The organism is Oceanobacillus caeni (assembly GCF_019037185.1).
Taxonomy (GTDB): Bacteria; Bacillota; Bacilli; order Bacillales; family Amphibacillaceae; genus Oceanobacillus; species Oceanobacillus caeni.
In genome coordinates this window covers 1-57,671 of the sequence record NZ_JAHHXM010000001.1, presented here as the reverse complement: position 1 = coordinate 57,671, position 57,671 = coordinate 1, and the positions used below count along the sequence as shown (strand labels likewise).

Sequence of the window (57,671 nt, the reverse complement as noted above, 5' to 3'; positions counted from 1 at the left end):
AATTAGTCCGGATGAAAAGACGGTAGAATACTTGAGAGGTAGAGAGTATGTTCCAAAAGGGGAAGCTTTCGATAAAAAAGCCGAAGAATGGTTAGCTCTAGCAACGGATGAAGATGCTGTTTACGACAAAACGGTTGTTATCAATGCAGAAGAAGTAGAGCCACAAGTTTCTTGGGGAACCAATCCAAGTATGTGTGTACCAATTAGTGGAACTACTCCAAGTTTAGAGAGTGTAAAAGAACATAAAGAAGATGTCAAACGTGCACTAGAGTATATGGGATTAGAGGAAAATCAACCAATCACTTCTATTGAAATCGATCATGTATTTATTGGTTCTTGTACCAACTCTAGATTAAGAGATTTGCAAAATGCTGCAGAAATTATTAAAGGTAAAAAAGTGAAAGATGGTATTAAAGCAATCGTTGTTCCAGGATCATTTACTGTGAAACTAGAAGCAGAAAAACTAGGTATTGATAAAATCTTTATTGATGCAGGTTTTGAATGGCGTGATTCAGGATGTAGTATGTGTTTAGGAATGAACGATGACATTGTTCCGGCAGGAGGACGTTGTGCATCAACTTCTAACCGAAACTTCGAAGGAAGGCAAGGTAATGGTGCTCGTACACATCTTGTAAGTCCTGAAATGGCAGCAGCTGCTGCAGTAGAAGGACATTTCGTTGATGTTCGTAAATTCAAATCTGGAGTATTGAGCTAGGGGGTAGTTAGCAATGGAAGCAATCAAAGAACATAAAGGATTGGTTTTTCCTTTAAATCGCACAAACGTTGATACAGACCAAATTATCCCGAAACAATTTTTAAAACGTATTGAAAGAACAGGTTTTGGTCAATTTGTATTTTATAACTGGCGTTTTGATGATAATGGGAATAAAAGAGAGGATTTCGCTCTAAATAAATCCCAATTTGCTGGAACGTCCGTCTTACTCGCGGGTGAGAATTTTGGTTGTGGTTCTTCTCGTGAACATGCACCTTGGGCATTACTTGATTTCGGGTTTAAAGTAATCATTGCACCAAGCTTTGCGGATATTTTTTATAACAATGCTTTGAAAAATGGCATAATTTTGATTAAAATGGAAGAGAGCCAAATTACAGAATGGATGAAAGAAGCAGAAAACGGTGCTTTTTATCTATCGATTGATTTGGAAAAACAAGAAATTCAGGATGACGAAGGAAATGCCGTACATTTTGATATCCCTTCTTATCATAAAGAAAAATTGATCAATGGATGGGATGACATTGCTTTAACTTTATTGAATGAAGATAAAATTAAAGCATACGAAGAAGCAACACAAGCATAGGTTTTAAAAGAACGTTAGACCATACTTTATGAAATATAATTCATCTAAAAACTAAGGAGTGTGACTTAATTGGGGATTGCCTAAAAGGTGAGTTAGTCCACAACGCCTGGAAGCGTTTGGGGCATATTGTTCACCGTACACCACTATTAACATCAGCAACAACAGATAATTTATTAGGAAAGCATGTTTATTTTAAAATGGAAAACCAACAAAAAACTGGTGCATTTAAGTTCCGTGGAGCAAGTTATAAGCTTATGCAATTGAAAAAATCCCAGTTAAGAAAGGGAGTTATCACTGCTTCAGCAGGAAATCATGCACAGGGTGTAGCTCTTGCTGCTAGAAAATTAGGAGCAAAAGCAACTATATTTATGCCTGAGGGAACTCCATTAGCAAAAGTAAATGCTACTAGAAATTATGGGGCTGATGTCGTACTTACTGGAGAGAGTTTTCAAGAAGCATATAAGGCTTCTGTTGAGCATCAAAAGGAACTTGGAGCTACTTATGTTCATCCGTTTGACGATTATGATGTCATGACTGGTCAAGGAACGATGGTTATGGAAATGCTTCGTCAAGAGGATCGAATAGATACCATTCTCGTGCCAATTGGCGGAGGGGGTTTAATAAGTGGCGTTGCCGTTGCCGCAAAACACGTGAATAGAAATATTAAGGTGATCGGTGTACAAGCGAGCGGTGCACCTGCTATTTTTCAAAGTTATCACAGTAATTCGGTGAAAAAGTTAAATACAGTATCAACCATTGCTGACGGGATAGCTGTTAAAGAACCTGGTGAATTAACACTGCCGATTATTAGAAATTATGTAGATGATGTCGTAACCGTAACGGATGAAGAAATAGCATCGGCAATAGTCTATATGCTTGAACGAAACAAGACATTAATGGAAGGTGCTGGAGCAGCTGCATTAGCCGCTTTGTTTGCCCATAATGATAAGATACATTCCAGGCATTGTGGAGTAATTGTAAGTGGCGGGAATTTGGATATCGGTAAGATGGCCAAGATTCAAGAACTTGCAAATCAATCACACCCAATGGAAACCAAGAAGACCTCCATTGCATTATGAAAGAGATAAAGGGCTTGTTATCCTTTTTAAAGGGTAGTAGGCTCTTTTTTGCGCTCTTCATGTTTTATTTTAGGTAAAATGTGGAACAATAAGAACCCTATCCTGATTGCTTAATCAAAAATATTTACATATACTGTTAATGATTTAGATCGATAAGTTTTCCTAACACCTATTGTGGGAATGGTTAAGTACCTTTTAAAAATTTATCCTACCTAAACGGGTAGTAAGACTCCCACCTCAAGCTTTAGGGGAAACAAAGCTAGACGGGGGATGAAGGAGAACTCCCACTGTTGGAAGTCTTCTTTATCAAAGATGCTGGAGGGATTCCATGAGTAATAAATTACTTGAAATTAAGAACTTAAAAACATCTTTTTATATAAATGATGGGTACTATGCAGCTGTAGATGATGTTACATTGACGGTAAATAAAAATGAAATATTAGGTATTGTTGGAGAATCTGGTTCAGGAAAAAGCGCTCTAGCATTTTCTGTTATGGGTTTACATACTCGAGCAAAAATGGAAGGAAATATATTTTTTAATGGGAAAGATATTGTAAACGTTTCAAAGTCAGAATTAAATAAAATGCGCGGAAATGAAATGGCGATGATTTTCCAAGATCCCCTTACTGCGTTAAATCCCCTAATGGAAATAGGTGCACAAATTAGTGAAACTTTCATTTTGCATAGACCAACCATGACCAGAAGAGAACGTAAAGATCGAGTAATTGAGCTTCTAAAGATGGTCGGGATTCCCCGCCCTGAATATGTTTTTAGTCAGTTTCCACATGAATTATCGGGCGGCATGAGGCAGCGTGTTATGATTGCAATTGCTATTGCCAATCAACCGAAATTATTGATTGCGGATGAACCGACAACAGCCCTTGATGTAACGATACAAGCACAAATTCTTGATTTGATTCGGGAATTAAAAGCGACAATCGAATCGGGAGTTATTTTGATAACCCATGACTTAGGTGTTGTTGCTGAAATGGCAGATAGGGTTGCTGTTGTGTATGCAGGGCAAATTGTAGAAATAGCGAATGTATACACCCTGTTTAAGAAGCCATTACACCCATATACGAGATCCTTACTTCATTCGGTACCTGCGGATGGTCAAGATAAATTGCATGTTATACATGGAATTGTACCATCGTTAAAACATCTGCCAAGAGAAGGTTGTCGATTCGCCCACCGAATACCTTGGATGGATGCTAGCGATCATGAAGAAAATCCGATTTTGCATGAAGTAGAACCTGGCCACTATGTACGCTGTACTTGCTATAAGAATTTTTCCTTACAAGAAGATGAATCCAAGGAGGCATAAGACATGGCGATACTAGAGGTAAAGGATTTAAAGATTTATTTTCCGATAAAGGCTGGATTATTAAATCGAACGGTAGATCATATTAAGGCAGTTGACGGAGTCTCTTTTCAAATAGAGCAAGGAAAAACGTATGGGTTGGTTGGAGAGTCTGGTTCAGGTAAATCTACAATAGGTAGAGGAATTATTGGCTTGGAGAAGATAACTTCAGGTAAAGTGTACTTCAATGGAGTAGATATTACGAGCAAGAATGGAAAAGAAATACGAAAGAACTTACAGATGATTTTCCAAGATCCCTATTCATCTTTAAATCCGAGAAAAAGAATCTTGGATATTATCGCTGAACCATTAAGAAATTTTGAAAGGTTAACGAAAAAGGAAGAAATAAAGCGGATAGAAGAGTTGTTAGAATTAGTAGGTTTATCAAAAGAAAGTATGATGAAATATCCCCATCAATTTTCAGGTGGTCAACGACAAAGAATTGGTATAGCCAGGGCAATCGCGTTAAAGCCAAAATTAATTATTGCTGATGAACCTGTTTCCGCACTTGACGTGTCCGTTCAAGCTCAGGTTTTAAATTTTATGCAAGATATTCAAAAGGAATTGGGACTAACTTATCTTTTTATTAGTCATGATTTAGGAATTGTAAAGCATTTTTGTGACGAAATTTCCATTATGTATAAAGGCAGGTATGTGGAACAAGGAACAAAAGAAGAAATATTTAATCATCCGCAACACATTTATACGAAAAGATTATTATCCGCTATACCTGATATGAATCCTAGTAACCGAGATAAACAATTCCGAATTCGAAAAAAGGTACAGCAAGAATTTGATCAACGATACCATGATTATTTTGATAGTGAGGGATTAGCGTACAGTTTGAAGCCTATTTCCGAAACCCATCTGGTTGCTCTACAAGAGGATGTTCAAAAAGTCCGGTGAAAATGACACTTCGCATTTCTTCGTTGGCTCACTTTTCGGATACTCACGTATTAATTGCATACGTTCCGTTCCTAAAAGCTTCGCCGCCTCGAACTGCGACGCACAGGACGTGCTAGTGTCGGCGTTGCAACAAATCTTTACGGTGGGGCGAGTAATCGGAGCCCCAGGACGTTGCGCACTTAGCCGACCTCGGTCCTTTTCATCCTCCTTTTTGAACACACTCTGTAATAGAAAGGTTGATTTAAATGTGGAAATTTATTGTACGAAGGTTAGTAATTACTTTTCCTCAATTAATTTTACTGAGTGTACTTATTTTTTTGCTTGCACAAGCTATGCCAGGTGATGCTCTTACCGGTCTTGTTGATCCGAATATAGATCCAGCAACTATTGACGAGCAAAGGGAAAAATTAGGTTTAAATAAGCCATGGTATGAAAAATACATAGAATGGGTTGGTGGAGTATTTCAAGGTGACTTAGGTCAATCCTTCCGTTATAAAATACCAGTTACAGATTTAATAGAGGAACGAATCGTGAATACATTTTGGTTATCTGTTGCGACATTGATTTTTACGTATATGATTGCTGTTCCACTTGGTATGATAAGTGGTCGCTACAATGATACTATTCTTGATTCTTCTATTACCGGATATACTTATATCGGATTTGCTACTCCATTATTTATATTTGCATTGGTCATGTTATGGATTTTTGGATATCATCTTCAATGGTTCCCTACTGGTGGAAGCGTTGCACCTGAATTAAAGCCAGGAACTTTGGAATATGTTCTCAGTAGAATCCAGCATCTTCTGTTACCGGCACTTTCCATCGCTCTTATTCAGACAGTATCAACAGTTCAATATTTACGAAGTGAAATAGTAGATACGAAACAAAAAGATTTTATTATCACAGCAAGGGCAAAAGGTGCTTCTGAATCTAGAGTTTATAACAGACACATATTAAGAAATTCATTGTTACCAATTGCTGCTTTTTTCGGCTATGAAATTACGACGTTGATAACTGGAACTATCTTTATAGAGCAAATTTTTAGTTTTCCTGGTATGGGACAGTTATTTATTGAATCGGTATTACAACGGGATTTTAGTGTGGTAAATGCGGTTGTCCTTTTATTTGGTGCAGCAGCAATAGTAGGCGCATTGCTTTCCGATATTATTCTAAGTATTGTTGACCCGCGTATACGGATTAAGTAGGGACTTAGATCTATGGGGTGATTTAATGGAATTAGGAAAAAAGGAAACGCAAAGTCAACAAAATACAGAAAATAACCCAACCGGTCTAAAAATACTTTGGAGCGAGTTAAGGAGAGATAAACTTGCCCTTTTCTCTCTCATTCTGTTAATTGTAATCGTTGTATTTGTATATGGGATTTCTTTTGTGATGAATCAGGATGAAATTGCTAAAGTAGATTTATTTTCTATTCACAAACCTCCATCAAAGGAATTTATTTTAGGTACGGATTATGGTGGAAGAGATGTTTTCGGACAGTTGATTATTGGTACACGGAATTCACTCTCCATTGGGTTTCTTGTGACATTTTTAAGTGGTGTTATTGGAGTAGCATTTGGTTTGGTTGCTGGATATTTTGGTGGCCATATTGACAATATTCTTATGCGTGTATTAGACTTCTTCCAAGTATTACCGTTTATTATGCTAGTAATCGTATTTGTTTCAATTGTTCCAAACTATACAATTATCGCTTTTTCTTTAATTTTTACCGCGTTCAGTTGGATGGGGGTAGCTAGGTTAATTAGATCCAAGGCATTGCAAGAAAAGGAATTGGATTATGTACAAGCATCCAAAACATTAGGCACATCCCATTTTAAAATTATATTTAGAGAGGTGATGCCGAATATTAGTTCCTTAATTATTGTTACGATGACGTTAAATTTGGCGTCCAATATTGGTTTAGAATCTGGCCTTTCTTTTTTAGGCTTTGGCTTTCCAGAAAGTACACCTAGCCTTGGGACACTTTTAAGTTATGCCACTAATCCACAAACACTAGAGCATCGATGGTGGATTTGGTTTCCTGCTGCAGTGATGATCTTAGTATTAATGCTTGCGGTTAGAAACGTTGGTGAAGCTTTACGGCGTGCAACAGATGCAAGACAAAGGAGAGGGTAGCAATTCCTTATTGAGATCTACACCAAAGTTTAGCGTTTGTAATTAAAGGACTGATAAAACATAAAAGGAGGTTATTTAGTTGAGAACGACACACGTTAGTAAATGGCTTCTAGCCCTCATGTTTTTTATGTTTTTAGTATTGGCTGCATGTGGTAATGGTTCAGGGGACGCCATATATTCTATAGAAGACTTCTCTGAAAACGCATCAACAGAAGGTGAAGCTATCGATGGTGGTACGTTGAATTATGGTTTAGTGACAGATACAACTTTTGAGGGAACGTTAAACTATAATTTTTATTCTGGATCATTTGATAATGAAATTATTAAATGGTTCGATGAATCACTGCTTTCGGTTGATAAAAACCATAAGTATACCCAAGATGGCGCAGCGACATTTGAAGTAAGTGAGGATCATCGTACGTTTACTTTTACCATTCGTGATCATGTCAATTGGCATGATGGTGAGCCGGTTAAGGCAGAGGATTGGGCGTATGCAATCGAAGTAATTGGACATCCAGATTATGATGGACCGCGCTATGACTCCTCCTTTAGAAATATAGAAGGTATGGAAGAATACCATAATGGAGAGGTAGATTCGATTTCAGGTCTTGAGGTAGTGGATGCAAAGACTTTGAAAATTACATATATAGAGGGTACGCCATCACTGTTAGCCGGAGGTATTTGGCCATATGCGTTACCAAAACATATTTTTGAAGATATCCCTGTAGCAGATATGTCTGCATCAGATGCAGTTCGTAAAAATCCAATAGGCTTTGGTCCATTTAAAGTGGAAGGTATTGTTCCAGGGGAATCTGTAAGTATGACAGCTAATGAAGATTATTGGCAAGGACCTCCTAAATTGGATGGGGTGACAGTAAAAGTAGTCAATCCACAAACGATCGTTCAGGCACTGAAGTCTGGGGACGTAGACACGGTTGATAGTTTCCCGACTGATCAATATGCAGATGTTGAAACGGAACTTACGAATGTAGAGTTTTTAGGAACTGTTGATATGTCTTACAGTTACATCGGATTTAAGTTAGGGACTTGGGATAAGAAAGCGCAAGAAGTAAAACCAAATCCAGATGCAAAAATGGCAGATGTAAACTTACGTCGTGCAATGTGGTATGCAGTCGATAATGAAGCGGTAGCTAAACAGTTTTATAATGGACTTAGATGGAATGCTAATACGCTAATTCCGCCTTCTCATCCTGATTATCATGACTCATCGATTGAGGCTCCAACCTATGATCCAGAAAAGGCTAAGCAAATTTTAGATGAAGCCGGATACTTGGATACGAACAATGATGGAATGCGTGAAAATCCAGATGGAGAAGAATTAATCATCAACTTCGCTTCTATGTCTGGTGGAGGAGATATTGCTGAACCGCTAACCAATTACTATATTCAAGCTTGGAAAGAGGTTGGATTAAACGTACAACTATTAGATGGTCGTTTAATTGAGCTTAATAGCTTTTATGACAAAATTGGACAAAACGGAGACGATGCCCCAGAAGTTGATATGTACCAAGGTGCTTGGAGTGTTGCAACAGATGTAGACCCATCTAGTTTATATGGACGCCAGGCAATTTTTAACTTCTCGCGATACGCTAGTGAAGAAAATGACCGTCTTTTGGAAGAAGGTACATCGGAAAAAGCATTTGATCCGGAATATCGCAAAAAAGTGTACAGTGAGTGGCAACAACTAATGGTAGATAAAATTCCTGTATTCCCAACGCTTTACCGCTCTAAACTGGTACCAATTAACAAACGTGTCGTGAACTATTCGATTGGAGCTGACTTTATGGGATTACACGAAGTTGGTGTAACTCAAGAAAAAACGTTTAAAGCGGAATAACGTATGGTGGAAGTTCGTTGATATGGGAAAATCTTCAAAAAGCGATAGCATACCAAATCACTGGGTGGTATGCTATTTCTATTGTTTAGCAGTAGTTTATTCATGATATTGAATGAGTGACCATTTAGTAAGAAATCTAAGTGAAAGGGTCACTCATAAGTCCGATGAGAGCCCGTTTGGAGTAGAAAACAAAGAGAAAGGTCACTCATAAATCCGATGAGAGCCCGTTTAAAGTAGGGAACAAAGAGAAAGGTCACTCATAAATCCGATGAGAGCCCGTTTGAAGTGGGGAACAAAGAGAAAGGTCACTCATAAGTCCAATGAGAGCCCGTTTGGAGTAGAAAATAGAAAGAACGGTCACTCATAAATCGTTGAGTAACCATTCTAGATACAAATCTTAGAATCGTCTTTCATAAGAAGAAATCGCAAACCTTTGGGAACATGATGAGACATTTGAGATAAGAGCGTTTCATTAGCGAAGAGAGAAAAGAAAGCAAAGCCTCCACCTTGGCTTTGCTTTCTTTTAAGAATTAATGTACTAAACCTAATTTTTTTAAACCATTAAATATACCGTCTTCTGTAACGGAAGTAGTTTTATGCTTGGCAAATTGGAATAGATTCGGGTTTGCATTTCCCATGGCAAATCCTTCTCCGACAAATTGAAGCATTTCTTTATCATTCATTCCGTCCCCAAAAGCAATGGTTTCATCAGCAGTAATATTTAATCGCTCTAATGTCTTTTTAATAGCTTCTCCTTTATTAACATTCGTACGAAGAACATCGTAGGTATCATTTAAATTATTGACTTTAACTTCAGCAAGCACAATACTAGGATCAAATTGATAAAGTGCCTTTTCATTTTCTTTGACGTTCATGATGGTTATTCCTAGTATTTGATCCGCCACATCAGATGTATAATTTTCGATGTGTTTCATTTGAAAGGTTTCACTAAAATAACGGGAAGAAGGGCTATCCACGTTTGCAAAATAACTCTTCTTATTCGTATACATAACAAATTCATGTTGTTTCTCTTTGGATATAGCTACCATTTTTTTACTAATTCTTCACTCATTGTTTCATCTACAACGGTTTCATTATTATAAATGGCAAGTGCCCCATTATAGCCGATAAAAGAATCGATATTCAACGATGTTGCTAGTTCTTTAATTTCATGAATAGGTCTACCAGTCGCAAGAAATACTTCTATTCCTTTGTTTTTTAGTTGTTGAATCGCATCTTTTGTTTTTTCTGAATACGAATGGTCTGGTCTTAAAATTGTTCCATCAATATCTAAAAATAACGCTTTAAAAGACATATTTATCTCCTTTTAAGATTGATTTTATCCCACCTAAACGGGTAGTAAGACCCCACTGATGGAAGTCTTCTTTATGTAAATGTAGATTGGATTATCTATTATTATAAATGTTAGATCTTTTAACATTCAAGGAAAGATCATTCAAATGGACTAAAAAGGATAAACAATTGACTTTGTAAGCGTTCGAATGTAGACTAAGTTATAGGATTATTTTATAGTGGGGTGAAGAGGATGGTTGCATCAGTTTTAACATTTGGTGGTATCCTAGCATTTGTCGCATTTGTGATTAGTTTATTTTTAGTAAAAGCATCAAAAGAAAAGAACATAGGATATTATCCTGGAATACTTATTGCTGCAATCGGATTATTATGTTTGTTCGCATCTCCTTTAGCGCATGCTCAAGTTATGGGCGCGCCATTAGGTGGAATTGGAATTGCATGTATGTTCGCAGCTGCAGTTACCCTAATCCTTATTTCTGTTATTGATGCTTATCAACAACCAAATACGAAAAATGCGTAAAACAAAAAAACGATAGAACCTTAACGGAAGGGACTATCGTTTTTAGTTTATTTTATTAAATACGACTTTCCATCTCGTTGTTCCACTTTTCCTTCTTTCATTAACTTTCCAAGTGCACGTTTAAATGCTGCTTTACTAATTTGGAAAGTCCCTCTAATATCCTCAGGATCACTCTTATCTCCAAAAGGAATCATCCCACCATTTTCTTCAAGATGTTGAAGAATTGTTTCTGCATCCTCAATCATTCCGTGTTTTTTAAACGGTCGTAAGGAAACATTTAACGTACCATCTCCTTTTACCTCAATCACTCGACCAGTTACCAACTCACCTAGTCGGGGTTCTGATTTTCGTTCTGTATGATGAATAAATCCCCGATAATATTCTTCGGTAATGATAGCAGAACCTTCTTTACTCGTATGATAAACTCTCCCGCTCACCTGTTTATTTAACAAATCTTCCTTAGCTGTTTCAAATTCACGGTACAGAATACCTTCCGTTGCTGGAATAGCTAATAATTTTCCTTTTTTATCAACACCTAACGTAACAAATAATTTATCACCTGGTTTTGGCCATACCTTCGTATACAATGGTAAATCATCACTAGAAACTAAAAAGTCTTTTGTAACACCAATATCTACAAAGACACCAAGCCGAGGAATACTTTCAACGACCTCTACCCAGCCGTATTCATCCATTTGGACTTTTGGAAAACTAGTTGTTGCTGTTATATTTCCTTTTTTATCCATATAAAGAAAAACATCAATATCTTGCCCTTCTTCATGTTCCTTGTCTGTTTCATTCACATGCAATAGAGCTTGTTCACCATCTTTTTCTAAGACATAACCTGTATCAATTTTGCGTAACACCGTCATGGTTTGTACGGTGCCAAGTTTTAATCTATTCATATTTATAACCTACTTTCTGTATGTATATCTCAATCTATTTGGAAAAGGGGGTACCCTATTATAAGAGTACCCCCTTTGATTAAAAGTAACACATAAGTTTTTTTATTTTTAATTCCGATTCTTTTAGGAAAATTCAGCATGATTCATTAATTAACCGCGGTACATTATCTACACCGTTATAGCTAAGCTATCCTTCTGCCTATATAACAGGGGCTTTTGCTAATTTATTTTATGTTCTCTAACTTAACAACGTAAGCCCTACCTGCTCTTACGTCCTTGCGTCCCCTTAGACGCGCCAGTGTGAATAAGCATCTTCAAAAACATTGTAGAATGCCAGAACACTTAGTTGTTACTCTTGTGCAACTTATTAACTATACATTTATTTCACTTTAATGTCAAATTTTAAAGATAAGAGGGATACAAGATTTTGTTTCTATCAAAATCATGTAATTATGATAAACTATTATTTAGTTTATCATTATAAAAGAATTAGTCTAGTAAGATGGAGATGAAAGTATTGTCCTTATTTTTTAATGTTATTTTACCAATTATGCTTGTATTTTTATCCGGATTTATTTTACAAAGGCTTCGGGTTTTAGACGTTAAATCAGTTTCTGCTGTAACCATCTATATTCTATCACCCGCGTTGGTTTTTATTTCTTTATATGATGCAGAATTTAACAGTGCTTATGTCATGATTTTTGTCTATATGATTGTCTTATTTTATCTTATGGTTTTTCTTAATAAAATACTTGCCAAAATTTTCAAATGGTCCAAAAATGTAGAGAGTGCATCGATTTTATCTACAGGTTTCATGAATTCTGGGAACTATGGGTTACCAGTTGTTTTATTTAGTTTAGGGCAAACGGCTCTACCATACGCGGTTTTTATTATGGTTGTACAAGGATTACAAAATAACTTCTTCGGGGTTTACTATGCTTCACGTAGTTCAAGTGGAATCAAAAGAGCTTTGATAAATGTGTTTAAAATGCCAACAACCTATGCGATGATTTTAGCTTTTATTTTTCAGTTTTTCCAGATTCCAATAACTGATTCCATTCATTCCACTTTATCAATGGTTGGTGACGCATCGATTCCTGTTATGATGATCGTACTCGGAATGCAACTAGGATCGATTATGGGAATTAAATTGGATTGGCAGGTTATTACTTCTAGTGTTCTATTAAAAATGATCGTTGCACCTTTATTTGCAGCTGGATTTGTTTATTTCTTAGATATTAATCCATTAATTGGAGCAATCCTTATTATTATTTCTGCCATGCCCCCTGCAGCAACGACAACGATGTATGCGATTGAATTTGATACGGAACCTGAGTTAGTATCTAGTATAACGTTTATTTCTACCGTTACTAGTATTTTAACCATCACGATTTTGTTAAATATTATGTAATGAAATGAAGAATGAATTCAAATAGTAGGAGTATTGGAACAGGCTTGTTTATAATGGGGATAGGATAAATTTAAACAAGGGGTGAAGGAAATGGATCTAGGGTTAAAAGGAAAATCTGTCATTGTTACTGCGGCAAGTAAAGGTTTGGGAAAAGCTTCAGCACTTGAGTTTGCAAAAGAGGGAGCACACGTATTAATCAGTAGTCGAAGCAAAGATGAATTAAAGTCAACAGTAGAAGAAATAAAACGGGAAACCGGAAATGACCACGTGGCTTATATTGTTTGTGATATGAAAAAGGCAGATGATATTGAGCGCCTAGTGGAAAAGGCCATATCTTGGAATGGTACAGTCGATGTGTTAGTCAATAATGCTGGGGGACCACCAGCTGGGAAATTTTTAGATATGACAGATGAAGAGTGGTACCATGCGTTTGAATTGAACTTACTTAGTTTTGTTCGCACAATTCGAAAGGTAGTTCCATATATGCAGAAACAAAAACGCGGATCAATTGTTAGTATAGCTTCTTCATCAATGTTTCAAAGTTTAGATAATCTTGTCCTATCCAACACGATGAGACCAGGGGTTGTTGGACTTTCGAAAACATTAGCCCGCGAACTTGCGGAGGACAATATTCTAATTAATACAGTTGGCCCTGGGATCATTCAGACGGATCGAATTAACGATTTATATCAATTTACTGCGGAACAACAAGGTGTGTCCATTGATCAAGTTATAGAAGAAGAAGTAAAAACAATTCCAATGGGGCGTTTGGGAAAACCGGAAGAATTTGCAAAAGCGATTATATTTTTAGGATCAGGAGCAAATACGTATATAACTGGGCAAACTTTAGTTGTGGATGGTGGATCGGTAAGGGCGTTATAATATAAGACAGGTTTCTTATTCGGGAAGAAATAGGAAACCTGTCTTTACGTTTATCTTAAATTAGGTTTAGTACACCTAATCCAATCAATATAGCCGGAGCAAGAAAAGAAAGTTTTTGTAACTTCTCATGTTTAGCTAAAAATATCCCAATTTTCATACCAGAAAATAAGAAAATTCCACTCATCGTTGCGATTAATAAGGCAGTTACCCAAGGAATATAACCTAATAAAGATGCGCCAATCCCTGCGCCAAAAGCATCTAGAGCAAGTGCAAAACCAAGTATGAGAGCTTCTCCAATAGAGATATTTCCGGATTTATCCAAATCGGCCTTATCAGGAGTTGCAAATACAGTTGTTATATCCTTCAATTTACTACTTGAATGATTCACTTCCATTTTTTTCCCTTTGTTTAAATTTGACCGGATGATATTAATCAAAGAAAACAATCCTAAAGAGATTAATATAACTCCACCAATCGATTGTGCGATATCAACGGAAATAAATTTTTCGAGAAAATTACCGATTGTCATGGAGGCCAACAATACAGTACCAGAACACAACATAATGATGAGTATAGCCCATATTGGTACTTTAATTTTTTGCATTCCATAAGTTATTCCCACACCGAGCCCATCGATGCTTACTGCTATAACTAATAAGAACAATCCTGTATAATATAGCATTCATAACTCATTCCTTTACAACATTACTAACATATTGTATGGATGGAAAAGATCAGGTGTGCTTCATTAATTGGGCAAATATAACATTTTTCGATGTCAGACAAGTTCTGCAAGTTTTTCATGAATGTGATAAAGTAAAATATAATGTTTTTTGGAGAAAGGAAAAATAAATTTATGAGTAAAACAGTTGTACTAGCAGAAAAACCATCTGTTGGTCGAGATATAGCGAGAGTATTAAATTGTCATAAAAAAGGGAACGGATTTATAGAAGGATCTAAATATATTGTGACGTGGGCATTAGGACATTTGGTGACATTAGCGGATCCGGAAGCCTATGATGATAAATATAAATCGTGGAAACTGGATGACTTACCAATGCTTCCGAATCATCTGAAGCTAGTAGTCATGAAAAAAACTGGTAAACAATTCAATGCGGTAAAAACACAATTAAATAGAAAAGATGTTTCAGAAATTGTTATTGCTACAGATGCAGGGAGAGAAGGAGAACTTGTTGCACGCTGGATTTTGGAAAAAGCACGTGTCAATAAACCAGTGAAGCGCTTATGGATTTCATCAGTAACAGATAAGGCGATACGAAATGGATTTAAACACTTAAAACCAGGTAAACAATACGAAAATTTATATGCTTCAGCTGTAGCTCGGTCAGAAGCGGATTGGTATGTAGGGTTAAATGCTACAAGAGCATTAACAACTAAATTTAATGCTCAGCTTTCTAGTGGCCGAGTTCAAACACCAACATTAGAAATGGTTGCCCAACGTGAGAAAGAGATTAAAGAATTCCAGCCTCGGAAATTTTATGGAATTGAAGCGAAAACGAATAAAGGTTTCAAATTTATTTGGCAAGATGATAAAAAGAATCAACGCATGTTTTCTAAAGAAAAAGCCGACAGACTACTAGAAAAATTGAAAAGCCAGTCCGCAAAAGTGGTTCAAATTAATCAAACTTCTAAGAAAAAATTTGCACCCCAATTATATGATTTAACAGAATTACAACGAGATGCAAACCGTATCTTTAACTTTTCAGGGAAACAAACGTTATCCATCATGCAAAAACTGTATGAACAACACAAAGTTTTAACATATCCACGAACAGATTCTCGTGTTATATCAACGGATATTGTTCCAACCTTGAAGGATCGCTTAAAAGCTTGTGGAGTGGATCAATACGCCAAAATGGCAGGAAAACTATTGCAAAAGGATTTTAAACTTCCAAAATCGGTAGTAGATAATGCAAAGGTATCTGATCACCATGCCAGTGCGACACGTTAACCTGAAATTCTGATAGAAATATCAGTTGGGATGGTTTAGTAGAAAACTGAAGAATCCTTGAGGGGAATGAAAGCCGTCATGCTGTGCTGAAACCCTCACACTAATACTCCCCTAAGCAGGGAAGCAGACTATGGTGGAACTGTTTAAAGCGGGGTGAAGTCGGCGAAAGTGAACAGGAATTAAGAACTGTCACTTAGAGTAGTCGGGTGGTTGTAATATATGGTGAGAATGTGTTTATACACTGACGAACCTCTGAATGTACGAGTCTATAGGTGGTTACGGTATCTGTGATGATAACGTAGTACCAATTTGGTACGTTAGCGGAGTTGAGTAAGAATTGGCGTTATGAAAGACTCTATACCGAGCGAATGACGGTATTAAGCTAACAGGCTCAAAGGAGGCACCTAAGTATTGCGTTAACGGGAATCTTTGGAACGTGGGAAGCCAAGAACTGTATCTGTCATGACAGAAACTCATAGTCGAGGACAGTTGTAGACGAAAAGCCAGATGGTATAATAAGCTACTTAATCTTGGTGAAAGTAGTGCCACAGTACCGATGAAGCAGTGATAATAAGCTGTAGAGGGATAGGCACAAGTCAAGTAAGGACAAGTTGATTGATTCAAACTATGACTCTGTTTTTCGGGTAAGACAGGGAAAGCAACATCCTTGAAAGGAGTTGTCCCAACAGAGTGGCGAACAAATACAGGTATAATGATTACTATGAGATGACACAAGTCTTTGACGACTTGTATCAAAAATCGAAAAACAACTTTTCGTTTCGTAATCTGATGAACACCATCACCAGTGAAAATAATATTCGATTGGCATTTAGAATGATAAAAACTAACACTGGAAGTCAAACAGCGGGTGTTGACAACATTACAATTAAAGACATTAAAGACAAGGATTTGGACTCTTATATTAAAATGGTTCAAGCAAATCTAAGTAACTACAAGCCTGATACTGTTAAAAGAGTCTATATTCCAAAAGCAGATGGTAAGAAAAGACCATTAGGGATACCGACAATGGTGGACAGATTGGTACAACAGAGTATTCGACAAGTCCTTGAGCCAATATGTGAGGCAAAATTTCATCCGCATAGCTATGGTTTCCGACCAAATAGGAGTACCAAACATGCAATATCTCGTATGATGTCCTTAATCAATATCGGAAAAATGTACTATACAGTGGATATTGATATAAAAGGATTCTTCGATAATGTAAATCATACAAAGTTGGTTAAACAAATGTATGCATTAGGTATTCGAGATAGGAAACTAATTAGCATAATCAAAGCGATGCTAAAAGCCCCCATACAAGGAGAAGGAATACCAAATAAAGGAACTCCACAGGGAGGCATTTTATCCCCTCTACTATCAAACATTGTCCTTAATGAACTTGATTGGTGGATTTCATCCCAATGGGAAACATTTAAAACTATGAAAAAGTACAAGGCTTATGCAAGTCAGTACAATCAACAAAAGAAAACAAACTTGAAACAAATGTACATTGTGAGATACGCCGATGACTTCAAAATAATGTGTAGAAATTACAACACCGCCAAAAGAATTTATACCGCTGTAAAAGAGTGGTTGAATATCAGATTAAAGTTAGAAATAAGTGAAGAGAAATCAAAAATTATTAATCTGCGTAAAAATTACTCAGATTTCTTAGGAGTCAAAATAAAAGCCGTCAAAAAGGGAAAAACCTTCGGAGGATATGTAGCACAATCTCACATTTCAGACAAAGCAATTAAACGAATGAGCGATGAAATCCGAAGTCAGGTTGAGCTAATTGCTAAACAACCTGAATCCTCACATGTGACTAAGCTGAATAGCATGATTTTAGGTTGGCATGAGTATTATAGCTGTGCTACCTATGCTAATATTGACTTCTCTAAATTAGCTTTCTCTTTGGATAAGTTTATGCTCCACAAACTAAGAAATGTAGCGAACTATGGAACACCTAAACGTAGCGAATTATCACCTTTGTATAAAAAGTTCTATGGAAATTCTAAAGCGAAAACGTGGAAGATTCACAAGGTTTTCATCTATCCAATCGACCATGTTCAACACAAACCAGTTATGAATTTCAGCCAAGACATATGTGATTACACCCAAGAGGGGCGAAACAAATCCTCTAAGAAATTGGAAAACAGCACTAATAATAACATCATTCAACTCATGAAAAATTATAATCCATATGAAACGGCTGAATACAACGACAATAGAATTTCAAGAGCTTCCATGACAAAATGAAATGTGAAGTAACAAAAATAGATCTTGCTATAGACACGCTACATTGTCATCACGTCATACCAAGAGAACTTGGGGGAACAGATGGCTACCAAAATCTTAGAATTGTTCATAAAGATGTCCATAAACTTATTCATGCTACTAAACCCGAAACAATAGAAAAGTACAGCAATCTCATTGAAGATAAAAAAGCTCTTAACAAGCTAAATAAACTTCGAACTCAATGTAATCTTGAACCAATCAATCTTGTAACTACTTGATGGAACGCCGTATGAGAGGAAACTTTCACGTACGGTGTGGAGGAGGGGAAAATGAGTACACTTAACGGATAATGCCGAAGTAGAAAGTTACCTATTCCTATTTATTCCAACAGAAGAGCAAGTGGTATTAGAAGATCTTAATGACAAAGAAAGAAAAATTTATGATTTAGTTGTAAAACGCTTCTTAGCTGTTTTATCGGATCCACATGAATATGAACAGACTACTGTTTTTGCAGAAATAAATGGAGAAACATTTGTTGCAAAAGGGAAAGTAGTTAAAAAGCAAGGTTGGAAAGAAGTGTATGACAATCGTTTTGATGATGAAGAATTTTCGGATGATCAGAGATTACCGGTGATTCAAAAAGGAGAAGTTTTTACTACTGTCGTTCTTAAACAAACAGAGGGGGAAACAAAACCTCCAGAGCGTTTTACAGAAGGTGCCTTATTACAAGCAATGGAAAATCCAGCTAAATACATGAATACAAAAGAAAAAGATTTAGTAAAAACAATCAATCAAGCTGGTGGGATTGGAACGGTTGCAACACGTGCAGATATTATTGAAAAGCTTTTTAATAGTATGTATATGGAATTAAAAGGAAAACATATTTTCATTACATCGAAAGGTCGTCAGCTATTGGATCTTGTACCAGATGATTTACGGTCTCCAGTACTTACCGCAGAGTGGGAGCAAAAACTTCAAGCCATTGCGGAAGGTAAGTTAAAAAAGGAGAAGTTTATCTCTGAGATAAAAGGGTATACGAAACAAATTGTTACAGAAATAAAAAGCAGTGACGAGACTTTCAAGCATGATAACATGACAGGAACGAAATGTCCGGAATGCGGAAAGCTTATGCTTGAGGTGAAAAATAAACATGGAAGAATGTTAGTTTGTCAAGATCGTTCTTGTGGCCATAAGAAAAATATTGCGAAACAAACCAATGCAAGATGCCCGAACTGTCATAAACGAATGGAACTTCGTGGGGAAGGCGATGGTCAATTATTCGTTTGTAAATGTGGTCATCGAGAAAAGGTATCAACATTTAATAAACGAAGAAGTCAAGAGAAGCAGCATAAAGTGTCTAAAAAAGATATTAATAAATACATGAAAGATCAAGATGATGGATTTAAAAATAATGCACTTGCTGAAGCCTTAGCAGCGAAATTTAAAAAATAGTATTACTCTAGTCCTCTATTTAGTATAATAGGGGACTTTTTGCATCTAAATCTAAGTTTATGATAAATGTATAAGACGTAAGCCAAATAGTTTACATCTAATCTAGAAAGCATTATCATTTAGTATAATATAAGTTTTGACATGAAGGAGGTAGACATAAATGGCATTTGTTATATTAGATCCTTGTAGGGGAGAAAAGGCTGGCGAATGTGTTAGTGTATGCCCTGTTGATTGTATAGAGGAAGGTCCAGACCAATTTTACATAGATCCAGATATTTGTATTGACTGTGGTGCTTGCAAGGCGGTTTGTCCTGTTTCAGCAATAGAAGAAGAATACGATTTAACACCGGATCAAGAAACGTTTTTAGAAAAGGCAGAAGAATTTTTTGCCAATAGATAAAAAATATATATCCCCGTTACATTTCTAATAGGAGTGTAACGGGGATTTTTATATGGGGGCCGATTTATCTTTTTGGCGATTGGATTTCGCTTTTATGTAAAAAAGTAACGCTATTGAAAACGTTACTTTTTCTTAATTGCTTTTAACGCATTTTCTATATTGGTAGTTGGTTGTCTACAAGCGAAGTTCTCGCAAATATAAACGGTTGTTTCATCATTTATTTGCTTGTACGCTGTAGCAAATGGTGCAACTTCCGAAAAATTCTCAGGTGCTTCACCGAAAAGGAAGACAACATTTGGTAAAAATTCTGTTTGAACTTCTTTTAGTAAATGAATTCCTTTATCGTTGTCCTTTTTACCTAGTATGACAACTTCTTTTGTTTTGTATTCCATCAGTTGTAGGCTTTGGAGAAAGAAAGGACTTGCGGAAGCCATTCTATTTACATCATTGAAAAAGGTAAAATACATTTCCTCTACTTTATCAAGATATGAAGTGTTCCCAGATAAATAACCTAGTCGTGTAAGCATTACTGCTGCAACACTATTTCCCGATGGAATCGCACCATCGTAAATTTCCTTATCTTTTGCAATTAGTTGCTCACTATCTTTTCCGCTAAAATAAAAGCCGCCATGTTCTTCATCCCAAAATAATTCTAGCATTTGTTCCGAAAGAAAATGTGCATGTTTTAAATGTTTTTTAGAAAAGGTTGTTTCATATAGCTCGATATATGCCCATAAAAGAAAGGCATAATCATCGATATACGCATTATATTTTGCTTCGCCTTCTCTATACCTTGCCATTAAGCGATTCTTAACAAATAGATTTTCCTCAACAAATTCCATCGCATTTTCTGCCATTTTCTTATATTCTTGATTGGAAAAAACCCGACTGGCTTTTGCTAATGCAGCAATCATCAAACCATTCCATGCAGTCAGAATCTTATCATCAACATGTGGATAGACACGTTGCTCCCGTTTTTCCAATAGTTTTGTTCTAGCTTTTTCCAATTGCTTCAATAAAGCATCTAATGGTAAGTTAATTTCCCTTGCAACGTATTCCAAATCTTGATCAATGAGATTCGGGATATTTTTTCCTTCAAAATTCCCTTCTGGTGTTAAATCATACACATCTACATAAAGCCCACCTAAATCATGACCCAGAATATCAAAAATCTCTTCATAATCCCAGACATAATATTTACCTTCGACACCTTCCGAATCCGCATCAATTGCTGAATAAAAAGCACCTTCATTACTCGTCATTTCTCGCTTAATAAAAGTAATAATTTGTTCTGAGATTTGTCGGTAGAATGGGTTCTTCGTTATTTGGTAACATTCAGTGAAAACCATTAATAACAATGCATTATCATAAAGCATTTTCTCAAAATGTGGAACGAGCCATTCTTCATCTGTCGAATATCGGGCAAACCCATATCCAATATGATCCCATATTCCTCCTGCAGCCATATCCTTTAAGGTTTTTTCCACCATCTTAAGGGCAGCAGTATTTCCAGTGAAATAGTAATGACGTAATAGAAAAAGAAGATTTTGAGGCATCGGAAACTTTGGTGCCTCCCCAAATCCTCCATAGGTAAAATCATAACCTTTGGCCAGTTGTTCATAGGCTTTATCTAATGTTTCCTTTGTAAGTCGATTATTACTTTTAGGAGTGATGGAGCGTGTTAAGGCATCGGTAACACTTTGAGTAACACTTGTTATATGGTTCGTATCCTCCACGTATTTTTGATATAATTGTGTTAATGCCTCTATCAAACCCGGACGCCCGTATTTGCTTGTTTTTGGAAAATATGTCCCAGCATAAAAAGGAACTTTATCTGGGGTCATAAAAATGGTTAAGGGCCAACCACCTTGTCCAGTCATCATTTGGCAAACCTTCATATAGATAGAATCGATATCAGGGCGTTCTTCACGGTCCACTTTAATGGATACGTAATTTTCTTTTAAGATTTTTGCTACTTCTTCATCTTCAAATGATTCGTGGGCCATTACGTGGCACCAATGGCAACTACTATACCCAATAGATAAGAAGATAGGTTTACCTTCTCGTTTCGCTTTATCAAATGCTTCTTCTCCCCATGGAAACCATTCAACTGGATTGTGTGCATGTTGAAGCAAATAGGGTGATTTTTCATCGATTAATCTATTGGGTTGTCTGTTAGTTGTCATAGGGCATCACCTGCCTTTCTTTATGTATTTAATGTTACTTTACCACGATATACCGATTTAATTCTAAATTAAGGGTGGAAGTAAATATTAAACCTTTACAATTGTTTCAAAAGTAGATTAGTACCTTTTTTTTACTGAATATTAAGATTTAATGTGATATGATTTTTACAGATAATTACAAACAACAAGATGAAGAGGTGGCTTTGGATGTTGAATTAAAACAGAATATAGAAAAACCAATGGAAGAGTATTCAAAAGGAGAATACCTACTTTTGATGAAGTATTCGAGGCCGGTGAAGATAATGTTTGAAATCCGTTTCTCCGAAAGTGCTGGAAAGTATTTGAAAAGATTGGAGGCTCATTATTTGGCTATTTTAACATAAAGACCACCACCTTTATTAAATTATATCAGATAGCTGATTTAACATACAAATGCGTGGTCTAACTCCAATACCCCAATAAGGTTAATGAACATGGATAGTAAGCATAAACAAATATCACGGTTTAAGGATATTAAAATTGTACTTAAATTATAAATAGCAGGTTAATTAACAGTTTCCGAAAAAAATCCCCTTTACTCTAAAGAATGTGAAGGATGTTAGTCCAATGAGTAGGGAGGGAATGATTTTACGTTAGAGCTAGACGCTTTGGAAGAACGTAGGGACAAACAATAACGAAAAGCACCTAAGTTTAGTAACAAAGCAAAATTGAAGTCTACGAAATTGCGTTCAACCAATCAGCCTGTTGTGAATGCAGTCAATGTAGTTCGAAATAACCCATGTCTATGTGGAAATGGGAAAGTATAAAAAATGCTGTGGTAAGTAAATATGCTTTTCTAATATAATCAAATTTAAAATTGGCTTGCATCTACATATAACTTTCATGATTTAATTAACCATCCGCCTCCTATTTCATATAGTAAAGCGGAGGGGATAATTATGGAGTCTCTAAGCGCATTTATGCAAGAAATGCTAGTACTTTATGGAGTTGCTATCCTAGGGTTTATCGTAAGGAAAATCGGAGTCTTAAATGAGAATGCAAATGATGTTCTAACACAACTTATTTTATATATTACTTTGCCCGCCCTTATTTTGTACTCTTTAGATATTTCCTTTTCTGCAACCTTACTAAAAGAATTTATGTGGTTTATTATGATGTCCGCATATATTCTTGCCATTTCTTGTTTTTTAGCATATTGGATGAGAAAAAGCTCTCAACTTCCCGAAAAACAAAAGAGTGTTTATGAAGGTCTGATTATTTTTGGGAATCAAGGGTTTATTGGTTACGCGGTCAGTTATATTCTCTTAGGAGAGCAGGGAGTCGTTTATTTAACCATTTTTAATATCTGTTATTTAGTCCTTATATGGACATATGGAATATATCTATTTAGTAGAAGTAAGGAATCGATCGATTGGAAAAAAATATTTTTAAATCCGGGGATCCTGTCCACTTTAACAGGATTGGTAATTTTTTTGTTACCAATAAGGTGGCCTACAGTTGTATCAGTTGGGTTAGAGAGTGTTGGGAAAATGACCATTCCTCTTTCCATGATGCTTATTGGTATATTAATTGCAAATGTAAAAAATAGTACTTTTATTTTATTAATGAAAAATACTTATATATGGAAATCGTCACTAACCAGGCTTATTATAATCCCATTACTCTTACTACCCTTCGCAGCTTTACCTGTGCCATTTCAAGTATTTTTAATTGCTGTTTTAGTTTCGGGTATGCCTTCTGCCCCGACGATTTCACTTTATTCGCAAAGATATGGGGGAGATACATACTTTGCGTCTATGGGAGTACTTTTAACAACTGCTTTATGTATTATTACCATCCCTTTACTTTATATAATTGTATATATTTTAGGGAATTAAGATAAATTATATCGTGAAGATTATGATAGGTATAGGGAAAGAATAGACCCCTTTCCCTATACCTTGATATTTTCTGTTCTAGTTACGTAGTTTCTATTGTTATTGTATGAGGTCGTTTAATTGGTTAATATGTTCTCTGTCCTCATTTAAGTTTTCTTCTACAATTTGCCTACTTTCTAAATCGATGTCGCCCCGCACAATTTCTTCAGCCATTTTCAATCCTTTTTCTTGTCCATCAATAGCTTCCTTTAAGATTTCTTCTACTGTATCAGGAAAACCTTTTAGGTTCATCATTCCCTCTCTTATGGAAAGCATGATCCCATTATCCTCGACGGCCTTTCCGCCAAGGTTTTGTATTCTTTCTGCTATTTTTGTAGCGTGGTTCTTATGCTCCTGTTGAATGCGCTGTAGTTCCTTTTTGATTTCTGGATCAGACACTTGCTGGATGTAATGTTCATATGAGTGAATTCCCATAAACTCTCCCTTTAAGTATGCGTTTAATTCCTTAATTATAACGTCTTCATTGTTCAATATTTTATCCTCCCATTGTGATGTCAAACAAATAACTAAAACGAATCTTCATGAATGCCTACCCTTGATTTAATACACATAGTAAAAAATAAGTCGTAAACATACATCACTATTATGATTTGTAAAATACGTTTCCTTATGCAGAATTATGGGACGTGCTATTTAACCATCCTTCTAGTCTTTATCATATTCTGACTAAATCTAAAAAATAAAATGCAGCATTATTGCGATGTACCGTTTAATTTCCTCTTTTTTTCAAATATTAAATAGTAATTTGATATAAGAGGGTGAATGTTTTGGTTAGAAATGATTCAGAATCCTTTAAAAGCTTAATCAAAAAAGGAAATAAGTCATCGTTAATTGCAGCAATAGGTAATGCGGTCTTAGCTATAGCTAAATTCTTTGCTGGGACCATAAGCGGTAGTGGTGCCTTATTTGCCTCCGCAATGCACTCTACAGCAGATGCAGTTAACCAAGGTTTTGTTTATATTGGAAGTATTCTATCTGAAAAGAAACCGACACCAAGGTTTCCAACTGGCTTTGGAAGAGTTATCAATATTTTCTGTATGGTTGCCGTCATAGTAGTTACGATTATGGCCTACGAAACTATTCGTGAAGGTTGGCATTTAATACAACATCCTGCTGAAGCGGGAGGTGGCTTTTGGATTAATGTTGGTGTATTAGTACTAAATCTTATCATTGATGGATCCATTTTAGTGAAGGCAATGAAAGAAATTAATGTAGAATCGCGTGCAGATGCTAAAGGGTTAGGCATTGTAACAGGTGCTTTTAAAAATGTTGGCAGGGCTGCTCCGCCAACAAGATTAGTGTTTTATGAGGACTTAGTTGCGGTTTCTGGTGCAGCCCTAGCGCTTATCGCAGTTGTCGTAATATCTTTAACAAATTTTGTACTCATTGATGGAATTATTACCATATTAATCGGATTATTAATGATCGGTGTCGCTTTTAGAGTGGGTTACGATAACATGGTTGGATTAATTGGGATAGCCGCTCCAAAGGATATTGAGGAAAGAATTACAGGAATAATACTGGATGATAAAGATGTCACAGATATTAATAAGATGCGAATCCTTCAAGAGGGTAGATATTATCATGTAGAGGCAAGAATTGAGTTACGACAAGGATTTTCTTTAGCTGAAGCAGATGATATAAAAATGAGAGTAACAGAAGATGTTTTAAAAGATCCAGATATCGCTGATGTAGGTATCGGCATTATTGAAGATGATGGGGATCTAGATTGGAAGCCAAGGAATCAACAAAGCTGAAATTCACGTTGACATATAGAAGATAGTCTAAGCCAATATCACACCAAAAAGGTTTTAGTAATTGGCTTAGATTATCATATTAGCAGACTGTATAACGATAAGATTCGGTTCAACCATAATATTATTATAGATAGCTTAATTCAATTTTCGACAAAATCCTGAATTCTATTGAAAAAATTGAAATTTTCCCCCTACACTTATTACGTCAAAAGTGTTAAAATAGGAAAAAGTTTAAAAACTTTAATTAATAGAAGTTTTAGAAAGAGGGATTATAGTGGCAGAATTACGCAGTGACATGATTAAAAAGGGTGTCGATCGAGCACCTCATCGAAGCCTGCTTCATGCTGCAGGGGTAAAAGAGGAAGACTTCGGTAAACCATTTATTTTAGTTGTTAATTCCTATATAGATATTGTTCCGGGACATGTACACTTACAAGAATTTGGGAAAATTGTAAAAGAAGCAATTCGAGAAGCTGGTGGAGTCCCATTTGAAATGAATACCATTGGTGTTGATGATGGGATTGCAATGGGCCATATTGGGATGAGATATTCCCTACCAAGTCGTGAAATCATTGCCGATTCAGTTGAAACTGTAGCAAATGCACACTGGTTTGATGGAATGGTATGTATTCCGAACTGTGACAAAATTACTCCGGGAATGTTAATGGCTTCCTTACGTGTTAATATCCCTTCAATCTTTGTTAGTGGAGGACCGATGAAAGCTGGAACGGATAGCGCAGGAAATCCTCTATCCTTAACCTCTGTTTTTGAAGGGGTTGGAGCCTATCAATCTGGTAAAATTGATGCAGCTAAATTATTAGAAATAGAACAAAATGCTTGTCCTACTTGTGGTTCTTGCTCAGGAATGTTTACTGCAAACTCTATGAACTGTTTAGCAGAAGGAATAGGACTAGCTCTTCCAGGAAATGGTACTATCTTAGCTGTTTCTGAAGAACGTAAAGAGTTTGTTAAGAAATCGGCGAAACAATTAATGGAATTAATTAAAAAAGATATTAAACCACGTGACATCGTTACAAAAGATGCTATTGATAATGCGTTTGCATTAGATATGGCGATGGGTGGTTCAACCAATACAGTATTACATACGCTGGCTCTAGCACATGAGGCAGATGTTGATTATCCACTTGAGAGAATTAATGAAGTTGCTAACCGTGTTCCACATCTTGCTAAACTTGCTCCAGCATCTGACCATCATATTGAAGATCTGCATCGGGCGGGTGGTATTAGTGCAATTATTAATGAACTACTTAAAAAGCCAGGTGCATTTAATGGGGACTGTCTAAGTGTTTCAACTAAGACCATTCGTGAAACAGTACAAGGCGCAGAAATTATGGATACAGATGTTATTCATACACTGGAAAATCCGTATTCAGAGCGTGGCGGACTTGCGGTATTATTTGGGAACCTAGCCCCAAATGGATCTATTATCAAAGTTGGTGCGGTAGATCCTAAGGTTGGCGGCTACCATAGAGGTCCAGCTATTTGCTTCGATTCACAGGAAGAAGCGATGGAAAAAATTGAGTCCGGGGAAGTGAAAGAAGGACATGTTGTCGTTATTCGCTACGAAGGACCTAAAGGTGGACCGGGAATGCCTGAAATGCTTGCTCCTACATCACAAATCGTAGGTCGTGGTCTAGGTGCTAAGGTTGGTCTAATTACAGACGGGCGATTCTCAGGTGCATCACGGGGTATTTCTATCGGTCATATCTCTCCAGAAGCGGCTGAAGGGGGACCAATTGCCTTTGTTGAAGATGGCGATATGATCGAACTTGATCTAAATAAACGCACAATTACATTAGAAATTTCCGATGAACAATTTGAAGAACGTAAGGCGAACTGGAAAGGGTTCGAACCTAAAGTGAAAAAAGGCTGGCTTGGTCGCTATTCCGCTCTGGTAACTTCAGCTAATACGGGTGGAGTTATGAAAATATAATAAATATACAATCAAAGCATTGCCTAGAGTGATTAAACTCTGGACAATGCTTTTTTACGTTAATTAAAGAAAGTTAGGTGAAGTTTATGGGCGTAGAATGTAGACAATTACACCTCAAATAAATATAATATAACTAATAAGGTAGGTGATTCATATGGGAAGGTAAATCAGTTTAATTGTTTCAACTGTGATTCATTAACATTTGTTTTACCTTATGTTTTGAATCACAATCGATTATGCCAGATATTAAAAATGGAATATCACGGAGGTGAAAATCCTTGTATCTTGTGATGCAAGGATACTAATTGGACGATATTGTTAACTTGTTTTTGGTTGCTATATTGATATTGCTAACAGCATTCTTTGTAGCAACCGAATTCGCTATTGTGAAAGTACGAACGACTAGAATTAATCAGTTGGTAGCTAAGGGAAATAAAAGTGCGGTTTATGCAAAGAAATTAATTGATAATCTGGACGATTATTTATCAGCCTGTCAGTTAGGTATTACGGTAACAGCACTTGGGTTAGGTTGGCTAGGTGAACCAACCGTTACACGCTTATTAAAACCGGTATTTAATGGGCTAAGTATTAATGGAACAGTCGCTACTTTCATATCTTTTCTAATTTCTTTTCTTCTTGTTACATTTTTACACGTCGTTATCGGGGAATTAGCTCCAAAGACTATCGCCATACAAAAGGCGGAATCTGTAACATTGTTATTTGCAAGACCTCTTATTCTTTTTCATAAAATAATGTATCCGTTTATTTGGTTATTAAACGGATCGGCAAGGTTGCTTGTTCAACTTTTAGGGTTTAAACCGGTAAAAGAACACGATGTAGCACATTCGGAAGAAGAGGTTCGAATGATTGTGACGGATAGTTATAAAAATGGGGAAATCAATTTATCTGAAATGACCTATGTAAATAATATATTTGACTTCGATGAAACGCTTGTAAGAGAGATTATGGTACCACGAAATGAAGTGGTTTGCTTTTACAAGGAAGACAATTTAACAGATAACATTGATATTATTCTAGAATCCCAATACACTAGATATCCAGTGGCAGACGGAGAAAAGGATAGTATCATTGGTCTTGTTAATATAAAAGAAGTTTTTACAAGTCATTTAGAAGGTAATCGATCCGTATCAATAGAGAATTTAATTCGCCCCATCATTCATGTACCTGAGGTAACTCCTATTAGACAACTTCTTTCAAAAATGCAAAAAGAACGGATTCATATGGCTATTGTACATGATGAATACGGAGGTACGTCGGGAATTGTAACGGTAGAAGATATATTAGAAGAAATCGTAGGAGATATCCGTGACGAGTTTGATAAGGATGAATTACCAGAGATTGAAGAAGTAAATGAAAAAATAAAAGTAGTTTCTGGTAAATTAAAATTGGTAGATTTGAACAAACTACTGGGCATCAATCTTCCAAATGAAGAAGTAGAAACAATTGGAGGATGGGTGTTTTCAAAAAATATGGAAGCTACAGTAGGTAGTTCTATCGTACACGATGGATATAAATTTATCATTGATGAAATGGATAAATATAAGGTTAAAAGGATAAAAATCGTAACAAGTTAGTTGAAAAAGCAAACTCTTTTGTGAGTTTGCTTTTTTTGGGTATAAAGTCAATGAACCTCATTAGAAATAAGGATTCAAATGAAATTTTAATGAGCTTTCCCAATTGACGTAATGGCATAATCTTGTTATCATTTCATCTGTTATATAAAATAATAGTTATCGCCTTGTATAAGTTCAAGAATATGGCTTGAACGTTTCTACCAGCTACCTTTAAATAGCCTGTCTACAAGGAGTGAAAATATGTATATTTTTTCATTTCTAGATAAAACTTTGGCATGCTGTGGTCAAAGTTTTTTTGCTTTTTAATAATGTCATAAAAAGCAATGGCTGTGGAAAGTTAAATGTATGAGCTATTCAAGGTCAATTCACCAGAATAGGAGATCGTCATCATGAAAAACTTCTTTCAGTTTACAGAAAGAAAAACTTCTTATAAACAGGAAACACTAGCAGGAATAACGACCTTTCTCTCAGTCGCTTATATTTTAGTGGTAAATCCGCTCATTTTAAGTCAAGCAGGAATGGATAGGGGAGCTGTATTTACTGCAACTGCTCTAACTGCTATTATTGGAACCTTACTGATCGGATTGCTTGCCAACTATCCGATTGCCATTGCACCGAGTATGGGATTGAATTCCTTTTTTACATTTTCCGTTTGTATTGGGATGGGAATAGAGTGGCCGGTAGCTTTAACTGGTGTATTTATTGCAGGTATTATTTTTATGATTTTAAGTTTATTGAAAATCCGGGAAAAAATTATTAATGCGATTCCTGAAGATTTAAAACATGCCATAGCTGCAGGAATTGGATTTTTCATCGCGTTTATTGGATTGAAAAATTCCGGAATAATTGTAGGAAATCCAGATACCTTTGTTACAATAGGAAATTTAACTACCCCCACGACCGCACTTGCTGTTGTAGGTCTTGTATTAACTATCGTGATGATGGTTCGAAATGTCAATGGGGCGATTTTTTATGGGATGGTTATCACTACAATCATTGGTATCATTTTTGGTTTAGTAAAGATGCCGACTTCCATTATTGGATCCATCCCTAGTCTTGAGCCAACATTTGGTGTAGTGTTTGAAAATTTACATGAAGTTTTTACACCGGACGTGTTAGCAGTTATTTTTACTTTTTTATTTGTGGCATTTTTTGACACAGCAGGAGCATTAATTGCCTTAACTAGCCAAGCGGGGATAATGAAAAATAACGAAATCCCTCGAATCGGGAGTGCATTGTTAGCTGATTCTTCTGCAGGAGCGGTCGGAGCAATTTTAGGAACTTCTACACCGGCAACAAGTGTGGAATCATCGGCCGGGATTGCGGTTGGTGGAAGAACAGGGTTTACATCGGTAATCATTGCACTATGCTTTACAGTTGCTTTATTCTTTTCTCCAATACTTTCTGTCATTACAACAGAGGTAACGGCTCCTGCGTTAATCATTGTCGGGGCATTAATGGCAATGGGAATTAAGAATATTAATTGGAGTAAATTAGAAGTCGTTATCCCATCCTTTATGACGATTATTATGATGCCTCTTACTTCAAGTGTTGCGATGGGACTAGCATTTGGTTTTGTACTTTATCCATTGGCGTTAATTGCTCAAAAACGTTCCAAAGAGATTCACCCGATAATGTACGTACTTAGTTTGTTATTTATTTTATATTTTATTTTTGTTGCTTGAATAAAGACACCCCTAAGGGGTGTCTTTATTAATTGGAATTGCATTTTGTGATAGAATTAAACTTACAATTTAGTATAAGGAGTACTTAGAATGTCTGAATCATTATTTACGAGTAAATATCATATTGATCTACGCGATGTTGATTTTAAAAAAGAGCTAAAATGGAGTGCGTTATTTAGTTATTTTCAAGAAATTGCGAGTCTAGCCGCATCAGACTTAGGACTTGGAATTGATACGTTACAAAAAGGGAATGGTCTTGCTTGGGTTTTAACGAAAATTCGTGTGGATGTAGATCGTTTACCTAGCTGGGGAGAAGAAATAATAATAGAAACGTGGCCATTAGAACCCGGAAAATTAAACTTTGATCGTGATTACATTGTACGGGATCAAGACGGGAAAAGTATTATAAGGGCTATTTCGTCTTGGGTGATAATAGATTTGAAGGAAAGGAAATTAAAAAGGTCAAAATCTATTCCATTCTCATTTCCAACTCCTAAAGTAGATAGGGCAATGAAGGACACTTTTAGCAAATTAAAACATAATGAGCAAGTGGAAACCGTCTATACAAAAACAATAGGTTATAGTGATGTTGATTTTAATGGACATTTGAATAATTCTAAATACATTGATTACATTATGGACTGTTTTGATATAAATGATCATAAAAAATACGATGTAATGTCAATTGAAGTGAATTTTATCCATGAAGCACTGCCTGGTGAAAGTATTTTATTAAAGAAAGATGTTACATTACATGATAATCAGGTTTATGTCGAAGGTATCAACGAGAAAAATAATCGAATTGTGTTTAAAGCGAAGTTAAAAGTTGTTAAACCATAATTTAAGTGATATTAAGGCCGAAATAGGATTTTGGTCTTTTTTTTATCCCATCTAAACGGTCGGTAAGACGCCTACCTCAAGCTTCTGGGGAACAAAGAGGATGGGGGATAAGTGCCGACTCAGTAGTAGATGAGAGTCCCCCACTTCTTTATAATGAATGTAAAATTTTTTCTAGCGGAATTTAAGCAGTATAACATAATAAACGTTCGCAATGTAATAGAGATGTTAGTAGAAAATAGGTAGTAATGACATATAAATAAATGAAATACTCTTGCCTAATATAGATATAGTGTGTTAATATAATCATGCAAACGTTTTCCCCATCTTTCGATAACAAGAGTATTTTAACAAATTACTAGAAAAGAAATCTATAAAACTATTTTTTGTTAAAATAATGAAACCGTTATCAAGGATGAGAAAGAAAAAAATAAGGAGTGAGGAAATGGGAGAAAGGAAGTTTTTATCAAAAATCTTTTTAATCGTTACTTTTTTAACAGTAATTGTTATTGCCGGTTGCAGTTCTTCAGATGACAAAACTGCATCAGAAGGTAATGGTGGTTCAGGTAAAGTTACTTTAGATGTCTTCCAGTATAAGGTTGAGTTCAAAGAACAATTTGAAAACCTTATAGCAAAATATCAAGAAGAAAATCCTGATGTAGTAATCAATGTTCAAACGGTTGGCGGAGGAAATAGTTATGCATCAGCAGTAAAATCACAGTTTTCATCCGGAAATGAACCGGATATTTTCAACGTTGGTGGTCCAACAGAAGTAGAAGAATATCATGATTATTTAACAGATTTATCAGATACAGCGGCAGCAAAAGCCGCTTTAGAAGGAACGCTTAATGGTGTAACAGAAGGGGACAAAATTCTAGGTCTTCCTTATGCCCAAGAAGGATATGGACTGATTTACAACAAGGAGATTTTTGAAAAAGCGGGAATTAATCCGGATGAATTAACAACCTTTGACGATCTTGAAAGTGCTATTAAAACATTAGATAGTAAAAAAGATGACTTAGGGATTGATGCAGTATTTGCTTTTCCTGCAAAAGAATTATGGGTAATGGGTAACCACTTAGCAAATACGTATATTGCACCAGAATTTGATAACGATGTCACAAAGGCATATGAAGCAAAAACAGTCGATTTTGAGTATGGTGATCAAATGAAGAGAATGCTTGACTTACAAAGTGAGTACTCTGTTCAACCGGTATTAAGTCTAGACTATTCACAACAAGTGGAACAATTATTTTCTTTAGGGAAGGTTGCAATAATTCAGCAAGGGAATTGGGTATATCCTACAATTGAACAAATGGATAGTGAATTTGCCAAAAACAATATTGGCATGATTCCAATGCCCGTGGAAGGTCTAGAAGGTCATTTGCCTGTTGGTGTACCTCAATACTGGGTTGTAAATAACAATAGTAGTGATGAGGAGATACAAGCTGCAAAGGACTTCTTGGATTGGATGTATACCTCAGATGAAGGTAAAGAAATGGTGCTAAATGAATTTAAGTTTATCCCTGCATATGAAGGTTATGATACAGAGCAAATTGCTGATCCCCTATCAAAAGCAGTATATAGCTATGCGGAACAAGGAAAAACGATTGGTTGGACATTCCTTGGAACCCCTGTTGGTTGGAATGAGGATGTTATAGGAGTTTATTTCCAACGCTATCTTAGTGGCGATATGGATTGGAACGGTGTACTAGAACAAGCCAAAGAAGAATGGGAAAAAGATAGAAAGTAATGTAATATGTGCAACCAACAAAATAAGAATTCCATTATTGTTGGTTGCCATCTTTCAAAGTTTTTGATTTTCGAATGGAGTTGTTATAAATGAAAAATAGAAGTGTATCATTTTGGCTATTTCTTACACCAACGTTACTTTCATTAGCACTCGTTGTTTTTGTACCATTTATTTATGGTTTTTTCTATTCTTTCACTGATTGGAACGGTTTAAAAGCGACAGAATTTATGGGACTTGCAAATTATGCGGAATTATTACAGGATGAAGCATTCTTAAGTTCAATTTGGTTTACGATTAAATTTGCTGTTGCCTCTATCATTTTAGTAAATATAATTGGATTGGGTTTAGCCTTGCTGGTTACACAAAAGATAAAATCAAGTAATATCTTAAGAACAGTATTTTTCATGCCTAACTTGATAGGAGGGTTAATTTTAGGATTTATTTGGCAATTTATCTTCATTAGTGCATTTGATGCATTTGGTAATGCGTTAGGAATTGAAGCATTAAGTGGTTGGTTATCTACTTCAGAAACAGGTTTCTGGGGAATGGTCATCCTAAATGTTTGGCAATACGCAGGATATATTATGATTATCTATATTGCATATTTGGAAAGTGTTCCAGAGGAGTTATTAGAAGCTGCTGAAATGGATGGAGCTAATAGCTTTAAACGATTCTGGAATGTTAAATTTCCACTAGTAGCACCGGCATTTACAATTAGTTTGTTTTTGACATTATCTAATGCATTTAAACTTTATGATCAAAACCTTGCGCTAACAAATGGTGGACCATTTCGATCAACAGAAATGGTAGCTATGAATATTTATAACTCGGCGTTTAAGGAGTATGATATGGCATATGCACAGGCCAAGGCTGTTATATTCTTTATTCTTGTCGCTGTAGTTGCATTAACACAGGTTTACTACAATAAGAAACGGGAGGTTGATTTATAATGAAGAAGAAAAGGAGAAATAAATTGGTTATTGGAACCATTGGTATTCTTCTTGCTTTATTATGGTTATCCCCGTTCTATTTAATGGTTGTGAATTCTTTTAAAACAAAAAAAGGTATATTTTCTAATGTATTAGGTTTACCTGAGGAATGGACATTTGTAAACTTTAAGCAAGCATTTATTGACTTAGATTTTGTAAATGCATTCATGAATTCCTTATTTATATCTCTGGTCAGTGTTACTATAATCATATTATTTTCGTCTATGGCTGGATATGCGTTGGCTCGAAATAAAAGTAAAATAAGTAATGGCTTATTTATGGTTTTCGTTGCAGCAATGTTAATACCATTCCAATCTGTAATGATTCCGCTTATATCGCTCTTTGGTAAAGTGGATATGCTTAATCCTGGTGGTCTAATTTTTATGTATTTAGGATTTGGATGTAGTCTTTCCATTTTTTTATATCACGGAGCAATGGCAAGTATACCCGCTTCGTTGGATGAGGCAGCAACAATTGATGGCGCAAACAAATGGCAGATATTTTGGAAAATTATTTTTCCAATGTTAAAACCAATTTCTGTAACGGTTATGATTTTGAACATTATCTGGATTTGGAATGACTATTTGCTTCCATCACTTGTACTGAGTGCAGAAAATGCAACAATTCCGCTAAATATGTTCTTTTTCTTTGGGCAATATACGAAACAATGGCATTTAGCGCTTGCAGGATTAACGTTAGCTATTATACCAATAATTATTGTTTACTTCTTCGCTCAAAAGCAAATTATTAAAGGGGTAACTGACGGTGCGGTAAAATAAACTATATTTATGCGATGCAAAGGAAATGTTAGTATATAATGGATAAATAGTAATTAATGAAGGAATGAGATTTTAATGTCAGTTACAATAAAAGATGTAGCAAAACAGGCTAATGTATCTCCATCAACTGTGTCCCGTGTAATATCAGATAGCAATAAAATTAGTGAAAAGACGAAAAAAAGGGTAAGAAAAGTGATGGAGGAAATGGGCTATCATATTAATTTAAATGCAAGAGTATTGGTTCAAAAGTCAACACAAACTATTGGTATTGTAATGAAACACTCGGCAAGTCAAACCTTGGAGAATCCTTTCTTTCCAGAATTGTTAAGAGGAATTAGTGCGGAATGTAATGAAAAAGAATACAGTATCTTACTTACTACAGGTAATTCTGAAGAGGCTATTTTTGATGAAGTAAAAAAGTTGGTAATGGGTAAACGTGTAGATGGAATTATAGTGATATATTCAAAAAAAGATGATCCAGTTGTTCCATATTTACTTGAATCTGGAATTCCATTTGTTGTTATAGGAAAGCCAACAAAAGAACAAAATCGAATTATGTATGTGGATAATGATAATGTTCAAGCAGGAACGGATGCAACCGAGTATTTAATTAATTGTGGACATAAGAGAATTTGTTTTATCGGTGATGATCCAGAGTATCAGGTTGTGCAAGATAGAATGAGCGGATTTGATATTGCGGCAAGAAAGCATGAATTAAAAATTCCTGATAAACATTATTTGACATTCCCTATGAAAGTGGATGAGATTGCCGAGAAAAAGATAAGCGCTTTATTAGAAACGAAAGATAGACCAACAGCAATCATCTCTTCGTCTGATGTCCATACTTTAATGGTTATTACTGCATTACGTAAGAAAGAAATAAAAATACCAAATGAAATGAGTATCATTACATTTAATAATACTATTATTTCCAAATTATCTACTCCACCTTTAACATCGATAGATATTCAAACCTATCAATTGGGATTCGAGGCGGCAAAAAGTGTGATTGAACTAATAAAAAATCCAGAAATGTTTAGAAAAAGTGTGATCATACCGGCTATTATCGTAGAAAGAGAATCTGTATCAAAGTTATAGAATATATATTTTTTAGATATAAATGCAAACGTTTGCCTTTATTTAGGAGAGGAGACTTAAAAATGAATGTAGTAGTTTGGAATGAATATAGACATGAGAAAGAAAACCCTGCTGTAAAAGAAGTATATCCAGAAGGAATCCATGAAACATTAGCCACATTTTTACGGGAGGATGGGATGAATGTAAAAACCGTAACACTTGATGAACCGGAACATGGTTTAACAGATGAATTGCTACAAGAAACTGATGTTCTTGTATGGTGGGGGCACAAAGCGCATGAAGAAGTAAAAGATGATATAGCTGAAAAAGTGAAGCAACGTGTTTTAGATGGAATGGGCTTAGTTGTATTACACTCTGGGCACTTCTCTAAAGTATTTAAGAAGTTAATGGGCACAGGCTGCGACTTAAAGTGGCGTGAAGCGGATGAAAGAGAACGTCTATGGGTTGTTGATCCGACTCATCCGATTACAGAAGGTATTGGGGAATATATAGAACTTGAAAAAGAAGAAATGTATGGAGAGCATTTTGATATTCCTACACCGGATGAATTAATTTTTATAAGTTGGTTCGAGGGTGGGGAAGTATTTCGAAGTGGTGCAACCTTTAAACGTGGAAGAGGAAAGATATTTTATTTTAGGCCTGGACATGAGACTTATCCAACCTATCATAACGAAGATATTAAACAAGTTATAAAAAATGGTGTGAGATGGGCTAAAAATAAAAATACACCGACACATGTTTATGGAAATCATAAACCAATAGAAAACTTAGATAAATAGGGGATGAGATAATGGGAAAAGTACGTATTGCTGTTATAGGAACTGGAAGCATTGCACAGAATCGTCATCTACCAGAGTATGATGAAAATCCTAATGTAGAAATTGTAGCTGTTTGTGACATTGTAGAAGAAAGGGTTAAGGAAGCTCCGAAAAAGTATAATGCTAAGCCGTATACAAATTATGAACAATTACTTGAATTAGAAGAGGTAGATGCGGTAAGTGTATGCTTACCAAACTATTTACATGCTCCTGTATCGATAAAGGCACTAGACTCGGGGTGTCATGTCTTATGCGAGAAGCCAATGGCAACCTCTAGATCTGAAGCAGAAGACATGATTGATGCGGCGCAACGAAATAATAAAAAACTAATGATTGGACATAATCAACGATTCGTATCCTCTCATCAAAAAGCAAAGGCAATTATTGAAAGTGGTGAAATTGGGAAAATTTATAGTTTCCGTACCGCTTTTGGACACGCTGGACCTGAAAGTTGGAGCGCTGAAGGAAAGGGAAGTTGGTTCTTCAAGAAAGACCAAGCATTTATCGGTGCTATGGGTGATTTGGGTGTACATAAGGCAGATCTAATTCGTTATTTATTAAGCGATGAGATTAGAGAAGTCGGTGCGTTTGTTGAAACTAGTGCAAAAGAAAATGCGGATGTTGATGATAATGCTGTATTTATTTTAAAAACAGATACCGGTATTATTGGAACCCTTGCCGCAAGTTGGGCTTATACGGCTGCAGAAGATAATTCAACAGTGATCTATGCAGAAAAGGCTATTTTACGTTTAGAAGATGATCCGAGATATTCGTTAATCGTGCAATATAAGAATGGGGATACGGTTAGATATGAACTTGATGGAATACAATCAAATGAAGACGGTGGGCAATCAAAGTCCCATGTGATTGATCATTTTATTGATTCCATTGTAAAAGATAAGGAACCATTAATTGATGGGGTAGAAGGAATGAAATCATTAGACATTATTCTAGCAGCAATAGAATCAGTGAATACAAAAACTATTTACAAATTAGAGAAGTGAATGAAATGAATAAATTAAAGATGGGAATTATTGGAGCGGGAGGAATTGCTGTCTCACGGCATATTCCCGCCTACCTTTCATTAAAAGATAAAGTAACTATATTTGCTGTTCAAGATGTGAATATAGAGCGTGCTAATGAGATAGCAAGAAAATATGATATCCCTAATGTCTATCAGGATTATCATGATCTATTCAAAGTAGTTGATGCTGTTACGATCTGTACCCCAAATAAATTTCATGCGGAAATAACAATCGCAGCTTTAGAAGCTGGTTGCCATGTTTTATGTGAAAAGCCGATGGGGATGAATACTTTTGAATGCGAAAAAATGATTGAAGCCGCAAAGAGAACTAGAAGACAATTAGCAGTTGGATATCATTACCGATTTATGCCGGAAGGACAACTTGCTAAACAAGCTATTCATGAAATTGGTGATCCACTTGTAACAAGAGTACAAGCATTAAGAAGAAGAAAAGTACCGGGATGGGGGGTTTTTACTAACAAGGAACTACAAGGTGGAGGTAGTTTAATTGACTACGGTTGTCATTTACTCGATTTGTCCCTATGGCTGTTAGGGGAAATAGAGCCAGTAGAAGTAATTGGTAAAATGTATAATCGCCTTAGTAAAACACCAAATCAAATCAATGATTGGGGTACTTTTGACTATGAATCTTTTGATGTGGATGATCACGTATCCGCATACATAACCTTTACAAATGGAAGTACTATGTTGTTTGAATGTTCTTGGGCGGCAAATATTAAAGAAGATACTACGCATTTAAGTATTTCGGGATCAGAAGCGGGAATAAATGTATTTCCTTATGAATTCTATACACCTAAATATGGAACATACATGACAACAACTGCAAATATAGAAAAGGAAAAATCAGGTCTTTTACAGGCTGCAAATTTTATAGAAAGCTGTCTTGGTGAATCGGACTTAATTGTAAAACCAGAAGAATCTTTAAAAGTAACAAAGATTATTGACGCAATCTATGAGAGTAGTCAATCAGGAAAGAGCGTACGATTTTAATAAAAAAGAAAATTAATGGAGGGAATAGGTATGAAATTAGGTGTATTTTCGGTTCTATTTGCTGGTAAGACTTTCGAGGAAATGCTCGATTATGTGAAAAATGCAGGACTAAATGCGGTAGAAATAGGAACGGGTGGAAATCCGGGTAATAATTTTTGTGACCTTGATGCACTACTAGCTAGTGAAGATAAACGAAAGGAATACCTAGAAAAAATTCAATCACGAGGACTTACGATTAGTGCATTCAGCTGTCACGATAATCCTATCTCGCCTAATAGGCAACATGCGGAAGAATCACATGAAACGTTCGTTAAAACAATAAGATTAGCTGAACTAATGGGTGTTCCTGTTGTGAATACATTCTCTGGTGTCCCAGGTTCAAATGAAAATTCAAAATACCCGAATTGGCCTGTAACTCCATGGCCTACAGAATACTCCGATATTCTAAATTGGCAGTGGGAAAAAAGATTAATACCATACTGGAAAGAACAAGCGCAATTAGCGAGGGATCATGGTGTTAAAATAGGACTTGAATTACATGCAGGTTTTCTTGTACATACACCATATACTTTACTTAAACTAAGGGAAGCAACCAATGATGCTATTGGTGCCAATCTTGACCCAAGTCATTTATGGTGGCAAGGCATTGATCCCGTTGGAGCGATTAAAATATTAGGAAAAGAAAATGCCATTCATCATTTCCACGCTAAGGATACGTATATCGATCAAGACAATGTAAACATGTATGGCTTAACGGATATGCAACCTTATTCTGACGTACAGTCAAGGGCATGGACTTTTCGTTCTGTTGGGTATGGTCATAGTTTGCAAGAATGGACCAACATTGTGAGCGCATTAAGAACCTATGGATATGATTATGTAATTAGTATTGAACATGAGGATCCTATTATGTCAATAAACGAAGGGTTCAAACAAGCAGTAAAAAATTTAAAATCTATAAATATCGAAGAACCTCCTGTAGAAATGTGGTGGGCATGAAACATTAATTAGGTATCTATACGTATTTATTAAAAATAATTGGGAGGAAAGGAGGAGTTACATTTGAAATATTCAGGGGTTATGAGAGGAGTTTACGCTATAAGTATGTGGGTGATGCGTTTTTCCATTATAAATTTACTGTGGCTTCTCTTTCAATTACCAATTATTTATATTGTTGTGAGTATACTTTATGCAAATAGCAAAGAAGATATCATTATCCTACTCCCAATTCTTATTATCTTGATACCCTTTTTACTTTTTCCAGCAACTCAAAGTATGTTTTCAACAGTTCGTGACTGGTTGATAAAGGACGATGATAAAGGACTCATTCAATCATATATTAAGTATTATAAAGAAAATTATAAAAAGAGTATGAAGACAGGAATAATCTTAACAGTTGTATGGGGTATCTGGGGTTTCGATTTTTATTATTTTAGTAAGGAAAGTGTTGTATTAATGTTTATGGTTGGGTTTTTAGGATTACTTCTATACGTCTATACAATTAATATATTTTCCTTGAATGCCCATTTCCACTTAAGTTTAGCTGGACTTTTAAAAAAGTCATTGATTATTACGATTGGTAGTCCAATTTTGACCATTATCATATTGTTGAGTAATTCTCTTCTCTTAGTAATAAGTATCTATAAACTAACATTTTTAATTCCTTTCTTTACAGGTGCTTTGATAACCTTTTTATCATTCTCAGCTTTTTATCGACAGTATGTAAATTTATCCCACCTAAACGGGCAGTAAGACTCCCATTCCAAGCTTCTAGGGAAACAAAGAAGGTAGGTGGAGATCAAACTGCCCGTAAAGGTCCGATAAGTGCGACTAACCATCAGTGGGGGATGAAGGTAAACCCTACTAGTGGATGTCTTCTTTATCTAGTTCGAATCTAAAACAAGAATGACTTGTTAATAAGGAGGATTGTTATGAACAGGAAATGGTGGAAAGAGGCAGTAGCTTATCAAATCTACCCACGAAGCTTCATGGATTCTAATGGCGATGGAATTGGTGATATACAAGGAATCATTTCTAAACTAGATTATGTGAAAAATCTTGGTATCGACGTCATTTGGGTAAGTCCCATTTACAAATCGCCAAATGCTGATAATGGATATGATATAAGTGATTACCAAGAGATTATGGATGAATTCGGTACAATGGAAGACTTCGATGAATTATTGAAAGAAACCCATAAACGCGATATGAAACTAATTATGGATTTAGTTATTAATCATACCTCCGATGAACATCCATGGTTTGTGGAATCTAGAAAATCAAAGGAAAATTCGTTTCGTGATTATTATATTTGGAGACCGGGAAAAAAAGGAAAGGAACCAAATAATTGGGAGTCGATTTTTGGAGGATCCGCTTGGAAATATGATGAAAAGACGAATGAATATTTCTTGCATCTATTTTCAAGTAAGCAACCAGATCTTAATTGGGAAAACGAAAGGGTAAGAAAAGACTTATATAACATGGTCAATTGGTGGTTTGAAAAAGGAATTGATGGATTCCGAGTAGATGCCATCACGCATATTAAGAAAAAACCAGGATTACCTGACCTACCAAATCCGAAAAGGTTAAAATATGTACCTTCCTATTCTGCGCATATGAATCAAGATGGGATTTTGGATTTTCTACAGGAATTGAAGAAAAATACGTTTGATAAATATGACATTATGACGGTTGGAGAAGCAAACGGAGTTCAAGCGGAGGAAGCAGAGGAATGGGTCGGAGAGAAAAAAGGGATTTTTAATATGATCTTTCAGTTTGAACATTTGGATCTTTGGGGTAAAGATACGAATACCGGCATTGAAATTCATAAATTAAAAAAGATATTAAGTAAATGGCAAGAAGGACTTGATGGTATTGGTTGGAATGCATTATTCTTAGAAAATCATGATCAGCCACGAGCTGTATCGACATGGGGAAATGACGGGATATACCGTGAGATGTCCGCTAAGAGTCTTGCCACGATGTATTTTCTTATGCAGGGTACCCCATTTATATATCAAGGGCAAGAAATAGGGATGACGAACGTTCAATTCCCTTCTATTGATGATTATAATGACGTGGAAGCAAAGAACTTATATCGAAATAAACGTAAAGAAGGTATGTCTGACCAAGAAATTATGGAAATTATATGGAAAACTGTTCGTGATAATTCTAGAACTCCAATGCAATGGAATGCGGAGAAGAATGCAGGTTTTACAACTGGAAGGCCATGGTTAAAAGTGAATCCGAATTATAAGGAAATTAATGTAGAATTGGCATTGAGGGATGAGAACTCTATTTATCATTATTACAAAAAGTTAATTGAGATTAGAAAGAAATATCAAGCGCTTATTTATGGTAGCTATGATTTAATTTTAGAAAATCATAACGAAATATTTGCCTACACTAGAAAATTGGAAGAAGAACAAGTTTTGGTGTTGACTAATCTTTTTGCAAATAATGCAACGTTTAACTTACCGGCTTCTTTAAAATCAAAAAAGAAGAAATTACTCTTAAGTAATTATCATCATGATTTGAAGCCATTGGAATTAAGACCATATGAAGCGCGTGTATACTTAGTTTAAGGAGGCCTATGGAGCTTCCTTTTTTTTATCCCTCCTCAAGCTTCTAGGGAAACAAAGAAGGTAGGTGGGAGTCTTAGTGCCTGTAAAGGTCCGAGAAGTGCGACTAAACATCAATGGGGGATGAAGGAAATCTCCCATTGTTGGAAGTCTTCTTTATTATTAAAAGAGTCATCAATTTGTTAAAAATTATTTACGTTATATCTTGATATTGATAATCATTATCAATTAAACTAAATCTAAGGAGGAGACACTAATGAGTGATATTTTAGTTCTTTACGCTAGCGTAAGTGGAAATACGGAAATGATAGCTAGAATTATTATCGATTCCTTGAAGGAAAAGAATATAGAATTTGATGTAAAAGTATTTGATGAAGATCCAATAAAAGCAAAAGATATCTTAGAATATGACGCCATTTTAATGGGGGTATATACATGGACGGATGGTGAATTACCATTTGAAGTTGAGGATTTCTATGATGGTGTATCCGATCTAGATTTAACTGGAAAAGTTTGTGGGGTGTTCGGCTCAGGGGATCAGTTTTATGATCATTTTTGTGGAGCTGTGGACATCATGTATGAACAATTTGAAGAGGTTGGAGCAACGATGATTGCTCATAAGGTGAAAGTAGATATGGATCCTGAGGGGGAAGAAATTATGGAATGTCAACGCTTAGCGGAAGAATTTTGTGAATTGGTCGGTGAAATAGTATAAAGGATCCCGAGCCGAATTTGGCTCGAGAATCTCTTATTCTTTTTCTAAAATATCAACAATCCCAATGCGATAGGAATAAAGCTAAATAATAGAATCATGACACAAAATCCCATAATATCACGAACTTTCAAACCGGCAATGGCAAGTACAGGTAATGCCCAGAACGGCTGAATCATATTGGTCCACGCATCTCCCCAAGCCACAGCCATCGCTGTCTTCGCAATATCAGCATTAAGCAGAATTGCTGCATCTATCATAATTGGACCTTGTACTGCCCATTGTCCACCACCAGAGGGAATAAAGAAGTTGACAATACCGGCACTAATAAAGGTAAAGAATGGTAAAGTATAGTCTGATGAAAAGCTAACAAACCAATTAGAAATCATATGAGAGAGTCCGGAACCAATCATCATTCCCATAATCCCCGCATAAAACGGAAATTGAATAATGATTCCACCAGCATTTTTAATACCTTCTGTAACAGTATCAAGGAATCTTTTCGGAGTACGGTGGAAAAGAATTCCTAAAAATAAGAATGTAAAATTCACAATATTAATGTTTAGGTCAAGCTCATTCCATACAAAATGATAAAAAATAAATACCAATCCCATCATTCCGATAACGAGGGATACGAGTTGGCTATTTTCTAATTTTTCGGCTGGTGTATCGGGAACGAAGTCATCTTCTTTTTCATCTTCCTCAGGTATGTTTAAATTAGAAAACTTTGTTTGAGCACCTATGTTAGAACTTTTTAAAAGAAATCGATTAAAAATAGGTAAGGTAATTAACATTGTGATCACAACGAAAATATTGAAGGGACTAAATATGGTTTCTGCAACGGGGATTAATTGTATTTTATCTTCTAAAAAGTGGCCGGGAGTTGCTATTGTAAGTGGAATGGATCCAGAAAAACCGCCATGCCATACTAACATCCCGCTGTAAGCACTTGCGATTAGAATGCGGTAATCAACAGCAGGAACACGTCTCGCAACGTGAATGGCAAAAAGTGCTCCAACAACAAGTCCAAATCCATAGTTGATTAAACAAGCAATAATGGCAACAAACGTAACTAAAAAGACTGCTTGTGGAGGTGTTTTTGCTAGAGAACTAAGTTTCGTTAATAGTTTCTTCACAATGGGTGTACTAGCTAAAATATAACCAGTTACAACAACTAAAGACATCTGCATTGCAAAAGCAAGCAAATCCCAAAAACCTGTTCCCCAGTGTTCTACCATTTGGACCGGTCCACTATCCGTAAAGATAATACCTAGAATAAACACGACAAAAGTTAAAATGATAGCAAAAAGAAAGGCATCTGGTAAATAACGCTGAACCATTCGATCAAAGAACGATGTTAAAGCTTTCATCGTTATACACTCCTCCTTTTTGGACTGATAGCGATTTCATAAAAGAGTATATGCAAAATAAAAAATAAATAGCCCATTTTATTTGGACAATATTAACTTACATAAGAAATAATATGAAAATGGCTTCATATATGAAGAAAATTTTCCGATATAGTAAGATAGAACTAGAAAATTATATTCTTCTTGATTTGTACGTAAATCATGTCGATATTAGAATAAAGAACGTTAACAATGTTAGGTGAAAAAACGATATACATATAGCAGAAAGAAGGAAACGGAATGGAGACAGATCAGTATTTAGATATGTTTTTGGACGAAAGTCGTGAACATTTGCAAACAGTTAATGATCATATTTTAGAATTAGAAAAGCAGCCAGACAACATAGATTTAGTAAATGAAATTTTCCGCTCCGCTCATACATTAAAAGGAATGGCAGCGACTATGGGGTTTGAAGATATTGCTTCTTTAACGCATAAGATGGAAAACGTATTAGACGGAATAAGAAACTATAAATTAAATGTTACAACAGAAGTTATCGATGTTATTTTCGTTGCCATTGAATATTTGGAAAATATGGTGGATTCCATTGCCGCTGGAAATGATGGAAAAAAGGACGTTACAGATCTAGTGGCTCGTTTGGATATGATTGAAAAAGGAAAGTCTATAAAAAATGAGGGTGTCCAAGAGGTTGCTGCTACATTAGAAGCGGGGACGCCCACCGAATTACAATTAGATCAGTTTCAATTAGAGATTGTTCAACAAGCAAAGGAACTAGGAATCAATGCTTATCAACTAACAGTCTCTTTAGAAGACGAATGCATTTTAAAAGGTGCACGTGCTTATATGGTTTTCGATGTTATGGAAAAGAACGGTGACATCATTAAGACAAACCCTGCCATTGAAGATATAGAAGAAGGAAACTTTGACGATTCATTTTCCTTCGTCTATGTATCTAGTGAACCTCCCGAAAATATACAGGAACAGGTTTCAAAAGTTTCTGAGGTTAAAAATGTTGAGATTGTTCGTTTTGTAGTGGATAATAACTCTTCTCAACAGCAAAAACAAACAGAAGAAAAGGTAGAAAAAAAAGGTAAAAAAGTAGCTGATGAAAAGTCAGAAGTTACTCACCATACATCTAAAACTATCCGTGTGAATCTTGAACGAATTGATGATTTATTAAATATTTTTGAAGAAGTAATTATTGATCGTGGACGTTTAGAAGTTATTTCAGAGGTATTTGATAATCAAGAGTTGACAGATACAGTTGAACACCTGGGGCGAGTGACTTCAGAAATGCAAAATTTAATTTTGTCCATGCGTATGGTTCCGATTGAACAAGTATTTAATCGATTCCCAAGAATGATTCGTGGGCTTGCTAAAGAACTGAATAAGAAAATAAATTTGGAAATAATCGGATCAGAAACGGAATTAGACCGAACTGTTATTGATGAAATTGGTGATCCGTTAGTTCATTTAATCCGTAATTCGATAGATCATGGAATTGAACTACCGGAAGTAAGAGCGCAAGCGGGAAAATCAGAAGAAGGCCATTTAATATTAAGAGCGTATCATAGTGGGAACCATGTCTTTATCGAAATAGAAGACGATGGCGCGGGAATTAATCGTGAAAAAGTACAAATGAAAGCAATTGAAAAAGGATTAATATTAGCAGAAGAGGCTGAATTATTATCCGATGATGAAATTGCAAACTTTATCCTTTCATCAGGATTTAGTACGGCCGACCAAATATCGGATATTTCTGGTCGTGGTGTCGGTTTAGATGTTGTAAAAAGCAAGATGGAAGCATTAGGTGGGGAAATAAGTATTAAAACGGAAAAAGGGAAAGGAAGTATTTTCTCTATTCAATTACCGTTAACCCTTTCTATTATTGCTACTTTACTTGTAAAGGTGAAACATGAAACATATGCAATCCCTCTATCTTCTATTATTGAAACAGTCTTATTACAAGATGAACAAATTTTAAGTGCACACGGCAGAAAAGTGATGGACTTTCGAGGACAAGTGGTTCCACTTGTTTCTTTATCTGAAGTTTTCGAGGTTCCAATACGAGAGGAAAAGAATGAAAAATACCATGCTGTAGTTGTCGTGAAGAAAGGTGAGAAATTAACTGGGCTAATTGTCGATTCTTTTATAGGTCAAAAAGAAGTCGTATTAAAATCACTCGGCTCCTACTTAAAAGATGTATTTGCCATTTCAGGCGCAACCATTTTAGGTGATGGCGAAGTAGCATTAATTATTGATCCAAATGCTTTGATTAAATGATGAAAAATGAGGTGATTAAATGGATGAGATGACAAAATATATTATATTTAAACTTCAAAATCAATCATTCGGAGTGGATGTTCAACAAATTATTTCCATTGAGCGGATTCAAGAAATAACCGAAGTACCAAGGACATCCGAGTTTATTAAAGGTGTTACGCATATAAGGGGAGAGACTACCCCAGTAGTTGACCTGCGGGAAAGACTACTAATGGAGCAAAAGGATTATACAGACAGTAGTAGAATCTTAGTCGTACAAATAAAAGACATGCAAATCGGCCTAATCGTTGATGCGGCAACAGAAGTAAAAGATATTAACCAAGAATTAATTAAACCCGCACCTTCCTATGTAGGTGGTGTAAAAGATACATTTGTCAGTGGTGTAGCAAATTTAGAAGACGGTCTGTTAATTATTCTAGATTTAGAAACGATAATCAACCTTGAGGAAACAAATGAGCTTCAAGAAGTAATCGATTAAAGCATGAATAAAAGGTAGTTTGATAAAGGTTAGGAACCTATATCAAATTACTCTTTTTGTTATTGGGAAAGTATAGAAGTTCTACCAAAATACGTGCATCTAAGGCATTCGCGAAAGCTTTTGGGGCATTACCTAGTTTTTTAGCAGAGAAGAAAGTATAAAAATTTAGCTTATTAAATCTTTTCATAGGGAAGGCCGCGTCCAGCTCCAGCGCCCAGCGACTAGCGAGACTTCCTTCACCTCCGTACGATAAGTCAACATCGACTCACTCCGTTCGTCGTGTTTCCTTTATCTCCTGCGGCTCAGTCCAGTCCGTACGTCGCTAAACGGGCGCTTGCGCTTTTGTTTAATGGTATTTCATCAACAATATGACATTAAAAATATTAATCGATATTAATAGACAAAATTCAACAGTAAAAAGATTCATATTTCCCAGGAAATGCTTATGTTAGGCCAACACGATTATAAAGGATATAAAGGATCGTCGTATGTATCATATCTAACATGGATAAAAGTAGTAAACAACTCATAGAAGATGAACTACCCAACCATCGTTAATGTTTTTGGTGATAAATGGTTTTCTTATCTTTTTAGCACAACCTTTGATAAAATGGAAAACAGAAACAAATTCGCAAGAGCATCGGGAGGAATGTTGTTATGGATAGTAATATAAAATTAATTGCATTAGATATGGACGGGACATTATTGACATCCAATCAAGAGGTTTCCGATAGAACGAAAAAGGCAATTTCTGAAGCATTAGCAAAAGATGTACATGTTGTTTTAAGTACAGGACGTGCATTAAAAACAGCCTATCGATATGCGGAAGAATTAAAATTACAGTCTTATCTTATAACTGCAAATGGTGGACAAATTTATACGGTAGATAAAGAGTTACTCGATCAACATACATTGGAAACAGAGATGGTAGATAGAATGTGGAACATTGGGAAGGAAATCGGGGTCCACATGTGGCTTATATCTACTGATGACGTGTTCTATGGGGAAGCTCCTGATAATTTACATGATCATGAATGGTTAAAATTTGGCTGTCAATCGGACGATAAAGAGAAGCTAGATAAAATGGTGAAGGAATTATCCTATTACAATAACTTAGAACTCACGAACTCACTACCAACTAATATAGAAGTAAATCCAAAAGGGGTAAGTAAAGCAAATGCTCTTCGTTTTTTATGTGAAAGAATTGGAATTACGATGGACGAAGTAATGGCATGTGGGGACAGTTTAAATGACATTAAAATGATTCAAGAAGCTAAAATTGGTGTAGCAATGGGGAATGCTCAAGAAGCAATTAAAAAGGTAGCAAATCATATTACCGATACGAATGATCATGATGGAGTTGCTAAAGCAATCGAAAAGTTTGTATTGTAATAAGAACAAAGGCGCTGGAGCCGGACGTGGCCTATTCTGAATAATTTTCGACATGCAACAAATTTTATAACTTTCTAAACCATGAAAAAGGCTTGCGTAAGTGCAAGTCTTTTTCTCAATATTAAATTCCTGCAACCCAATACATCAAAATGGAAACAAGAACCGAGGTTATTAACATAGCATAAAAAGGTTTTAATGCTTTTGCTTTCAAATCTTTTAAACTTACATTTAATCCTAGCCCTACCATCGCTGAAGTCAAAATAAACGTAGTAGCGATACTTATAAAACTCATTACCGATTGCGTTACTGGGATATATACTCCTAATACATAACTACCTAATAAACTCATAGCAATAAATCCTAGTAAGAACCATGGAAATGGCACTTTTGTCGGTTCGTTTACGGAACGATTTTGCCGTCTTTTCCAAAAAATGATGACAAAGCATAATGGAACGAGTAAAAATACACGACCTAGTTTTGCCAATAAAGCGATAGCTAAGGCATCTTCCCCGGCTGGTTCTACCGCTAAAGCGACATTAGCAAGTTCGTGCAAGCTAAGTCCTGACCAAATTCCGTATTGAACATCTGAAATAGGCAGAAATGGCAAAAGCAAGGCATAAACAATGGAAAAAACAGTTCCTACTAATGCAATGATTCCCACACTAATTGCGGTATCTTCATCTTTTGGTTTAAGGATTGGAGCTACAGCTGCGATGGCCGCTGCACCGCAAACCCCCGTACCGATACCTAAAAGAAGAGAGATTTTTGAGTCAGCTTTTAATAATTTCGCCAATAATACAGTGACAAGAATAGCAAAGATTATTGTGAGTGCTCCCTTTAATACTAATCCAAGACCATCATGAAAAATTACATCCATATTTAGTTTAAGACCATATAAAATAATCGCAAAACGTAATAAATATTTAGATGAAAATTGTATTCCCGGACGAAAAAACTCTGGGTATCCCCAAATTTGCCTATAAACAATGGCAAGAATGATGGAAACAGCAAGGGGACCAACACGATTAAATATAGGTAGAAGAGCAAGTAAATAACCGATGAAAGCAAATAAAAATGTAAATCCAATTCCTAAGATAAATTTCTTCTTACCTGAAGCTTCATTCATCATTTTTATCTATCCTTTCAACTCCGCTTGCTTTTATTGTAAATTATATTTTATTATAAGGAAAATAAATTATAATGATGGTGATAATAAGTCTTCTTTATTGTATCCATAGGAGGAGTAAAATGGACCAACATCTCATCGTATTCATAGAAGTAGCGGAACGAAAGAATTTCACTCGAGCTGCGGAAGCACTTCACATGACCCAACCTGCTATCAGTCAGTATATAGCCGCATTTGAAAAGGAGATAGGAGTAAAGTTAATTGAAAGAACGAATAAATCAGTAGAATTAAATAAAGCCGGGGAAATGGTTTATCTTTATGCGAAATCCATTGTGAAAGAATATGAGCATATGAAATCACTTATCTCTGATATGAAAAGCGAGCCAGGCGGGGAATTACAAATAGGTGCTAGTTATACGATAGGGGAATATCTTTTACCCAAATTATTAGCAAAACTTCAAGAACAGTATCCTTCTATTATCCCTTATATAACAATAGGGAATACAGAAGATATTGGGTCAAAACTACTACAACGTGACATTGATATTGGTTTAATCGAGGGGGATTTTTTTCATAAACAGATTCATATTGAATCTTTTGCTACAGACGTGATGTACCTTATTGGAAGTAGCGAAGAATTTATTTCTGAACAAAAGATCACACATAAAGAACTTGAAAATCAAACGTGGATCATTCGTGAAGAGGGTTCTGGTACTCGTAGAATGCTTGAGGAGTTTTTGAAATTTAATAAAATAAATCCCAAACGGGTAATAACACTAGGAAGTACACAAACGATTAAGGAAGGAGTAGAATCTGGTTTAGGTATTAGTTTACTTTCTCAACTTACATTTCAAAAGGAATTAGAGTTACATCGGATTGTTAAACTTTCTACCTCAGGAACACCAATAAAGCGGAATTTTTCTATCATTAAATATGATCAAGTTTTTCAACCAAAGACATTACAAGTATTTCAGGAGATAGTTAAGGAATTCGCTTAAACACGTGCTTTATATCACATTTTTAGTGCCCTTTATTTGTCAGATAATAAAGTGTATAATGAAAGTAGGAACAAGAAAGGGGATGCTTTCATGGCTTTTTCACGTGGACCGAAAGAACCGGTTCCAGAGGTGGAAACAAATGTATGGTCATGCACTAGTGAGGAATGTCAAGGATGGATGCGAGAGTCATTTAGCTTTCAAACCGAGCCAGAATGTCCACTATGTCATTCCAATATGGAGCTAGAAGTACGTGTACTTCCCGAAATAAAGTAAGTATCTCCATCATTAAATATAGAAACAGAATAAAAGTTTTATCCAACCTAAATGAGCAGTAAGACTCTTACCTCAAGCTTCTGAAGAAACAAAGAAGGTAGGTATCAACTGTTTGTAAAGGTCCGATAAGTAAGACTAACCATCAGTGGGAGATGAAGGAAACCCCCACTGACGGAAGTCTTCTTTATTATGTTTTTCTTAGAAACCTTGGTTAAGGATACCGGGGTTTTTCTTTTTTAGCAGGTAGGAAAGCATAAAAATCTTTTCCGTCTGGGGCTCCGATTACTCGCCCCACCGTAAAGATTTGCATAAGTGCAACTAAGGCATTCGCTAAAGCCTAGCGAATGCCAAGTTTTCTAATGGGCTAAATTCACATATAGCCCATAAATATCATATTTTATTATAAACATAAATAAAGGATGTGTCTTTTTGAAGAAATATTACGTGACTGGAAATACTGCAAAAGGTTTAGTCAATTACATCTCTTCGAATCTTCAAAACATAAAACAAACCATTATTCTTAAGCATCCATCTGATTCTTTGAAAACAAGTTTAATTCAACAAGTTATAGATTCTTATCAGTCTAACTACGAAATCGAAGTGTTATTAAGTGCACTTAGTTCTAAGTATTTAGATGGTGTTATCATTAGAGAAAAATCACTTGCTGTTATTTGTGACCGAGTGGCAAAAAACAATAAAATACCTAATGCAGTCGAAATTGATTGTAGCTTATTTACAAAAGATAAACCAGCCATTAATACAGAATTAAAGGAAAAAATCATTCATCATACAGAAAAGGCATACAAAAATTTTAGAACAGGATTATCCATACATGATGATTTAGAAGCAATTTATATTAATGAGATGGATTTTGACCGTGCGAATGAACTTGCACAAGAATTTATTCAACGGATTATGAAGAATCAGGAGAAACAAAACCGTAAATCAACAACATATCACCGATTATTTGGAACGAACACTGCCGATGGCGTCGTGAATGAAGTACCACATATTACCGAACGAATGAAAAAGGTTTATTATATTAAAGGTCGGGCGGGAACAGGTAAGTCTACTTTTATGCGTAAAGTTGTAAAATCATGTAAAGAATATGGATTCGATATAGAGGTATATCATTGTAGTTTCGATCCAGGAAGTATGGATATGGTTTTAGTTCCGGAACTTGAATTTTGTATGTTTGACAGTACCGATCCACATGAATTTTTCCCTACACGAGAGGGGGAAGAAATCATTGACCTTTATGAAGAAGCAGTAAAGCCCGGAACTGATGAAAAATATGAAGAACAAATAACTAAAGTTCATAATCATTATAAATCTTTTATGAAACAAGGTGTTAAAGAATTAAAGAAAGCTGGAGAATATCGTGAGAAATATGAAAGCCAGTTTATTTTTACGGAAGAAGATAAGAATGCGATAGTTGAATGTATAAATCAACAAGTGATCCAATAAGAAAAGGGAGGCAGCACTCAATAGAGTACTGTCTTTTTTTCATAAGTAAACCAATCGACAAAATTTTCTAAAAAATTTCACTTGATATATTTGAAAATCTGATGTAAAATGAGTTAACAGAAAATTTAGATAGGGTCTATCGAAAAATTTGGGAGGTTGGTGAGTTGGATGGTTAGTGTAAAAATGCTTAAGCCTTATTATATTAAAACGGATAAAGAGTATGTACGTATCGTTTTAGCATATCAATATTTTTCAGTAGTAATTAATGAAAAAGATTATCAATTTATCCCTATCGAAGCAAATGAGTTCCGTATTAACCGACGAACTCAGAAGGTGGAAAATGTGGATGCTAAATTCGCATTTCAAAATGGGAAAGAGGTAGTATACTTAACTCTCGCAAAATTAATTACTCTCCCAGATTTCTTACAGCAACTTCATTCTATAGCAAGTTCTTATTATATAAAAGATGATGAGGAAAATAACGAAGGCGATATTCAGGAAGATGGTTTTGAAAGCGTAATCATTATTGAAGAACTAGAGAAAATGAATGTAAGAAGGTTAATTGACAAAGCCTTAGACGAAAGAAATGAACAAGCATTTAACGAACTTATAAAGTATCTTTAATAATATTTAAAAAAGCTACTCAAGAGAGTAGCTTTTAACGTTTCATGTTTATAAGAAGATTACTTACTTTTTTTACAGGACTTTCCGTTTTAGATTCATGGCTATTTTCCACCATCATGGCAATTAAGATATCTTGAGAGTCTGTAGGGTATGCGACAAACCATTGATTTTCTGCACCTTTTTCCTCTTGTGTATGTTTTAACTCTGCTGTTCCAGTTTTACCTGAAATCGTAACTTTATCGTTGTTTGCTTCTTTAGCGGTTCCATCTGTTACAACAGCTCTAAGTGCATCTTGGATAGTACTTGCTTGTTCCTTCGTAATGAGACCTTTCTTCCAGAACTGCCCTGTCTCTTCATCAGAGAAAAATGTAGGTTTTAGCATATTTCCATCATTCAAGAAAGTTGTATAAGCTGTAGCAAGGTGAATAGCTGTCATTTGAATTTGCCCTTGACCGTAACTTGAGTCAGCGAGCATTACTTCATTATCGATTTCCCCACTTTTTGAAATAGTCGAAGCAGTTACTGGATAAGTTAATGGAAAATCTTCGCCAATCCCAAAGTTATGAAGGCCTTTTGTGAATTTATCTTTACCCATTTCTAATGCCTGCATGGCAAAATAAATATTATCAGAGCGAACTAATGCATCTTTTAAATCAACTGGACCATTGGAAGTGGAAACACGAGTAACTTTATAATCTCCCCAAGATTCCTTGCCCCACTGTAAGCCATTGATTTCAAATCCTTCGTTAGGCTTAATGACTCCGTTTTCTAATCCAATTGCTGCCGTAATAGGCTTGAATGCAGAACCTGGAGCAAACGTAGAAACAATTCGATTGATTAAAGGTAATTGTTCATCTTTATCTAAAGCTTCCATATAGCCTTCAGTTGTGCCATACATCACCTTATTCGGATCGAAACTAGGGCTACTCACAAGTGCCAGTGTTTCACCCGTTTTAGGATCAATAGCCGCAGCTGTACCCGCATCTTCTCCGTATGAATCATATAATTCTTCTTGTAAGTTAATATCTAGAGTGAGAGTAAGATTTTTGCCATTTTCAACTTCTTTTTCAGCTAAAACAACTTTTTCATTGTTTTCTTTTTCAATATAAATAGTAGCACCAGGCTCGCCTTTTAATTGTTCTTCATATAGTCTTTCTAAACCCCTAGCGCCAATCATGTCGTCGGCAGCATATTTACTTTCATCAAATTCCTCAAAATCTTCGGCACGAACTGTTCTTAAATAACCGGTTAGATGAGCAGTGGATTCACCACCTGGATAAACTCGTCCATTTACAGTATTAATTTGAACGCCACTAATTTGTAATAATTGATTTTTTACTTTTTCATTATCTTTTGTGATTTTCGCAATCGGTACTGCCCATTCTGGCTGTACCCAGCTTTGATTTAATTTCCCATCAATACTTTCAACCGATACACCTAGAAGTTTTGCAATGTCTTTTTTCGCTTGGTCAGCCGATTCTCCTAATTTATCAGGAATAACACTGACTTCATAAATATCATCATTCAGAGCTAGAGGCATTTGATTTCTGTCTAAAATTTCTCCCCGTTTTGGTTCAGTTGTCGTATATTTAATTTCTCCACCATTTTTCAAATCTGGAAAAATAAAACCAGGATCCCAGTCCACAAACCAATTTCGATTTTCACCTTCACCTTCAAGCTTTAATGTAGCTTTATAATTAAATTGGATTGGCCCTCCAATCGTATTCATTTCAACACGGAAGGGGATTTTAGCAACTCCTTTGTCCATTGCAGCATCTAAATCATCATCTTTGATTGGACTAAAGGTAACCTTTAAATCGGTTACGTTAAGATCGTTATATAACTTTTCGTTACGTAGCACAGATTCTTCTGCTGAGAAAGTAGATTTTGCTTCCGAAGTAAACATATCATACAACTTTTCATACTTTTGTTCATTCCAGTCACTAACGAACGAATCGAAACGTTCATTCGGAGTGACGCGATCATCGGAACAAGCAACAAGCAAGATAAGAATAAATAACATAAATATTCTTTTTCTCATTATGTGACCCCCCATAAATTTCTTTTAACATTATAACACTAAACCGTTTTCTTCTAAATGAAAAGCCACGCTGTCTCGCAACAGGTGACTTTAAAGATGACTTATTTTGCTTCCATGTGGTTAGTTATTTCAGTATTTATCCGATTAAACTCTGATTCAGGTACAACGTAGTAATATACTCCGTTCATTTTTTGGCCATTACCTTTGATTTGTAGGGTTTCAATATTTTTTCTTGTACCTAAATAATTTGAGAATAGGTTTTGAATTTTTTTCATATCCAAATCGGTTTGAACATTGGACCCAACTATTCCTAAAATATCCCCAAATTTAGTAATGCTCGAAAAGTCTGCTGCTTCATCAATTGCAGCTGCAATAACTTGTCTTTGGCGATCATTACGTCCAAAGTCTCCACGTGGATCGTTTTTTCTCATTCTGGTATATTCAAGTGCTTTTTTTCCATCTAAGTGAATTTCTCCTTCTGGGAAACTATACCCACCTTGATTAAAAGCAAATGTATTATTAACAGTTACACCGCCTATTGCATCTATACCTTCTATGAAACCTTCCATATTGATACGACCATACACATGAATCGGTATATCAAATGTTTCTTCCACCGTTTGTACGGATAACTCAGGTCCACCGAATGCATAAGCATGATTTATTTTATCCATACCACGACCGGGAATGTTCACATAAGTGTCTCTTGGTATACTTAACATTTCCATTGAGTTCGTATTCGGATTTAATGATAATAGAATCATCGTATCTGAACGCCCTCTGTCACCAGCACGTTCGTCCACACCAAGTAGTAGTGCATTTATACTTTCTTTTTGTTTAAATCGACCTTCTGTTTCTTTGTAACGGTCATCATTTCCTTCTAAAGGATTGTGCATCGTTTCTACTGTATTTCCAAGTTGATTCCACACATAAAATCCAAAACCAACAACTGCGAGTATGAAGGCAAGGATGATTCCTCCTACCCAATAGAGCCATTTTCTTTTCTTATTATTTTTACGATTATTTTTTCTAGAATCCACTCGAATTCTCCTCTGATTGTTTATTTTTGTGAACTAAGAAATTTCAATAAATCAGCTGATTAAAGCCTGTCCCTGGGAAGGCCACGTCCACAAAATCCTGTATAAATTATAACCGAATTGTCGAAACTCGTCTACGAAATTTTGACTTTCCTTTAGATTATGTGGGAAAGCATTAATTATAAATGAAAAAATAACCAGTAAAAAAAGGAACAACTTACTTGTCCCCATTTCCAACTGGTAACGCAGTGATAATATAACGATCAGGAGCGCTTCCTATAAAGTTAAAAGGATAACATGTAGTAACGGTTAAAATTTCTTTCCCTTGTGGTTTAATAATCGTTCGGTCATCTGCACCCACTATTTTAGTATCTACAATTTCATAGGAAAATTCACCATAAGGAAGTTTTACAGTCAATATATCCCCAAGCTCTAACTCTCCCATTCGTTTAAATACCGTATCGCGATGACCTGATAATACAATTTGTTCTCCTTGTGTCGGATAAGCCGACCCTTTATAATGACCAACACCTTTTTCCAAATCATCCTCATCTGTTCCTTCGACTATAGGAAGATTGGATTCCAGTTTTGGGATATGTAGGATTCCAGCTGTTTCCCCCATTGATGGTGAAAAATGAGAACCATCGATTTTAACTTCGTCTTCCGATTGAATTTCTTCGGTGGAGTCGTTAATTAAATCCTTCGCTTCTGCCAAACTATTTTTCTGTGCAGTTTCTGTAGTATACCATTGATAACAACCAATACCGAGAAAGACAATTCCTGCAGTGATTAATAACATAGAAAAAATGCGCATAAGTTCATACTCCTCATTAGTACTACTTTTCATTATATATAGGATTTGAAAAACATGGAAGATGTGAAGTTAACTACATATTTGTTCTTTATAGTGATATTTTATACGGGAGTTTGACACCCTAAAATAAAAAAAACGCGCAAAAGCCTTGGTACGGCTTTATTTTTTTGTCAAATTTTTCATAATTTTATTGCGTAACATTTCGTAATATACTATAATTAAGGTAACATTAGCTGCTTTGGGGGTAATTTTATGCGTATTAAAGTGAGTCGTTCTAAAAATTCCAAGTCTTATTTTGTA

At 35.6% G+C, this 57,671-nt stretch carries 46 protein-coding genes, 4 pseudogenes and 1 riboswitch (1 of these 51 running past the window's edge); of the genes and pseudogenes, 40 read left to right on the top strand and 10 right to left on the bottom strand.

The genetic code is table 11. From position 1 onward, the window contains the following. From leuC to opp4A, 8 genes are all read left to right on the top strand, one after another. Positions 1 to 715, top strand: partial view of a 3-isopropylmalate dehydratase large subunit gene (gene leuC / locus KM885_RS00250; RefSeq protein WP_047184817.1) — the 3' portion only. The gene continues 698 nt to the left of window position 1, outside the view; only the last 715 of its 1,413 coding nucleotides appear in the window; its start codon lies beyond the left edge, outside the window; the stop codon is at positions 713 to 715. Positions 716 to 728: 13 nt separating this feature from the next. Next, positions 729 to 1,316 carry a 3-isopropylmalate dehydratase small subunit gene (gene leuD, locus KM885_RS00245; protein ID WP_047184816.1) on the top strand — a complete coding sequence of 196 codons (588 nt, stop codon included), beginning with the start codon at positions 729 to 731 and terminating at the stop codon, positions 1,314 to 1,316. 116 nt (positions 1,317 to 1,432) lie between these two features. Beyond that, the gene (gene ilvA, locus KM885_RS00240; RefSeq protein ID WP_225344034.1) at positions 1,433 to 2,395 is read left to right on the top strand and encodes a threonine ammonia-lyase; all 963 of its coding nucleotides are present in this window, start codon (positions 1,433 to 1,435) and stop codon (positions 2,393 to 2,395) included. 328 nt (positions 2,396 to 2,723) lie between these two features. Then, a complete protein-coding gene (locus KM885_RS00235; protein WP_047184814.1) occupies positions 2,724 to 3,719 on the top strand; it encodes an ABC transporter ATP-binding protein in 996 nt (331 codons plus the stop codon). Positions 3,720 to 3,722: 3 nt separating this feature from the next. After that, a complete protein-coding gene (locus KM885_RS00230) occupies positions 3,723 to 4,661 on the top strand; it encodes an ABC transporter ATP-binding protein (protein WP_047184813.1) in 939 nt (312 codons plus the stop codon). A 245-nt stretch (positions 4,662 to 4,906) separates the two neighbouring features. Next, positions 4,907 to 5,869, top strand: coding sequence for an oligopeptide ABC transporter permease (gene opp4B / locus KM885_RS00225; RefSeq protein WP_145523872.1), 963 nt, complete (start codon positions 4,907 to 4,909; stop codon positions 5,867 to 5,869). 25 nt (positions 5,870 to 5,894) lie between these two features. Then, positions 5,895 to 6,800, top strand: a complete 906-nt coding sequence (locus tag KM885_RS00220) for an ABC transporter permease (RefSeq protein ID WP_060667586.1) — start codon at positions 5,895 to 5,897, stop codon at positions 6,798 to 6,800. A 79-nt stretch (positions 6,801 to 6,879) separates the two neighbouring features. Next, complete coding sequence (gene opp4A, locus KM885_RS00215) at positions 6,880 to 8,658, top strand: oligopeptide ABC transporter substrate-binding protein (RefSeq protein WP_244986857.1); 1,779 nt, start codon at positions 6,880 to 6,882, stop codon at positions 8,656 to 8,658. Between the two features lie 530 nt (positions 8,659 to 9,188). On the opposite strand, the pseudogene KM885_RS00210 reads toward opp4A, so the two are convergent. After that, positions 9,189 to 9,973: pseudogene (locus KM885_RS00210) on the bottom strand (HAD family hydrolase). 231 nt (positions 9,974 to 10,204) lie between these two features. Between KM885_RS00210 and KM885_RS00205 the strand changes: the two are divergent. Next, entirely contained in the window at positions 10,205 to 10,492 is a 288-nt protein-coding gene (locus tag KM885_RS00205; protein ID WP_047184809.1) for a hypothetical protein, read from the top strand. A 47-nt stretch (positions 10,493 to 10,539) separates the two neighbouring features. On the opposite strand, the gene KM885_RS00200 is transcribed toward KM885_RS00205, so the two are convergent. Then, on the bottom strand, positions 10,540 to 11,397 hold the full coding sequence (locus tag KM885_RS00200) for a CvfB family protein (protein ID WP_047184808.1): 858 nt from the start codon (positions 11,395 to 11,397) through the stop codon (positions 10,540 to 10,542). A 508-nt stretch (positions 11,398 to 11,905) separates the two neighbouring features. On the opposite strand from KM885_RS00200, the gene KM885_RS00195 reads away from it, so the two are divergent. Beyond that, positions 11,906 to 12,808 carry an AEC family transporter gene (locus KM885_RS00195; protein WP_240473191.1) on the top strand — a complete coding sequence of 301 codons (903 nt, stop codon included), beginning with the start codon at positions 11,906 to 11,908 and terminating at the stop codon, positions 12,806 to 12,808. Positions 12,809 to 12,898: 90 nt separating this feature from the next. Next, the gene (locus tag KM885_RS00190) at positions 12,899 to 13,690 is read left to right on the top strand and encodes an SDR family oxidoreductase (protein WP_216883373.1); all 792 of its coding nucleotides are present in this window, start codon (positions 12,899 to 12,901) and stop codon (positions 13,688 to 13,690) included. 55 nt (positions 13,691 to 13,745) lie between these two features. On the opposite strand, the gene ytaF is transcribed toward KM885_RS00190, so the two are convergent. Beyond that, the gene (gene ytaF, locus KM885_RS00185) at positions 13,746 to 14,372 is read right to left on the bottom strand and encodes a sporulation membrane protein YtaF (RefSeq protein ID WP_047184805.1); all 627 of its coding nucleotides are present in this window, start codon (positions 14,370 to 14,372) and stop codon (positions 13,746 to 13,748) included. Between the two features lie 174 nt (positions 14,373 to 14,546). On the opposite strand from ytaF, the pseudogene KM885_RS00180 reads away from it, so the two are divergent. The 4 genes and pseudogenes from KM885_RS00180 to KM885_RS00165 all read left to right on the top strand — a co-directional run. After that, positions 14,547 to 15,647: pseudogene (locus KM885_RS00180) on the top strand (DNA topoisomerase); the annotation flags it as partial. 741 nt (positions 15,648 to 16,388) lie between these two features. Beyond that, a pseudogene (gene ltrA / locus KM885_RS00175) lies at positions 16,389 to 18,178 on the top strand (group II intron reverse transcriptase/maturase). Between the two features lie 103 nt (positions 18,179 to 18,281). After that, positions 18,282 to 19,352: pseudogene (locus KM885_RS00170) on the top strand (DNA topoisomerase); the annotation flags it as partial. A 160-nt stretch (positions 19,353 to 19,512) separates the two neighbouring features. Next, positions 19,513 to 19,752 (top strand): indolepyruvate ferredoxin oxidoreductase subunit alpha, encoded by a 240-nt coding sequence (locus KM885_RS00165; RefSeq protein ID WP_060667583.1) that lies wholly within the window; start codon positions 19,513 to 19,515, stop codon positions 19,750 to 19,752. A 122-nt stretch (positions 19,753 to 19,874) separates the two neighbouring features. Here KM885_RS00165 and KM885_RS00160 read toward each other — a convergent pair whose 3' ends face one another. Then, positions 19,875 to 21,938 carry a thioredoxin domain-containing protein gene (locus KM885_RS00160; protein ID WP_216883372.1) on the bottom strand — a complete coding sequence of 688 codons (2,064 nt, stop codon included), beginning with the start codon at positions 21,936 to 21,938 and terminating at the stop codon, positions 19,875 to 19,877. A 158-nt stretch (positions 21,939 to 22,096) separates the two neighbouring features. Here KM885_RS00160 and KM885_RS00155 point away from each other — a divergent pair, with 158 nt between their 5' ends. After that, on the top strand, positions 22,097 to 22,321 hold the full coding sequence (locus tag KM885_RS00155; RefSeq protein ID WP_060667581.1) for a hypothetical protein: 225 nt from the start codon (positions 22,097 to 22,099) through the stop codon (positions 22,319 to 22,321). Positions 22,322 to 22,876: 555 nt separating this feature from the next. After that, complete coding sequence (locus tag KM885_RS00150) at positions 22,877 to 23,815, top strand: AEC family transporter (RefSeq protein WP_216883371.1); 939 nt, start codon at positions 22,877 to 22,879, stop codon at positions 23,813 to 23,815. Positions 23,816 to 23,914: 99 nt separating this feature from the next. Here the strand turns inward: KM885_RS00150 and KM885_RS00145 are convergent, their stop codons facing one another. Next, the gene (locus KM885_RS00145) at positions 23,915 to 24,346 is read right to left on the bottom strand and encodes a DUF2383 domain-containing protein (RefSeq protein WP_060668000.1); all 432 of its coding nucleotides are present in this window, start codon (positions 24,344 to 24,346) and stop codon (positions 23,915 to 23,917) included. A 296-nt stretch (positions 24,347 to 24,642) separates the two neighbouring features. Here KM885_RS00145 and KM885_RS00140 point away from each other — a divergent pair, with 296 nt between their 5' ends. The 16 genes from KM885_RS00140 (at position 24,643) to KM885_RS00065 (ending at position 43,471) form a co-directional block, all read left to right on the top strand. Beyond that, positions 24,643 to 25,632: a cation diffusion facilitator family transporter gene (locus KM885_RS00140; RefSeq protein ID WP_128715679.1), complete on the top strand. Its 990-nt coding sequence runs from the start codon at positions 24,643 to 24,645 to the stop codon at positions 25,630 to 25,632. Positions 25,633 to 25,906: 274 nt separating this feature from the next. Further along, complete coding sequence (gene ilvD, locus KM885_RS00135; protein ID WP_412758739.1) at positions 25,907 to 27,586, top strand: dihydroxy-acid dehydratase; 1,680 nt, start codon at positions 25,907 to 25,909, stop codon at positions 27,584 to 27,586. 305 nt (positions 27,587 to 27,891) lie between these two features. After that, the gene (locus KM885_RS00130; RefSeq protein WP_240473213.1) at positions 27,892 to 29,181 is read left to right on the top strand and encodes a hemolysin family protein; all 1,290 of its coding nucleotides are present in this window, start codon (positions 27,892 to 27,894) and stop codon (positions 29,179 to 29,181) included. A gap of 144 nt (positions 29,182 to 29,325) precedes the next feature. Next, positions 29,326 to 29,427: riboswitch (purine riboswitch) on the top strand. A gap of 143 nt (positions 29,428 to 29,570) precedes the next feature. Continuing rightward, entirely contained in the window at positions 29,571 to 30,866 is a 1,296-nt protein-coding gene (locus KM885_RS00125; RefSeq protein WP_060668002.1) for an NCS2 family permease, read from the top strand. Between the two features lie 90 nt (positions 30,867 to 30,956). Further along, positions 30,957 to 31,706: an acyl-[acyl-carrier-protein] thioesterase gene (locus tag KM885_RS00120; protein ID WP_047184790.1), complete on the top strand. Its 750-nt coding sequence runs from the start codon at positions 30,957 to 30,959 to the stop codon at positions 31,704 to 31,706. Between the two features lie 442 nt (positions 31,707 to 32,148). After that, positions 32,149 to 33,456 carry an ABC transporter substrate-binding protein gene (locus tag KM885_RS00115; protein WP_060668003.1) on the top strand — a complete coding sequence of 436 codons (1,308 nt, stop codon included), beginning with the start codon at positions 32,149 to 32,151 and terminating at the stop codon, positions 33,454 to 33,456. Between the two features lie 89 nt (positions 33,457 to 33,545). Further along, positions 33,546 to 34,406 carry a carbohydrate ABC transporter permease gene (locus KM885_RS00110; protein ID WP_145523902.1) on the top strand — a complete coding sequence of 287 codons (861 nt, stop codon included), beginning with the start codon at positions 33,546 to 33,548 and terminating at the stop codon, positions 34,404 to 34,406. Then, positions 34,406 to 35,224: a carbohydrate ABC transporter permease gene (locus KM885_RS00105; RefSeq protein ID WP_047184787.1), complete on the top strand. Its 819-nt coding sequence runs from the start codon at positions 34,406 to 34,408 to the stop codon at positions 35,222 to 35,224. The genes KM885_RS00110 and KM885_RS00105 overlap by 1 nt, the downstream gene beginning before the upstream one ends. Before the next feature lie 75 nt (positions 35,225 to 35,299). Beyond that, complete coding sequence (locus tag KM885_RS00100) at positions 35,300 to 36,322, top strand: LacI family DNA-binding transcriptional regulator (RefSeq protein WP_047184786.1); 1,023 nt, start codon at positions 35,300 to 35,302, stop codon at positions 36,320 to 36,322. 62 nt (positions 36,323 to 36,384) lie between these two features. After that, complete coding sequence (locus KM885_RS00095; RefSeq protein WP_047184785.1) at positions 36,385 to 37,101, top strand: ThuA domain-containing protein; 717 nt, start codon at positions 36,385 to 36,387, stop codon at positions 37,099 to 37,101. A gap of 11 nt (positions 37,102 to 37,112) precedes the next feature. Beyond that, positions 37,113 to 38,144, top strand: a complete 1,032-nt coding sequence (locus tag KM885_RS00090; protein WP_216883370.1) for a Gfo/Idh/MocA family protein — start codon at positions 37,113 to 37,115, stop codon at positions 38,142 to 38,144. Positions 38,145 to 38,149: 5 nt separating this feature from the next. Next, on the top strand, positions 38,150 to 39,175 hold the full coding sequence (locus KM885_RS00085; protein WP_047184783.1) for a Gfo/Idh/MocA family protein: 1,026 nt from the start codon (positions 38,150 to 38,152) through the stop codon (positions 39,173 to 39,175). Between the two features lie 30 nt (positions 39,176 to 39,205). Next, positions 39,206 to 40,174, top strand: coding sequence for a sugar phosphate isomerase/epimerase family protein (locus tag KM885_RS00080; RefSeq protein ID WP_204797651.1), 969 nt, complete (start codon positions 39,206 to 39,208; stop codon positions 40,172 to 40,174). Between the two features lie 63 nt (positions 40,175 to 40,237). Next, a complete protein-coding gene (locus KM885_RS00075) occupies positions 40,238 to 40,927 on the top strand; it encodes a YesL family protein (protein ID WP_204797650.1) in 690 nt (229 codons plus the stop codon). A 179-nt stretch (positions 40,928 to 41,106) separates the two neighbouring features. Beyond that, complete coding sequence (locus KM885_RS00070; RefSeq protein WP_216883369.1) at positions 41,107 to 42,759, top strand: glycoside hydrolase family 13 protein; 1,653 nt, start codon at positions 41,107 to 41,109, stop codon at positions 42,757 to 42,759. Between the two features lie 253 nt (positions 42,760 to 43,012). Continuing rightward, positions 43,013 to 43,471, top strand: coding sequence for a flavodoxin (locus KM885_RS00065; protein WP_047184780.1), 459 nt, complete (start codon positions 43,013 to 43,015; stop codon positions 43,469 to 43,471). Positions 43,472 to 43,515: 44 nt separating this feature from the next. Here KM885_RS00065 and KM885_RS00060 read toward each other — a convergent pair whose 3' ends face one another. Then, positions 43,516 to 44,838 carry a short-chain fatty acid transporter gene (locus KM885_RS00060; protein WP_047184779.1) on the bottom strand — a complete coding sequence of 441 codons (1,323 nt, stop codon included), beginning with the start codon at positions 44,836 to 44,838 and terminating at the stop codon, positions 43,516 to 43,518. A gap of 279 nt (positions 44,839 to 45,117) precedes the next feature. On the opposite strand from KM885_RS00060, the gene KM885_RS00055 reads away from it, so the two are divergent. From KM885_RS00055 to KM885_RS00045, 3 genes are all read left to right on the top strand, one after another. Next, positions 45,118 to 47,121 carry a chemotaxis protein CheA gene (locus KM885_RS00055; protein ID WP_216883368.1) on the top strand — a complete coding sequence of 668 codons (2,004 nt, stop codon included), beginning with the start codon at positions 45,118 to 45,120 and terminating at the stop codon, positions 47,119 to 47,121. Between the two features lie 19 nt (positions 47,122 to 47,140). Continuing rightward, positions 47,141 to 47,599: a chemotaxis protein CheW gene (locus tag KM885_RS00050; RefSeq protein WP_047184777.1), complete on the top strand. Its 459-nt coding sequence runs from the start codon at positions 47,141 to 47,143 to the stop codon at positions 47,597 to 47,599. A gap of 657 nt (positions 47,600 to 48,256) precedes the next feature. Next, complete coding sequence (locus KM885_RS00045; RefSeq protein WP_047184776.1) at positions 48,257 to 48,991, top strand: Cof-type HAD-IIB family hydrolase; 735 nt, start codon at positions 48,257 to 48,259, stop codon at positions 48,989 to 48,991. Positions 48,992 to 49,112: 121 nt separating this feature from the next. Here the strand turns inward: KM885_RS00045 and KM885_RS00040 are convergent, their stop codons facing one another. Continuing rightward, positions 49,113 to 50,120 (bottom strand): YeiH family protein, encoded by a 1,008-nt coding sequence (locus KM885_RS00040; RefSeq protein ID WP_216883367.1) that lies wholly within the window; start codon positions 50,118 to 50,120, stop codon positions 49,113 to 49,115. Between the two features lie 119 nt (positions 50,121 to 50,239). Here KM885_RS00040 and KM885_RS00035 point away from each other — a divergent pair, with 119 nt between their 5' ends. The 4 genes from KM885_RS00035 (at position 50,240) to KM885_RS00020 (ending at position 53,479) form a co-directional block, all read left to right on the top strand. Next, positions 50,240 to 51,115, top strand: a complete 876-nt coding sequence (locus KM885_RS00035) for a LysR family transcriptional regulator (protein ID WP_047184774.1) — start codon at positions 50,240 to 50,242, stop codon at positions 51,113 to 51,115. A gap of 90 nt (positions 51,116 to 51,205) precedes the next feature. Next, the gene (locus tag KM885_RS00030) at positions 51,206 to 51,388 is read left to right on the top strand and encodes a cold-shock protein (protein ID WP_047184773.1); all 183 of its coding nucleotides are present in this window, start codon (positions 51,206 to 51,208) and stop codon (positions 51,386 to 51,388) included. Positions 51,389 to 51,817: 429 nt separating this feature from the next. After that, positions 51,818 to 52,855: a hypothetical protein gene (locus KM885_RS00025; RefSeq protein ID WP_047184772.1), complete on the top strand. Its 1,038-nt coding sequence runs from the start codon at positions 51,818 to 51,820 to the stop codon at positions 52,853 to 52,855. Positions 52,856 to 53,023: 168 nt separating this feature from the next. After that, positions 53,024 to 53,479, top strand: a complete 456-nt coding sequence (locus tag KM885_RS00020; protein ID WP_047184771.1) for an IDEAL domain-containing protein — start codon at positions 53,024 to 53,026, stop codon at positions 53,477 to 53,479. A gap of 34 nt (positions 53,480 to 53,513) precedes the next feature. On the opposite strand, the gene KM885_RS00015 is transcribed toward KM885_RS00020, so the two are convergent. From KM885_RS00015 to KM885_RS00005, 3 genes are all read right to left on the bottom strand, one after another. Then, positions 53,514 to 55,520 (bottom strand): penicillin-binding transpeptidase domain-containing protein, encoded by a 2,007-nt coding sequence (locus KM885_RS00015; protein WP_216883366.1) that lies wholly within the window; start codon positions 55,518 to 55,520, stop codon positions 53,514 to 53,516. A 101-nt stretch (positions 55,521 to 55,621) separates the two neighbouring features. Further along, positions 55,622 to 56,560 (bottom strand): LCP family glycopolymer transferase, encoded by a 939-nt coding sequence (locus KM885_RS00010; protein ID WP_216883365.1) that lies wholly within the window; start codon positions 56,558 to 56,560, stop codon positions 55,622 to 55,624. 214 nt (positions 56,561 to 56,774) lie between these two features. Continuing rightward, on the bottom strand, positions 56,775 to 57,371 hold the full coding sequence (locus KM885_RS00005) for a class D sortase (protein ID WP_216883364.1): 597 nt from the start codon (positions 57,369 to 57,371) through the stop codon (positions 56,775 to 56,777). Positions 57,372 to 57,671: the final 300 nt, after the last annotated feature.

Coding starts and splice junctions, on each gene's coding strand:
- KM885_RS00155 (WP_060667581.1), top strand. CDS start 22,097: ATGATTTTTACAGATAATTACAAACAACAAGATGAAGAGGTGGCTTTG.
- KM885_RS00035 (WP_047184774.1), top strand. CDS start 50,240: ATGGACCAACATCTCATCGTATTCATAGAAGTAGCGGAACGAAAGAAT.
- KM885_RS00100 (WP_047184786.1), top strand. CDS start 35,300: ATGTCAGTTACAATAAAAGATGTAGCAAAACAGGCTAATGTATCTCCA.
- KM885_RS00005 (WP_216883364.1), bottom strand. CDS start 57,371: ATGCGCATTTTTTCTATGTTATTAATCACTGCAGGAATTGTCTTTCTC.
- KM885_RS00105 (WP_047184787.1), top strand. CDS start 34,406: ATGAAGAAGAAAAGGAGAAATAAATTGGTTATTGGAACCATTGGTATT.
- KM885_RS00070 (WP_216883369.1), top strand. CDS start 41,107: ATGAACAGGAAATGGTGGAAAGAGGCAGTAGCTTATCAAATCTACCCA.
- ytaF (WP_047184805.1), bottom strand. CDS start 14,372: ATGCTATATTATACAGGATTGTTCTTATTAGTTATAGCAGTAAGCATC.
- KM885_RS00040 (WP_216883367.1), bottom strand. CDS start 50,120: ATGATGAATGAAGCTTCAGGTAAGAAGAAATTTATCTTAGGAATTGGA.
- KM885_RS00160 (WP_216883372.1), bottom strand. CDS start 21,938: ATGACAACTAACAGACAACCCAATAGATTAATCGATGAAAAATCACCC.
- KM885_RS00030 (WP_047184773.1), top strand. CDS start 51,206: ATGGCTTTTTCACGTGGACCGAAAGAACCGGTTCCAGAGGTGGAAACA.
- KM885_RS00055 (WP_216883368.1), top strand. CDS start 45,118: ATGGAGACAGATCAGTATTTAGATATGTTTTTGGACGAAAGTCGTGAA.
- opp4B (WP_145523872.1), top strand. CDS start 4,907: ATGTGGAAATTTATTGTACGAAGGTTAGTAATTACTTTTCCTCAATTA.
- KM885_RS00165 (WP_060667583.1), top strand. CDS start 19,513: ATGGCATTTGTTATATTAGATCCTTGTAGGGGAGAAAAGGCTGGCGAA.
- KM885_RS00220 (WP_060667586.1), top strand. CDS start 5,895: ATGGAATTAGGAAAAAAGGAAACGCAAAGTCAACAAAATACAGAAAAT.
- KM885_RS00120 (WP_047184790.1), top strand. CDS start 30,957: ATGTCTGAATCATTATTTACGAGTAAATATCATATTGATCTACGCGAT.
- KM885_RS00235 (WP_047184814.1), top strand. CDS start 2,724: ATGAGTAATAAATTACTTGAAATTAAGAACTTAAAAACATCTTTTTAT.
- KM885_RS00020 (WP_047184771.1), top strand. CDS start 53,024: ATGGTTAGTGTAAAAATGCTTAAGCCTTATTATATTAAAACGGATAAA.
- KM885_RS00045 (WP_047184776.1), top strand. CDS start 48,257: ATGGATAGTAATATAAAATTAATTGCATTAGATATGGACGGGACATTA.
- KM885_RS00095 (WP_047184785.1), top strand. CDS start 36,385: ATGAATGTAGTAGTTTGGAATGAATATAGACATGAGAAAGAAAACCCT.
- leuD (WP_047184816.1), top strand. CDS start 729: ATGGAAGCAATCAAAGAACATAAAGGATTGGTTTTTCCTTTAAATCGC.
- KM885_RS00200 (WP_047184808.1), bottom strand. CDS start 11,397: ATGAATAGATTAAAACTTGGCACCGTACAAACCATGACGGTGTTACGC.
- KM885_RS00050 (WP_047184777.1), top strand. CDS start 47,141: ATGGATGAGATGACAAAATATATTATATTTAAACTTCAAAATCAATCA.
- KM885_RS00195 (WP_240473191.1), top strand. CDS start 11,906: ATGAAAGTATTGTCCTTATTTTTTAATGTTATTTTACCAATTATGCTT.
- KM885_RS00230 (WP_047184813.1), top strand. CDS start 3,723: ATGGCGATACTAGAGGTAAAGGATTTAAAGATTTATTTTCCGATAAAG.
- KM885_RS00015 (WP_216883366.1), bottom strand. CDS start 55,520: ATGAGAAAAAGAATATTTATGTTATTTATTCTTATCTTGCTTGTTGCT.
- KM885_RS00150 (WP_216883371.1), top strand. CDS start 22,877: ATGGAGTCTCTAAGCGCATTTATGCAAGAAATGCTAGTACTTTATGGA.
- KM885_RS00110 (WP_145523902.1), top strand. CDS start 33,546: ATGAAAAATAGAAGTGTATCATTTTGGCTATTTCTTACACCAACGTTA.
- KM885_RS00205 (WP_047184809.1), top strand. CDS start 10,205: ATGGTTGCATCAGTTTTAACATTTGGTGGTATCCTAGCATTTGTCGCA.
- KM885_RS00065 (WP_047184780.1), top strand. CDS start 43,013: ATGAGTGATATTTTAGTTCTTTACGCTAGCGTAAGTGGAAATACGGAA.
- KM885_RS00080 (WP_204797651.1), top strand. CDS start 39,206: ATGAAATTAGGTGTATTTTCGGTTCTATTTGCTGGTAAGACTTTCGAG.
- KM885_RS00090 (WP_216883370.1), top strand. CDS start 37,113: ATGGGAAAAGTACGTATTGCTGTTATAGGAACTGGAAGCATTGCACAG.
- KM885_RS00060 (WP_047184779.1), bottom strand. CDS start 44,838: ATGAAAGCTTTAACATCGTTCTTTGATCGAATGGTTCAGCGTTATTTA.
- KM885_RS00125 (WP_060668002.1), top strand. CDS start 29,571: ATGAAAAACTTCTTTCAGTTTACAGAAAGAAAAACTTCTTATAAACAG.
- KM885_RS00115 (WP_060668003.1), top strand. CDS start 32,149: ATGGGAGAAAGGAAGTTTTTATCAAAAATCTTTTTAATCGTTACTTTT.
- KM885_RS00085 (WP_047184783.1), top strand. CDS start 38,150: ATGAATAAATTAAAGATGGGAATTATTGGAGCGGGAGGAATTGCTGTC.
- KM885_RS00190 (WP_216883373.1), top strand. CDS start 12,899: ATGGATCTAGGGTTAAAAGGAAAATCTGTCATTGTTACTGCGGCAAGT.